The 55,258-nt window shown below is 63.7% G+C and carries 55 protein-coding genes and 1 tRNA gene (2 of these 56 only partly in view); 35 read left to right on the top strand and 21 right to left on the bottom strand.

What is annotated here, in order from left to right:
- On the top strand, positions 1-381 hold the 3' end of the coding sequence (gene coaA / locus X751_RS148970; protein ID WP_023672313.1) for a type I pantothenate kinase. It extends 579 nt beyond the left edge of the window; the window shows 381 of its 960 coding nt (coding positions 580-960); its start codon lies beyond the left edge, outside the window; the stop codon is at positions 379-381.
- Here the strand turns inward: coaA and X751_RS148975 are convergent.
- The 4 genes from X751_RS148975 to X751_RS148990 form a co-directional block, all read right to left on the bottom strand.
- Complete coding sequence (locus tag X751_RS148975; RefSeq protein ID WP_023744921.1) at positions 368-1,504, bottom strand: phosphatase PAP2 family protein; 1,137 nt, start codon at positions 1,502-1,504, stop codon at positions 368-370. The two genes, coaA and X751_RS148975, sit on opposite strands and share 14 nt — an antisense overlap.
- Positions 1,505-1,628: 124 nt before the next feature.
- A complete protein-coding gene (locus X751_RS148980; RefSeq protein WP_023681406.1) occupies positions 1,629-2,258 on the bottom strand; it encodes an alpha-ketoglutarate-dependent dioxygenase AlkB in 630 nt (209 codons plus the stop codon).
- Positions 2,259-2,416: 158 nt separating this feature from the next.
- Positions 2,417-2,851, bottom strand: coding sequence for an alternative ribosome rescue aminoacyl-tRNA hydrolase ArfB (gene arfB / locus X751_RS148985; protein WP_023672309.1), 435 nt, complete (start codon positions 2,849-2,851; stop codon positions 2,417-2,419).
- A gap of 86 nt (positions 2,852-2,937) precedes the next feature.
- The gene (locus tag X751_RS148990; RefSeq protein WP_023744920.1) at positions 2,938-4,548 is read right to left on the bottom strand and encodes a phosphoenolpyruvate carboxykinase; all 1,611 of its coding nucleotides are present in this window, start codon (positions 4,546-4,548) and stop codon (positions 2,938-2,940) included.
- Between the two features lie 346 nt (positions 4,549-4,894).
- Between X751_RS148990 and X751_RS148995 the strand changes: the two genes are divergently transcribed.
- The 13 genes from X751_RS148995 (at position 4,895) to X751_RS149055 (ending at position 23,034) form a co-directional block, all read left to right on the top strand.
- Positions 4,895-5,596: a response regulator transcription factor gene (locus X751_RS148995; RefSeq protein ID WP_010912942.1), complete on the top strand. Its 702-nt coding sequence runs from the start codon at positions 4,895-4,897 to the stop codon at positions 5,594-5,596.
- An 85-nt stretch (positions 5,597-5,681) separates the two neighbouring features.
- Positions 5,682-7,463, top strand: a complete 1,782-nt coding sequence (locus X751_RS149000; protein ID WP_023672307.1) for a sensor histidine kinase — start codon at positions 5,682-5,684, stop codon at positions 7,461-7,463.
- A gap of 12 nt (positions 7,464-7,475) precedes the next feature.
- Entirely contained in the window at positions 7,476-7,937 is a 462-nt protein-coding gene (locus X751_RS149005; RefSeq protein ID WP_023744919.1) for an HPr kinase, read from the top strand.
- A 164-nt stretch (positions 7,938-8,101) separates the two neighbouring features.
- On the top strand, positions 8,102-8,503 hold the full coding sequence (locus X751_RS149010) for a PTS sugar transporter subunit IIA (RefSeq protein WP_023672304.1): 402 nt from the start codon (positions 8,102-8,104) through the stop codon (positions 8,501-8,503).
- Positions 8,500-8,790 carry an HPr family phosphocarrier protein gene (locus X751_RS149015; RefSeq protein WP_023672303.1) on the top strand — a complete coding sequence of 97 codons (291 nt, stop codon included), beginning with the start codon at positions 8,500-8,502 and terminating at the stop codon, positions 8,788-8,790. The genes X751_RS149010 and X751_RS149015 overlap by 4 nt, the downstream gene beginning before the upstream one ends.
- Before the next feature lie 207 nt (positions 8,791-8,997).
- On the top strand, positions 8,998-10,398 hold the full coding sequence (gene ahcY, locus X751_RS149020; protein WP_023744918.1) for an adenosylhomocysteinase: 1,401 nt from the start codon (positions 8,998-9,000) through the stop codon (positions 10,396-10,398).
- Between the two features lie 308 nt (positions 10,399-10,706).
- Entirely contained in the window at positions 10,707-13,271 is a 2,565-nt protein-coding gene (locus X751_RS149025) for a PAS domain-containing sensor histidine kinase (protein WP_023744917.1), read from the top strand.
- Positions 13,272-13,279: 8 nt separating this feature from the next.
- Positions 13,280-14,791: a tRNA (adenosine(37)-N6)-threonylcarbamoyltransferase complex ATPase subunit type 1 TsaE gene (gene tsaE, locus X751_RS149030; RefSeq protein WP_023744916.1), complete on the top strand. Its 1,512-nt coding sequence runs from the start codon at positions 13,280-13,282 to the stop codon at positions 14,789-14,791.
- 14 nt (positions 14,792-14,805) lie between these two features.
- Complete coding sequence (locus X751_RS149035; RefSeq protein ID WP_031247107.1) at positions 14,806-15,510, top strand: nucleotidyltransferase family protein; 705 nt, start codon at positions 14,806-14,808, stop codon at positions 15,508-15,510.
- Complete coding sequence (gene addB / locus X751_RS149040) at positions 15,507-18,650, top strand: double-strand break repair protein AddB (RefSeq protein WP_023744914.1); 3,144 nt, start codon at positions 15,507-15,509, stop codon at positions 18,648-18,650. The genes X751_RS149035 and addB overlap by 4 nt, the downstream gene beginning before the upstream one ends.
- On the top strand, positions 18,647-22,165 hold the full coding sequence (gene addA / locus X751_RS149045; RefSeq protein WP_023744913.1) for a double-strand break repair helicase AddA: 3,519 nt from the start codon (positions 18,647-18,649) through the stop codon (positions 22,163-22,165). The genes addB and addA overlap by 4 nt, the downstream gene beginning before the upstream one ends.
- A gap of 73 nt (positions 22,166-22,238) precedes the next feature.
- On the top strand, positions 22,239-22,562 hold the full coding sequence (gene trxA, locus X751_RS149050; RefSeq protein WP_023672297.1) for a thioredoxin: 324 nt from the start codon (positions 22,239-22,241) through the stop codon (positions 22,560-22,562).
- Between the two features lie 190 nt (positions 22,563-22,752).
- Positions 22,753-23,034 carry a cupin domain-containing protein gene (locus tag X751_RS149055; protein WP_023672296.1) on the top strand — a complete coding sequence of 94 codons (282 nt, stop codon included), beginning with the start codon at positions 22,753-22,755 and terminating at the stop codon, positions 23,032-23,034.
- A 438-nt stretch (positions 23,035-23,472) separates the two neighbouring features.
- On the opposite strand, the gene X751_RS01000000163840 is transcribed toward X751_RS149055, so the two are convergent.
- The 6 genes from X751_RS01000000163840 to X751_RS149080 all read right to left on the bottom strand — a co-directional run bounded on the left by X751_RS01000000163840 (position 23,473) and on the right by X751_RS149080 (position 29,175).
- The gene (locus X751_RS01000000163840) at positions 23,473-23,814 is read right to left on the bottom strand and encodes a VOC family protein (RefSeq protein WP_245265778.1); all 342 of its coding nucleotides are present in this window, start codon (positions 23,812-23,814) and stop codon (positions 23,473-23,475) included.
- Between the two features lie 102 nt (positions 23,815-23,916).
- Complete coding sequence (locus tag X751_RS149060) at positions 23,917-25,242, bottom strand: folylpolyglutamate synthase/dihydrofolate synthase family protein (protein WP_023672293.1); 1,326 nt, start codon at positions 25,240-25,242, stop codon at positions 23,917-23,919.
- A 62-nt stretch (positions 25,243-25,304) separates the two neighbouring features.
- Entirely contained in the window at positions 25,305-26,231 is a 927-nt protein-coding gene (gene accD / locus X751_RS149065; protein WP_023672292.1) for an acetyl-CoA carboxylase, carboxyltransferase subunit beta, read from the bottom strand.
- Between the two features lie 101 nt (positions 26,232-26,332).
- On the bottom strand, positions 26,333-27,172 hold the full coding sequence (gene trpA, locus X751_RS149070; RefSeq protein WP_023693067.1) for a tryptophan synthase subunit alpha: 840 nt from the start codon (positions 27,170-27,172) through the stop codon (positions 26,333-26,335).
- A gap of 2 nt (positions 27,173-27,174) precedes the next feature.
- Entirely contained in the window at positions 27,175-28,425 is a 1,251-nt protein-coding gene (gene trpB, locus X751_RS149075; protein ID WP_023681393.1) for a tryptophan synthase subunit beta, read from the bottom strand.
- 90 nt (positions 28,426-28,515) lie between these two features.
- Entirely contained in the window at positions 28,516-29,175 is a 660-nt protein-coding gene (locus X751_RS149080) for a phosphoribosylanthranilate isomerase (protein WP_023681392.1), read from the bottom strand.
- Positions 29,176-29,284: 109 nt separating this feature from the next.
- On the opposite strand from X751_RS149080, the gene X751_RS149085 reads away from it, so the two are divergent.
- Positions 29,285-29,503, top strand: a complete 219-nt coding sequence (locus tag X751_RS149085) for a hypothetical protein (protein WP_023672288.1) — start codon at positions 29,285-29,287, stop codon at positions 29,501-29,503.
- Positions 29,504-29,521: 18 nt separating this feature from the next.
- Here X751_RS149085 and X751_RS149090 read toward each other — a convergent pair whose 3' ends face one another.
- The 4 genes from X751_RS149090 to X751_RS149105 all read right to left on the bottom strand — a co-directional run bounded on the left by X751_RS149090 (position 29,522) and on the right by X751_RS149105 (position 33,001).
- Positions 29,522-30,280, bottom strand: coding sequence for a M48 family metallopeptidase (locus X751_RS149090; protein WP_023681391.1), 759 nt, complete (start codon positions 30,278-30,280; stop codon positions 29,522-29,524).
- Positions 30,281-30,478: 198 nt separating this feature from the next.
- On the bottom strand, positions 30,479-30,964 hold the full coding sequence (locus tag X751_RS149095; RefSeq protein ID WP_023672286.1) for a DUF2852 domain-containing protein: 486 nt from the start codon (positions 30,962-30,964) through the stop codon (positions 30,479-30,481).
- Positions 30,965-31,081: 117 nt separating this feature from the next.
- Complete coding sequence (locus X751_RS149100; protein WP_023672285.1) at positions 31,082-32,224, bottom strand: benzoate/H(+) symporter BenE family transporter; 1,143 nt, start codon at positions 32,222-32,224, stop codon at positions 31,082-31,084.
- Between the two features lie 6 nt (positions 32,225-32,230).
- A complete protein-coding gene (locus X751_RS149105) occupies positions 32,231-33,001 on the bottom strand; it encodes an alpha/beta hydrolase (RefSeq protein ID WP_023744912.1) in 771 nt (256 codons plus the stop codon).
- 246 nt (positions 33,002-33,247) lie between these two features.
- Between X751_RS149105 and infC the strand changes: the two genes are divergently transcribed.
- The 8 genes from infC to X751_RS149140 all read left to right on the top strand — a co-directional run bounded on the left by infC (position 33,248) and on the right by X751_RS149140 (position 40,464).
- A complete protein-coding gene (infC, locus tag X751_RS01000000163835) occupies positions 33,248-33,784 on the top strand; it encodes a translation initiation factor IF-3 (RefSeq protein WP_023744911.1) in 537 nt (178 codons plus the stop codon).
- A 131-nt stretch (positions 33,785-33,915) separates the two neighbouring features.
- Complete coding sequence (locus tag X751_RS149110; RefSeq protein ID WP_023681388.1) at positions 33,916-34,554, top strand: isoprenylcysteine carboxylmethyltransferase family protein; 639 nt, start codon at positions 33,916-33,918, stop codon at positions 34,552-34,554.
- 184 nt (positions 34,555-34,738) lie between these two features.
- Positions 34,739-34,942: a 50S ribosomal protein L35 gene (gene rpmI / locus X751_RS149115; RefSeq protein ID WP_006201248.1), complete on the top strand. Its 204-nt coding sequence runs from the start codon at positions 34,739-34,741 to the stop codon at positions 34,940-34,942.
- A 39-nt stretch (positions 34,943-34,981) separates the two neighbouring features.
- Complete coding sequence (rplT, locus tag X751_RS149120; RefSeq protein WP_023672281.1) at positions 34,982-35,383, top strand: 50S ribosomal protein L20; 402 nt, start codon at positions 34,982-34,984, stop codon at positions 35,381-35,383.
- A 296-nt stretch (positions 35,384-35,679) separates the two neighbouring features.
- Positions 35,680-36,732 carry a phenylalanine--tRNA ligase subunit alpha gene (gene pheS, locus X751_RS149125; protein ID WP_032891898.1) on the top strand — a complete coding sequence of 351 codons (1,053 nt, stop codon included), beginning with the start codon at positions 35,680-35,682 and terminating at the stop codon, positions 36,730-36,732.
- Entirely contained in the window at positions 36,729-37,178 is a 450-nt protein-coding gene (locus tag X751_RS149130) for a GFA family protein (protein WP_023744910.1), read from the top strand. The genes pheS and X751_RS149130 overlap by 4 nt, the downstream gene beginning before the upstream one ends.
- 99 nt (positions 37,179-37,277) lie before the next feature.
- On the top strand, positions 37,278-39,701 hold the full coding sequence (gene pheT / locus X751_RS149135) for a phenylalanine--tRNA ligase subunit beta (protein WP_023744909.1): 2,424 nt from the start codon (positions 37,278-37,280) through the stop codon (positions 39,699-39,701).
- 160 nt (positions 39,702-39,861) lie between these two features.
- Positions 39,862-40,464, top strand: coding sequence for a nucleotidyltransferase family protein (locus X751_RS149140; protein ID WP_023744908.1), 603 nt, complete (start codon positions 39,862-39,864; stop codon positions 40,462-40,464).
- 152 nt (positions 40,465-40,616) lie between these two features.
- Here X751_RS149140 and X751_RS149145 read toward each other — a convergent pair whose 3' ends face one another.
- Positions 40,617-41,612 carry an aldo/keto reductase gene (locus X751_RS149145; RefSeq protein ID WP_023744907.1) on the bottom strand — a complete coding sequence of 332 codons (996 nt, stop codon included), beginning with the start codon at positions 41,610-41,612 and terminating at the stop codon, positions 40,617-40,619.
- Between the two features lie 96 nt (positions 41,613-41,708).
- Here X751_RS149145 and X751_RS149150 point away from each other — a divergent pair, with 96 nt between their 5' ends.
- The 4 genes from X751_RS149150 (at position 41,709) to X751_RS149165 (ending at position 45,038) form a co-directional block, all read left to right on the top strand.
- The gene (locus tag X751_RS149150) at positions 41,709-42,599 is read left to right on the top strand and encodes a LysR family transcriptional regulator (protein ID WP_023744906.1); all 891 of its coding nucleotides are present in this window, start codon (positions 41,709-41,711) and stop codon (positions 42,597-42,599) included.
- A gap of 150 nt (positions 42,600-42,749) precedes the next feature.
- Positions 42,750-43,328: a cytochrome b gene (locus X751_RS149155; protein ID WP_023744905.1), complete on the top strand. Its 579-nt coding sequence runs from the start codon at positions 42,750-42,752 to the stop codon at positions 43,326-43,328.
- Between the two features lie 69 nt (positions 43,329-43,397).
- Entirely contained in the window at positions 43,398-43,973 is a 576-nt protein-coding gene (locus X751_RS149160) for a YceI family protein (protein ID WP_023681381.1), read from the top strand.
- Between the two features lie 78 nt (positions 43,974-44,051).
- Positions 44,052-45,038 (top strand): Gfo/Idh/MocA family oxidoreductase, encoded by a 987-nt coding sequence (locus tag X751_RS149165; RefSeq protein WP_023744904.1) that lies wholly within the window; start codon positions 44,052-44,054, stop codon positions 45,036-45,038.
- Between the two features lie 85 nt (positions 45,039-45,123).
- Here the strand turns inward: X751_RS149165 and X751_RS149170 are convergent, their stop codons facing one another.
- The gene (locus X751_RS149170) at positions 45,124-45,972 is read right to left on the bottom strand and encodes an alpha/beta hydrolase (RefSeq protein WP_245261692.1); all 849 of its coding nucleotides are present in this window, start codon (positions 45,970-45,972) and stop codon (positions 45,124-45,126) included.
- A 53-nt stretch (positions 45,973-46,025) separates the two neighbouring features.
- The gene (locus X751_RS149175) at positions 46,026-46,391 is read right to left on the bottom strand and encodes a VOC family protein (RefSeq protein WP_023672270.1); all 366 of its coding nucleotides are present in this window, start codon (positions 46,389-46,391) and stop codon (positions 46,026-46,028) included.
- 147 nt (positions 46,392-46,538) lie between these two features.
- On the opposite strand from X751_RS149175, the gene X751_RS14390 reads away from it, so the two are divergent.
- Entirely contained in the window at positions 46,539-46,847 is a 309-nt protein-coding gene (locus tag X751_RS14390) for a hypothetical protein (protein WP_023681378.1), read from the top strand.
- A gap of 32 nt (positions 46,848-46,879) precedes the next feature.
- Positions 46,880-47,770, top strand: coding sequence for a sigma-70 family RNA polymerase sigma factor (locus X751_RS149180; RefSeq protein WP_023672268.1), 891 nt, complete (start codon positions 46,880-46,882; stop codon positions 47,768-47,770).
- Between the two features lie 30 nt (positions 47,771-47,800).
- Here the strand turns inward: X751_RS149180 and X751_RS149185 are convergent, their stop codons facing one another.
- A complete protein-coding gene (locus tag X751_RS149185; protein ID WP_023672267.1) occupies positions 47,801-48,529 on the bottom strand; it encodes a GntR family transcriptional regulator in 729 nt (242 codons plus the stop codon).
- Positions 48,530-48,676: 147 nt separating this feature from the next.
- Here X751_RS149185 and X751_RS149190 point away from each other — a divergent pair, with 147 nt between their 5' ends.
- A complete protein-coding gene (locus tag X751_RS149190; RefSeq protein WP_023744903.1) occupies positions 48,677-49,219 on the top strand; it encodes an autotransporter in 543 nt (180 codons plus the stop codon).
- 41 nt (positions 49,220-49,260) lie between these two features.
- On the opposite strand, the gene X751_RS1000000168605 is transcribed toward X751_RS149190, so the two are convergent.
- From X751_RS1000000168605 to X751_RS149200, 3 genes are all read right to left on the bottom strand, one after another.
- On the bottom strand, positions 49,261-49,458 hold the full coding sequence (locus tag X751_RS1000000168605; protein ID WP_348524268.1) for a LysR substrate-binding domain-containing protein: 198 nt from the start codon (positions 49,456-49,458) through the stop codon (positions 49,261-49,263).
- A gap of 14 nt (positions 49,459-49,472) precedes the next feature.
- Positions 49,473-49,549: transfer RNA gene (locus tag X751_RS149195), tRNA-Arg, on the bottom strand.
- Positions 49,550-49,744: 195 nt separating this feature from the next.
- Entirely contained in the window at positions 49,745-51,277 is a 1,533-nt protein-coding gene (locus X751_RS149200; protein ID WP_023672265.1) for a HAMP domain-containing sensor histidine kinase, read from the bottom strand.
- A gap of 367 nt (positions 51,278-51,644) precedes the next feature.
- Between X751_RS149200 and rpmH the strand changes: the two genes are divergently transcribed.
- The 5 genes from rpmH to X751_RS149220 all read left to right on the top strand — a co-directional run.
- On the top strand, positions 51,645-51,779 hold the full coding sequence (gene rpmH / locus X751_RS0133430) for a 50S ribosomal protein L34 (protein WP_008833937.1): 135 nt from the start codon (positions 51,645-51,647) through the stop codon (positions 51,777-51,779).
- A 16-nt stretch (positions 51,780-51,795) separates the two neighbouring features.
- A complete protein-coding gene (gene rnpA / locus X751_RS149205) occupies positions 51,796-52,149 on the top strand; it encodes a ribonuclease P protein component (RefSeq protein ID WP_023672264.1) in 354 nt (117 codons plus the stop codon).
- A 14-nt stretch (positions 52,150-52,163) separates the two neighbouring features.
- A complete protein-coding gene (gene yidC, locus X751_RS149210; protein ID WP_023681359.1) occupies positions 52,164-53,978 on the top strand; it encodes a membrane protein insertase YidC in 1,815 nt (604 codons plus the stop codon).
- A 340-nt stretch (positions 53,979-54,318) separates the two neighbouring features.
- Positions 54,319-54,885: a fasciclin domain-containing protein gene (locus X751_RS149215; protein ID WP_023696020.1), complete on the top strand. Its 567-nt coding sequence runs from the start codon at positions 54,319-54,321 to the stop codon at positions 54,883-54,885.
- A gap of 320 nt (positions 54,886-55,205) precedes the next feature.
- Positions 55,206-55,258: the 5' end (the start) of a CatB-related O-acetyltransferase gene (locus X751_RS149220; protein ID WP_023744902.1), read on the top strand. Its footprint extends 586 nt past the window's final position; 53 of the gene's 639 nt are visible here — the first part of the coding sequence; the start codon lies at positions 55,206-55,208; the stop codon falls past the right edge of the window.

Below are 55,258 nucleotides of genomic sequence, written 5' to 3'. Positions count from 1 at the left end.
CGGCCAGACATTCTGATCTTCGAAGGCATCAACGTTCTGCAACCCGGCAAATTGCCGAAGGACGGCAAGATAGTGCCGTTCCTGTCGGATTTCTTCGATTTCGCCATTTATATCGACGCCGACGAAAAGCTGATCCACCAATGGTACATCGCCCGCTTCATGCGCCTGCGCGAGACGGCCTTCCGCAATCCGGACTCCTTCTTCCACCGCTATTCGCAGCTTTCGGAAGACGCCGCGCGTGCCATTGCGGAAGGCTTGTGGGCCAACATCAACCTGAAAAACCTGCGCGAGAACATCGTGCCGACACGAGCGCGGGCCGACCTCATCCTGCGCAAGGGCGCCAATCATCTGGTCGAGGAAGTGGCGCTCAGGAAACTGTGACCGCCGCCGCCGGGCGGCTGCCGCCAGTCGCCGATTGCCGGGCCGGGCTTGGCATCAGGATTTCGCCGTCGGGTACCAGCTTGCGGACGGCCGCACATAGGGCGATCGTGAGCGCGACCGCCGCATAACCATCGATCGCATAGTGCCAACCAAGATAGACCGAACTCGCGACTATGAAGGCGACATACAGAAATGCGATGGCGCCCAACCGCTGGTCGTACTCCCAGGTATACACCGCATTCAGGGTGATCAAGGCGACATGAACGCTTGGAAATGCCGATATTCCCGACGCGAGTCCAGTCACACCCTCGGTCTGGAGCGTCCACAGATACTGCTGGTACACGGCGGCGGAACTCGCCGACGGGCTTTGCGCAAGAAACGAAAGCTGTTCACCGAAGCGTGGCACATCGCCGGTGACATAGCCGTAGAACGCCGGTCCGGCCGACATGAACAGCCCGGCCAGGATGTTTCCGACGACTATCCACACCACCATGAAGGACAGCACATAGCGTCTCTTCAGATGCGTGGTGCGTGGTGACGTGACCATGAAAAACAGCATGCTGTAGCAAATGATGAACCACAGCATGTCGTAGTTCCATCCGACGGATTCCCGTACCCAGTCATGCTTGCCGATAACGTAGAGCCATCGCCACGGATCAGTGCCGAAATGCAGATAGGCATCGATATCTGCCAAGGCGCGATCATAGGGGAAACCTTTCCACAGGACGGACATGCCGTTCTTGACCGAGGTGAAGGTGCTTTGGAAAATCATGATGCCCATCAACAGACATATGCCGGAAAAGAGAACCGCCATCCGCTCGGCTGAGAACATCTTGCCCGCAGCAAATTTCCGCCGACGCTCAAATCGATGCAAAAGCCAGCCGGTTTCCAGGAGAAGCGATACCGCCGGCAGCACGAAACCGAAAACCATAAGCCATATCGGCACGTAGGTCTGGTATGCGGTGCGATGGAGCGCGCCGACCCAAGCCAGAAACCCCAGCCCCGTTGCAGTGTAGATGCCAATGAACAGGTAGAGCGATGCATCCGAGCGGGCGATCGAAACCGTGCGCCATGCGGCATTTCGAATGTAGCGCCAAATCACTTCGGATTCGATTTCGAGCATGGTATCCACACCGGGAATGATGACGTTTTGGCGCAGACTAGCGGCCGAAACCTTAAATTCCGTTAGGGACTTTTCATTCGCAAGGTCAGTGGTTCAGTAAGTGCAAGATTGCACTCTCACCTCTTCAAGGCAAGGTCACCCGCCGCAGCGTCAGATTGATCCGGCCGCCATTTTTCAGCAGCGCCGAGGTCGACGGATAGATGCGGTCGACGCCGTGGAAGCAGAGCCGGCCTTCGCCGCCGAGCACGACGACGTCGCCGCTTTTCAGGCGGAACGATTTGGTACCGCCGTCGCGTGTGGCCCCCCTGCCCGTCACTTGGCCGACCCGGAACAGGCAATCGTCGCCAAGTGACACCGAGACCACTGGGGCCGAGAAATCGGCTTCGTCGCGATCCTGGTGCAGACCCATTTTGGCGTCCTGCGTATAGAAATTGACCAGGCAGGCCTCCGGCGGATTCGGATAGGCGGCAACCTCCCGCCACAATTGCAGCAGCGCGTCCGGGATCGGCGGCCATGGCTCTCCGGTGAGTGGGTGCGTTGGCTGGTAGCGATAGCCCAACTCCTTGTCAGTGACCCAGCCGAGCGTGCCGCAATTGGTCATGCGCACGCTCATCTCCTTGCCGGTCCGCGGCATCGCCGGCACGTACAGCGGCGCCCGCTGTACAATGGTCCTCACCTCTTCGACCAGCGCTTCCTGCGCCGCGCGGGACAGATAACCAGGCATGTGGCGGACGCCTTTGGGCAGAACGAGCATGACTTCGCCTCCGGTTGATACTGAAACCATGCCACCGCCAATCAGAAACGGCGACCCGAAAGCCACCGTTGTCGGCCTCCCTTTCTGTGGCAATGGTGAAACCTTGCGGCTGCGGTTCCGAAGGGGAGGCCGCTTTATGCACGCAGTCGGCGCGGTCCTTAGTCGTTCTCTACCCGGCCGCGCAGCTTTTTGATCGTGCCGCGCCCTGCCTTGCTTTGCAGCCGCCGCTCCACCGAGCCTTTCGACGGCCTGGTCTTCTTGCGCGGCGGCGGCGGCGGTTCCGCGGCCTTGGCGACCAGCGCCGTCAGCCTTGCCCGGGCATCGGCCCGGTTCTGCTCCTGGGTGCGGAAGCGGCCGGCCTCGATGACGATGACGCCGTCCTTGGTGGCGCGCTGGCCGGCGAGCTTGATCGTGCGCGCGCGCACGCGTTCGGACAGGCCAGCCGCATTGGCGGCGTCGAAGCGCAACTGGACCGCGGTCGCCACCTTGTTGACGTTCTGGCCGCCGGGACCCGACGAGCGGATGAAATCCTCGTGCAGGTCGCCCGGGTGGATTACGGCCTCGTCTGATATGATGATGTCGTCGATAGGCATGCCGCAGTCATGGCGCGGCGGACCAAAAAAGAAAAGGCCCGATCGAGACCGCGCCTTTCAAGGATGCTTCGGTGAAGATGTCTCGACTATTCCGCAGCTTCCTGCAGGCGGGGTGCTGCGCCGAGCACGACGGCATCGACATGGCTCTCGAATTTCTCGAAGTTGACGGCGAACATGCCGACCAATCGCGCTGCCTGCCGGTCATAGGCTGCCTTGTCGGCCCAGGTCGAACGCGGGTCGAGAATGGCGTTGTCGACGCCAGGCACAGCAACCGGCACCTCGAAGCCGAAATTGGCGTCGGTGCGGAAACCGGACGCCTTCAACGAACCGTCAAGCGCTGCGGCCAGCAAGGCGCGCGTCGCCTTGATCGGCATACGCTTGCCGGTGCCGTAGGCGCCGCCGGTCCAGCCGGTGTTGACCAGCCAGCAATCGGCGCCGTGGCGGGCGATCAGCTCACGCAGCAGATTGCCGTATTCCTTGGGGTGGCGCGGCATGAACGGGGCGCCGAAGCAGGTCGAGAAGGTCGCTTCCGGCTCGGTAACGCCCTTCTCGGTGCCGGCCACCTTGGCGGTGTAGCCGGAGAGGAAGTGATACATCGCCTGCGCCGGGGTCAGCCGTGCGATCGGCGGCATGATGCCGAAGGCATCGGCGGTCAGCATGATGATGTTTTTCGGGTGGCTGGCCCGTCCGCTCTTCGAGGCATTGGGGATGAAATCCAGCGGATAGGCGCAGCGCGTGTTTTCGGTGAGCCGGCCGTCGTTGAAGTCCGGCACGCGGTCGGCGTTGAGCACGACATTTTCCAGCACCGTGCCGAAACGCTGCGTGGTGGCGAAAATCTCCGGCTCGGCCTCGGCCGACAGCCGGATCGTCTTGGCGTAGCAGCCGCCTTCGAAGTTGAAGATGCCGTGCGGTCCCCAGCCGTGCTCGTCGTCGCCGATGAGCGTACGTGACGGATCGGCCGACAGCGTCGTCTTGCCCGTCCCGGAAAGCCCGAAGAAGATCGCTGCGTCGCCGCCCGGGCCCTCATTGGCCGAGCAGTGCATCGGCATGACGCCCTTTTCCGGCAGCAGATAGTTGAGCATGGTGAACACCGATTTCTTCATCTCGCCGGCATAGGAAGTGCCGCCGATGAGCACGATCTTGCGGGTGAGATCGACCGCAATCACCGTATCGGTGCGGCTGCCGTGGCGGGCCGGATCGGCGCGGAAGGACGGCAGGTCGATGATCGTCATCTCCGGCACGAAATCCTCAAGCTCGGCGGCCTGCGGGCGGATCAAAAGATTGCGGATGAACAGCGAGTGCCAGGCGAATTCGGTGATGACCCGCGTCGGCAGCTTCAGCTCGGCATCGGCGCCGCCGACGAGGTCCTGCACATAGAGATCGCTATTCGCGGCGTGGACAAGGAAATCGGCGAGCAGCATTTCGAACTGGCCCGCCGAAATCGCCTTGTTGTTGTCCCACCAGACATGGGGCTCGGTGGCGCCATCGCGGACGACAAACTTGTCCTTGGGCGAGCGGCCAGTGTGCTGGCCGGTCTCGGCAAGCAGCGCGCCGCCGGCGGTCAACCGGGCCTCGCCACGGCGGATCGCTGCCTCATAAAGGGCGGCCGCACCAAAATTATAATGCACCGTGCCGGTGGTTTTCAGGCCGATACGATCGATCGCGCAAGCAGAATTGCGTTTGCCGACTTCCGACATCAAGGGTCCCTTCTTCTGGATTCGCCGCACTTTGCCGGCGCGTTTCCGGCGAGCCCGCGTTAGGGGCTGAGACGGTGAGAACCAGAAAACCCGAATGATATCAAATCATTAATCGATTTAAAAATTTTGAAAGTTGTTTAAATCGTTTATATGTGCAAAAAATCACGGTGGTTGCCCAAAGGATTGGCACACAGTGTTCGTCCAACCCGTGTAGAGGTTCCGATGGGGCCGCCGGCAAGCCGTCCGCGACAGCGGGTGGAGCCTGTGCCACATTTTGTACCTAATTTGTCCTGCAAAAGCCCCTTCTCTAAGACAGAAGGGACAGCTCATGAGGGAGCCGCTTGAAATGGCAACAATCGCGCTTGTCGATGACGACCGCAACATTCTGACATCGGTGTCGATCGCCCTCGAGTCCGAGGGGTATCGCGTCGAGACCTACACGGATGGTGCGTCGGCGCTTGAAGGCCTGGCGGCGCGGCCGCCGAATCTCGCCATCCTCGACATCAAGATGCCGCGCATGGACGGCATGGAGCTGTTGCGCCGGATGCGGCAGAAGTCGGACCTGCCGGTGATCTTCCTGACCTCGAAGGACGATGAGATCGATGAGCTTTTCGGCCTCAAGATGGGCGCCGATGATTTCATCCGCAAACCGTTCTCGCAGCGCCTGCTGGTCGAGCGGGTGCGCGCCGTGCTGCGCCGCGCCAGCGCCCGCGAAGCTGCGGCAAAGGCGCCCAGCCAGCAGGCCCGTTCGCTGGAACGCGGGCAGCTGGTCATGGACCAGGAACGCCATACCTGCACCTGGAAGGGCGAGCCGGTGACGCTGACGGTCACCGAATTTCTCATCCTGCACTCGTTGGCGCAGCGCCCAGGCGTGGTAAAAAGCCGTGATGCGCTGATGGATTCCGCCTATGATGAGCAGGTCTATGTCGACGACCGCACCATCGATAGCCACATCAAGCGGCTGCGCAAGAAGTTCAAGGCCGTCGATGACGACTTCGAAATGATCGAAACCCTTTACGGAGTCGGATACCGGTTCCGCGAAGCTTGAGTTGATGCATGTCGCCCAAAAGTGGTCGCGGTTTTTGGGACGACGACATGCATAAAACCAAAGACTAGGCGGGAGCTGCTATTCGATGGCAGTGGATGTACAGCGGAGCAGACGAACGAGCGCTGTCAGGCGGTCGCGGATTCTGCCCGCATTCCTGTCGAGGTTGACGGTGCCGATGCGCCGCTTCCTCGGCCACCACATCTTTTCCAGCCTGACCCGGCGCATCCTGTTCCTCAACCTGGCCGGCCTCGCCGTGCTGGTCACCGGCATCCTCTATCTCAACACCTTCCGCGACGGGCTGATCGACGCCCGCGTCGAAAGCCTGATGACGCAGGGCGAGATCATCGCCGGCGCCATTGCCGCGTCGGCAACGGTCGAGACCGATTCGATCAGCATCGATCCGGAAAAACTACTCGAACTGCAGGCCGGTGAAAGCCTGGGGCCGGGCTCAGACCAGCTCGACAATCTGGATTTCCCGATCAACCCCGAGCGCGTCGCGCCGGTGCTGCGGCGGCTGATTTCGCCGACGCGCACCCGGGCCCGCATCTATGACCGCGACGCCAATCTGCTGCTCGATTCGCGCCATCTCTACTCGCGCGGCCAGATCCTGCGCTACGACCTGCCGCCGGTCGAGGACGAGCAGCCGGATATGCTGGAGCGCGTGCAGAAATTCGTCTTCGACTTCTTCCGCAACAAGGACCTGCCCGTCTACCATGAGCAGCCCGGCGGCAACGGTGCGGCCTTCCCGGAAGTGGTCAAGGCGCTGACCGGCAGTCCGTCGACGATCGTGCGGGTGAGCGAACAGGGCGAGCAGATCGTTTCGGTGGCGGTGCCGATCCAGCGCTTCCGCGCCGTCCTCGGCGTGCTGATGCTGTCGACGGAAGGCGGCGACATCGACAAGATCGTCGCCGCCGAGCGCAAGGCTATTTTGCGCGTGTTCGGCATCGCCGCCCTGGTCACCGCCATCCTGTCGATGCTGCTCGCATCCACCATCGCCAATCCGCTGCGCCGGCTATCGGCGGCGGCAGTGCGGGTGCGGCGCGGCGTCAAGAGCCGCGAGGAGATCCCCGACTTTTCCGACCGCCAGGACGAGATCGGCAATTTGTCGGTCGCGGTGCGCGACATGACCAATGCGCTCTATGCCCGCATCGAGGCGATCGAAAGCTTCGCCGCCGATGTCTCGCACGAGCTGAAGAACCCGCTGACCTCGCTGCGCAGCGCGGTGGAGACCTTGCCGCTGGCCAAGAACGACAATTCACGCGGCAGGCTGATGGAGATCATCCAGCACGATGTCCGGCGTCTCGACCGGCTGATCACCGACATTTCCGATGCCTCGCGCCTAGACGCCGAACTGGCGCGTGAGGATGCCGCCACGGTCGATTTGAAGAAATTCATCACCGATCTCGTCGCCGTGTCGCGCGAAGCGACGCGCAACAAAAAGGCTGTCGAGATCGAATTCAAGGCCGCCAAGCTGCCGCAAGGCGTCAAAGGCTATTTCGTCACCGGCCATGATCTGAGGATCGGCCAGGTCATCACCAATCTGATCGAGAATGCCCGCTCCTTCGTGCCGGAGGACCACGGCCATATCGCCATTTCCCTGGCACGCTCGGGCAAGGTCAACATCGTCACCGTCGACGACAACGGCCCCGGAATCCGCGCCGACGCCATCGACCGCATCTTCGAGCGCTTCTACACCGACCGCCCGGCCGGCGAGGCGTTCGGCCAGAATTCGGGGCTTGGCCTGTCGATATCCAGGCAGATCGTCGAAGCCCATGGCGGCACGCTGACCGCCGAGAACATCCCCGGCACCAAGCCCGGCGACATCAAGGGCGCGCGCTTCGTCGTTACGCTGCCGGCCGAAGGCTGATCGCGGCTGCGCATGCCCGATCCCACCGCGGAACCCGAGAACATCCATGCCACCGCAGTCCTGATTGGCGAGCGGGGCGTCCTGATCACCGGGCCGTCCGGCTCGGGCAAGACAACGCTGGCGCTGGCGCTCATCGACCATTTCAGCCGGCTCGGGCTGTTTGCGCGGCTGATCGGCGACGACCAGCTGTTTGTCGCGGCGCGTTTCGGGCGGCTGGTCTGCCATGCGCCCGCCAGCATTGCCGGCCTCGCAGAGGTGCCCGGACTTGGTCCGAAGCCGCTTTTGTTCCAATCTGTGGGAGTCATCGACCTTACGATCCAGCTGGTTGCCGCTAACGCTGTGGAGCGTTTCCAGGAAGAGTCGAGCGCGACCATTGCCGGCTGTGTGGTGCCGCGCATCGACCTCGTTCAGCGCAACGTCACTGCGGCTTTGCCGGCGGTAATGGCGCGGCTGGCGATTGCCCTTTTCGTATGATCCGCCGCCGGTTTTTTGCTGCAATGCGTCAAATTGGCCATGGCCGACGCAATTTTGGGCTTGTCAACGCGCCGCGCGTCGACAAGATAGCGCTCCCGCCGCCTGGGATGGCCGGCGAGCATAAAAAGCGCCTGTGAAGCGGCGATGACGGGAGCCACCATAGAATGATCGGACTCGTGCTTGTAACGCACGGTCAACTGGCCGCCGAGTTCCGCCATGCCGTGGAACATGTCGTGGGGCCACAAGACAATTTCGAAACCGTGGCAATCGGCGCCGACGACGATATGGAGCAGCGTAGGCGCGATATCGTCGACGCCGTCGGCCGCGTCGACACCGGGACCGGCGTCATCGTTCTGACCGATATGTTCGGCGGCACGCCTTCCAACCTCGCCATTTCGGTGATGGAATCCGGTCGCACCGAGGTCATCGCCGGCATGAACCTGCCGATGCTGATCAAGCTGTCGTCGATCCGCAAGGGCGACAACATGGCGACCGCGCTCGACGAGGCGCAGGCCGCGGGGCGCAAATACATCAACGTCGCAAGTCAGCTGCTGAGCAGCAAATGAACGCGCTGTCGCCCGGTGAGATCGTGCGCGAGTTCCCGATCGTCAACCAGCGCGGCCTGCATGCGCGCGCCTCGGCGAAGTTCGTCCAGGTCGCCAGCGGCTTCGACGCCACCGTCCATGTCGAGAAGGATGGTCTCAAGGTCGGCGGCACCTCGATCATGGGGCTGATGATGCTGGCGGCGAGCCCCGGTTATTCGATCCGCGTCACCGCCAGCGGCGCTGAAGCCGCAGCGGCGATGGACGCGCTGGAGCAGCTGGTCGCCTCGCGCTTCGGCGAAGAGTGCTGAAGTTTTTGCTTTGGACGCCGTTGTCCCAAAACCGCGGGATACTTTTGGGCGGCATGCATCCCCGTAAAACACATACGCGCATAAAGATTTCTTTATATCCCATTGTCGTCTTGGCGGCGATCTGCTAGTCAGGCCGGCATCCCGCGCCCTTGGACGCGCCGTGTGGCGCAGGCGCATTCTGAAGACAAATCACACCGGAGCACTGCCATGACAGGTAGCAAGGACTATGTGGTCGCCGACATCTCGCTTGCCGGCTGGGGCCGCAAGGAACTCGATATCGCCGAAACCGAAATGCCGGGCCTGATGGCCTGCCGCGAGGAATTCGGCGACAAGAAGCCGTTGAAAGGTGCGCGCATCACCGGCTCGCTGCACATGACCATCCAGACTGCGGTGCTGATCGAGACGCTGAAGGCGCTTGGCGCCGATATCCGCTGGGCCTCGTGCAACATCTTCTCGACCCAGGACCATGCGGCCGCAGCCATCGCCGAGGCCGGCATCCCGGTGTTCGCCGTCAAGGGCGAGTCGCTCGAGGAGTATTGGGACTACACCGACAGGATCTTCCAGTGGGCCGATGGCGGCCTCTCCAACATGATCCTCGACGATGGCGGCGACGCCACCATGTACATACTGATCGGCGCCCGCGCCGAGGCCGGCGAGGACGTGCTGTCCAACCCGCAGAGCGAGGAAGAGGAGTACTTCTACGCCCAGGTCAAGAAGCGCCTGAAGGCTTCGCCCGGCTTCTTCACCAAGCAGAAGGATGCCATTCGCGGCGTCACCGAAGAGACGACGACGGGCGTCAACCGGCTCTACCAGCTGCAGAAGAAGGGCCTGCTGCCGTTCCCCGCGATCAACGTCAACGACTCGGTCACCAAGTCGAAGTTCGACAACAAATATGGCTGCAAGGAATCGCTGGTCGACGGCATCCGCCGCGGCACCGACACCATGATGGCCGGCAAGGTTGCGGTCGTCTGCGGCTATGGCGACGTCGGCAAGGGCTCGTCGGCTTCGCTCAAGGGCGCCGGCGCCCGCGTCAAGGTCACGGAAGTCGATCCGATCTGCGCGCTGCAGGCGGCGATGGACGGCTTTGAAGTCGTCACGCTGGAAGATGCCGCACCAACCGCCGACATCGTCATCACCACCACCGGCAACAAGGATGTCGTCACCCTCGACCACATGCGCTCGATGAAGGACATGGTGATCGTCGGCAATATCGGCCACTTCGACAATGAGATCCAGGTCGCGTCGCTGCGCAACCTGCAATGGACCAACGTCAAGCCGCAGGTCGACATGATAACCTTCCCGGACGGCAAGCGGATGATCCTGCTGTCCGAGGGGCGCCTGCTCAACCTCGGCAACGCGACCGGTCATCCGAGCTTCGTGATGTCGGCTTCGTTCACCAATCAGGTGCTGGCGCAGATCGAGCTCTACACCAAGCCCGGCCAGTACCAGAACCAGGTCTATGTGCTGCCCAAGCACCTCGACGAGAAGGTGGCGCGTCTGCATCTCGACAAGCTTGGAGCCCGCTTGACCGAACTTTCCGGCGAACAGGCCGCCTATATCGGCGTGACCCCGCAGGGTCCGTTCAAGCCGGAACACTACCGCTATTAGCCAAAGCGGCGTTTACCACTAGATATTGAAGCCGGGCGATTGACTTTTCGCCCGGCTTCTTTTTTGCGCGGATGATTCTTCACGCCGATTCCAGCACGCGCTATTGTGCTGATTCGTGGGCCGGGGACGAGGCCGGCGTACGCATCGAGAGCATGATTCGAACCGAAGGACCGCGTCAGCGAAAAGTGGGAAGCGGTTTTCGGAAAAGATCATGCCCTTTAGAAAAGAGTTAGGTCAGAAGGGCGTTTCCATCAAACGTGATCCTGATCTAGGCGGTCTTGCATTCAGGCGGCGAAGAGGACCAAGGCATGCCGGGGGAAAACCCGCCTCGCGCGGGATCGGCCGTTTCCGGCGGCCATGACGATTCCGATAGCAATGGCTCCGTCACGACAGGCGGTGGCCTGAAGAGGCGCGTTGGCGCCCGCACCGCCGGCTTTCTTGCCACCTCAGCTCTTGCCGGCCCGCTCACCTCGTTTGCCGCCCATGCCGAGCCGGCCATTGCGCAGAAGGCCGGACTGTCGGTCAGCGCGGTCGAAGTCATCCAGCTCGCCATGTTCGTCGGCGTCATGGGCGCGGCACTGGTCTCGGCCATCTTCCTGATCCGCGAAAGAGCCCGCACCTCGGCGCAGAATGTCGAACTCAGAGCCCGCATTGCCGACATCAATGCGGCGCTGCAGCGCTCCGAGGCGCTGCTCAATCTGCGTGACCAGCGCGTCATCGTCTGGGCGTCGGAGAACAAGAAGCCGGAGCTGATCGGCACGCTGCCGCTGGAAAGCGGTGCGCCGGACGACCGTGCAGCCTTCCTCGCCTTCGGCCGCTGGCTGATGCCGCGCTCGGCGGCGGCGCTCGAAAATGCCGTCGCTGGTCTGCGCGAGAAAGCGAAACCCTTTGATCTCGTGATCGAATCGCAGGCCGGGGCGCCGCTTGAAGTGCATGGCCGCAAGAGCGCCGCGCATGTGCTGGTGCGCTTCGTCTCGCTGTCGGAGACGCAGCGAAGCCAGGCCAGGCTGAAGATCGAGAACCAGCGGCTGGCCGCCGACTACGAGACGATGATCGGCCTGCTCGACGCCTTGCCGATGCCGGCCTGGCTGCGCGCCACCGACGGGCGGCTGAAATGGGTCAACCGTGCCTATGCCGGAGCGGTCGAGGCACCGAACGCCGAGACCGCGGTGCGCGAAGCCAAGGAATTCCTCGGCGCCCAAGCGCGCGAACAGATCGCCGCGCAGCACAAATCGCGCCCGATCTTCGAACAGACGCTGTCGACGGTGATCGAGGGCGACCGCCGGGTGTTCGCCGTCACCGACTTCGCCGGTGCCGACGGCTCGGCCGGTCTTGCCTGCGACACCAGCGCCACCGAAACCATTCGCGGCGAATATGAGCGCACGGTGCGCAGCCATGCCGACACGCTCGACCAGCTCAACACGGCGGTGGCGATCTTCGATGCCAACGAGAAGTTGCGCTTCTTCAACCAGGCGTTCCAGAAACTGTGGGGGCTGGACCCGGGCTTCCTGCACAGCGCGCCCGACAATGCGCTGCTGCTCGACCGGCTGCGCAGCGAAGGCAAGATCGCCGAGCAGCCGGAATGGCGGCGCTGGAAAGAAGGCCTGCTTGGCGCCTACCGCGCGGTGGAATCGCAAGAGCATTGGTGGCATCTGCCCGACGGCAAGACCATCCGCGTGGTGGCCAACCCGCAGCCGAAGGGCGGCGTGACCTGGGTGTTCGAGAACCTGACCGAGAAGATGGACCTCGAAAGCCGCTACCAGACGGCGGTGCGGGTCCAGGGCGAAACGCTCGACAATCTGGCCGAAGGCGTCGCCGTGTTCGGTCCCGATGGGCGGCTGCGCCTGTCGAACCCGGCCTTTGTCGCGCTGTGGGGACTGAGCCAGGATGTGATCAAGCCCAACGTCCATGTCTCGGCGATCCGCGATCTCAGCGACCAGCGCGCCGTCGACAGCCCGTGGGGCGGGTTCGTCGCCGCCATCACCGGTTTCGACGACGAGCGCCGCGACCGCCATGGCCAGACCGAACTGAAGAACGGCACAGTGCTCAGCTACGCCGTCCTCCCGCTGCCCAACGGCCAGGTGATGATGACCTTTGTGGACGTCACCGACAGCGTCAATGTCGAGCGCGCGCTGAAGGACAAGAACGAAGCGCTGCAGAAATCCGACCAGCTGAAGAACGAGTTCGTGCAGCATGTCTCCTACGAGCTGCGCTCGCCGCTGACCAACATCATCGGCTTCACCGAGCTTCTGTCGCTGCCGGCGACCGGGCCGCTCAGCCCAAAGCAGCGCGAATATGTCGAGCATGTCGGCTCGTCATCCTCGGTGCTGCTCACCATCGTCAACGACATACTCGACCTCGCCACCGTCGACGCCGGCATCATGCAGCTCGACATTTCGGAAGTAAGCGTCGAGCGCACCATCGAGGCCGCGGCCGAACTGGTCGCCGACCGGCTGCAAGAGCATTCGATCAAGCTTCGGATCGATGCCGCTGCGGCGCCGAAGAGTTTTCACGGCGACGAGACCCGGGTTCGCCAGATCCTCTATAATCTGCTCAGCAACGCGGCCAATTACGCGCCGGAGGCGAGCACGATCACGCTCGCCTGCCGGCATTTGGAGCAAGGCGTGGAATTCTCCGTCCATGACAACGGCCCCGGCATGCCGCCGGACCTGCTCGATTCGGTGTTCCGCCGCTTCGAGCCGCGCACCAATGGCGGACGCCGGCGCGGCGCGGGCTTAGGCCTGTCGATCGTCAAGAGCTTTGTCGAACTGCATGGCGGCAGCGTGCGCATCGAGACCGGCAAGGACAAGGGCACCACCGTCATCTGCACCTTCCCCGATGCACCGTCGGGCATCCGCGCCGCGGCCGAGTAGCGGGCTCGATGACCGTTGTTGTGCTGGAGCGTTTTCTCGCCGACGAGGCTGCGACCGCAAGGTTCGGCGAGGACCTGGCCATGGCGCTGCGGCCGGGCGACGTGCTGGCGCTCAAGGGCGATCTCGGCGCCGGCAAGTCGACGCTGGCGCGGGCCCTGATCAGGGCGCTGGCCGATGATGCCGGCCTCGATGTGCCGAGCCCTACCTTCACCTTGGTGCAAAGCTACGACACGCGCATCCCCGTGCACCATTTCGATCTCTATCGCCTGTCCTCGGCCGGCGAGATGGACGAGCTGGGTTTCGACGAGGCGCTGCTGCAGGGCGCTGCCCTTGTCGAGTGGCCGGAACGGGCGGAGGCCGCTCTTCCGAGAACGTCGATCTGGATCGAACTCGTCCATCAGGACGAAGGACGATTGGCGAAACTATCGGGCCAAGGCGTTGCCTTCGAACGCGTGGCGCGATCGCTGGCGATGCGCGATTTCCTCAAAACGGCCGGTTGGGGCGACGCCGCGCGGCGCCATTTCGTCGGCGACGCCTCGGCGCGCTCTTACGAGATTGTTTCGCTCGCCGGCCTTGCGCCGCGCGTGCTGATGAATTCGCCAAGGCTGGTGCTGGGGCCGCCGGTGCGCGACGGCAAGCCCTATGCCGTGATCGCCCACACGGCGCAGTCGGTCACCGCTTTCGTCGCCATCGACAAGGCGCTGCTGGCGCAAGGTGTCAGTGTCCCAAAAATCCATGCCGAGGATCTCGAGCAAGGGTTTCTGCTGCTGGAGCATCTGGGCTCGGAAGGTTTTCTCGACGGCAATGGTGAGCCGGTGGCCGAGCGCTACGCGGCAGCAGCCGAATTGCTGGCCATGATGCATGGCAAGACCTGGCTGCAGCGCATGGAAGCCGTCCCAGGCGTCTTCCACGAGGTGCCGCCCTTCGATCGCGACGCCATGCTGATCGAAGCCGATCTCTTGGTCGATTGGTATGTGCCGATGGTGACCGGCAGCCCGGCAAGCGAGGCTTTACGCGCCGGCTATCACAGGGAATGGAACGCGGTTCTCGATCGGCTGGACACACAGGAATACACGCTGATGCTGCGCGACTTCCATTCGCCCAACATCATCTGGCGCGGTGACCGCAAAGGCCACGACCGCCTCGGCATCGTCGACGTCCAGGACGCGCTGATGGGTCCGGCGGCCTATGATGTTGCGTCGCTGGCCATGGATGCCCGCGTCACCATTTCGCCCGATATCGAGCAGCGGACCGTGGACGCCTATGTCGCTGCGCGCCACGCCCCCGTCGGCTTCGATGAGGACGCCTTCCGCGCGGCCTATGCGATCATGGCGGCGCAGCGCAATTCAAAGATCCTCGGCATTTTCGTGCGGCTCGAAAAGCGCGACGGCAAGCCCTATTATCTCCGACACCTGCCGCGCATCCGCGATTATCTCAGGCGGGCGCTGGCGCACCCGGCGCTGGCTCAGCTGAAGGAGTTTTACATGGCACATGGCCTGCTGGAGGAACGGCTCCCGTGACCTTGACCACAGCGATGGTGCTGGCGGCGGGTCTTGGCAAGCGCATGCGGCCGATCACCGACACCATGCCGAAGCCGCTGGTGCGGATCGCCGGCAGGACCTTGCTCGACTGGGGGCTGGACAGTCTCGAAGCGGCCGGCGTCGAGAAAGCCATCGTCAACGTGCACTATCTGCCGGACCAGATCGTCGCCCATATAGCCCACAGGCGGACGCCAAAGATCGTCATTTCCGACGAGCGCGACGCACTGCTGAATTCGGCGGGTGGCATCGTCAAGGCATTGCCGCTGCTGGGCAGCGACCCCTTCTACATCATCAACGCCGATACGTTCTGGATCGACAGCGGCCAGCCCAGCCTCGAGCGCCTTGCCCTTGCATGGGACGGCGCGAAAATGGATATTCTGCTGATGCTTACCGATCTCGACTCGGCCACCGGACACGGTGTCGGCACGGATTTCCTGATGGCGCCGGATGGCGGCCTGCGGCGCTCGAAAGGCGATCCGGCCGGGTTGATCTATGCCGGAGCGGCAATCGTCAATCCCGCCATCTTCAGGGATGCGCCGGCCGGGGCGCATTCGCTCAACACCCATTTCGACAAGGCAATCGCCTCTGGCCGTCTGTTCGGCATGCAGATGCGCGGAAGCTGGATCACCGTCGGCACTCCCGACGCCATTCCGCAGGCGGAAGCGGCCGCCGCCGAAGCTCTCGCGAAGGTGGTATGAGCGGCGCGCGCCGCGTTCTTTCGATCCCGCCCGGAGCGCCATTCCTGCCGACTCTGGCCGAGGCCTTGCTGGCCGGACGGCTGGTGCCCGGCTTCCGGTTCGACGGCGATCCGCTGGCGCTGGCTGATGTCACCATCTATGTGCCGACACGGCGCGCGGCCCGTGCGCTGCGCGGCGCTTTTGTCGACGCGCTTTCGGGACCGGGGGGGAGCCGCCGTTCAGCGATCCTGCCGGTCATCCGCCCGCTCGGAGAGTTCGACGAGGACGAAGCCGCCTTCGACGCCGGCACGCCGACCGAGCTTGAAATGGCGCCGCCGATCGCAGCCATCGAACGCCTGCTGCTACTGGCGCCGCTGGTGCGGGCCTGGAAGCGCACCTTGCCGGCGCATGTCCTTGATATGTTCAACGAAGAGATCGTCGTGCCGGCCTCCGCCGCCGATGCGATCTGGCTAGCGCGTGACCTCGCCCGGCTGATGGACGAGATCGAAACCGAAGGCACGGACTGGACCAGGCTTGCCGATCTGGTCACCGGCAATCTTGCCGGATGGTGGCTTGTGACGCTCGATTTCCTCCGTATCGTCACCGAGGCCTGGCCGAAATTGCTGGAGGAGCGCGACCGCTCCAACCCGGCCGCGCACCGCAATGCGCTGATTCGGCGCGAGGCGAAGCGGCTGGAACGCAACCCGCCCAAAGGCCCGGTGATCGCCGCCGGCTCGACGGGCTCTATTCCCGCCACGGCCGAACTGCTTGCCACGGTCGCCAGCCTGCCCAACGGCGCCGTGGTGCTGCCCGGGCTCGATGGGATGCTGGACGAACCGTCTTTTGCCGCGATTGGGGCGCCCGGTGCGCGGCCGGCACTGCTTGGCCACCCGCAATACGGCATGGCCAAGCTGATCGGCAAGATTGGCGTGCTGCGTGGCGATGTCGAGGAAGTGGTCTCCGCCGAGCCCGCACTGGCGCTCCGCGCGGCCCTTGTCGGCGAGGCGCTGCGGCCGGCCGAGACCACGGAATTATGGGCCGAGACCCGCATACGCTTCAACGCCCTGGATATCGCCGAGACCTTCGCCGACGTGACGCTGGTCGAAGCCGCCAGCGAACGCGACGAGGCGGTGGCGATCGCCATCGCGCTGAAAACCGCCGTGGAACAGCCGGGACACAGGGCAGCTCTCGTTACCGGCGACCGCGGGCTGGCGCGGCGCGTCTCGGCGGAGCTGTTGCGCTTCGGCGTGATCGCCGACGATTCCGGCGGCACGCCGCTCGCCAACACGCCTGCAGCCAGCCTGCTGCGGCTCGCACTTCAAGCAGTATTCCGGCCCGGCGATCCCGTCGGCCTTTTGTCGCTGCTCAAGCATCCGCTGCTCGGGCTCGGACTTGAGCGCACCGGCGTGCGCCATGCCGCCGAGCTCATCGAACTCGTGGCGCTGCGCGGCGGCACCGGACGCCCCGACATCGCCTCTTTGCCAGCACTGTTCGAGGAGCGTCTCGCCGGGCTGCGCGGGGACAAGCGCCAGCCCTTCTGGTTTTCGCGCCTGAGCGTGCGCGGCATCGACGATGCCCGCGATATGCTGAGCCGGCTTGTGGCGGCGCTGGCACCGCTGACCGCCTTTCGCGGAGAAGAGAATGCCGATCTTGTCGCGTTGACCAGAGCGAGCGTCGCCGCGCTGGAAAATCTCGGCCGCACGGCGGAGGGCAGCCTGGCTGAATTTTATGCCGGCGACGCCGGCGAGAAACTCGCCGAGCTGCTGCGCGGTGTGGTCGCGGCCTCGGCGTCGTTCGACTTCCCGGCCGACGAATGGCCTGATGTGATGGACGCGCTGGTAGCACCGGAAACGGTCAAGCCCGGGCAAGGCACCGACCGCAACATCGCCATTTGGGGGGCGCTGGAAGCGCGGCTGCAGAATGTCGACACGCTGGTCATTGGCGGGCTGAACGAGGGCGTGTGGCCACGCAAGCCGGAAAGCGATCGCTTCATGTCGCGGTTGATGAAGACCGGCATCGATCTCGAGCCGCCGGAGCGCCGTATCGGCCTTGCNCTTGCCGCCCACGACTTCCAGATGGCGATGGGGGCGAAAAAGGTGGTGCTGACGCGCTCCGCCCGAGCCGGCGACGCACCGGCGGTGCCGTCGCGCTGGCTGCAGCGCATCCTCACCTTCATCGGCAAGGATCCGGCGGCCGCATTGCGCGGGCGCGGCGACGAAATGCTTGCCTGGGCGCGCGCGCTCGATGCCGGCGAGCGGCAGCATTTCGCGCCGCGACCGCAGCCGAAACCGCCGCTGAGCATGCGGCCCACCCACTTCTCGGTGACCGAGATCGAGACGTTGCGACGCGACCCCTATGCGGTCTATGCAAGGCGTATTCTGAGCCTTCTGCCGCTCGAGCCGGTGATCCGCGATCCCGGCGCGGCCGAGCGCGGCACGCTGTTTCATGACATCCTGCATCTGTTCTCGACAGAGGTTGCGGACCCGCGCGCGCCGGAAGCCCTGGAGCGCCTTATCGCCGCCGGCCGGACCTGCTTTGCCGAGATCGCCCTGCCCGCCGATGTCGAGGCTGTGTGGTGGCCGCGCTTCGAAAAGCTTGCCGCCAACATCATCGAATGGGAGCGCGGCCGCGCTCCCGCCGTCGCCCGGCGGCATGCCGAGGAGCGCGCCGAAAAGACCGCTGTCGGCCGCACCGGCGTGACGCTGTCCGGCTATGCCGACCGCGTCGACCTTTTGGCCGGTGGCATGGCCGACATTCTCGACTACAAGACCGGCTCGTCCCCGTCCAAGGCGCAGGCCCACACGCTGCTGGCGCCACAGCTGGCGCTCGAAGGGGCGCTGCTCCGGCGCGGCGCCTTCAAGGGGCTTGGCGCGCGCGAGCCCTCCCAGCTCGCATTCGTGCGGCTGAAGCCGAATGGCGAAGTGTTCGAGGAATCCATCCTCGACTACAACCGCCAGCCTCGGACCGCCGAAGACCTCGCCGAGGAGGCTTGGGCGCGGTTGGAAAAGCTGCTGGTCCACTATGCCGATCCGACGACCGGCTATCTGTCGCGGGCGCTGCCTTTTCGCGAGGGCGAGAGCGATGGCGATTACGACCATCTGGCGCGCGTGCTCGAATGGTCGGCCGGCGGCGACAGCGATGACGAGGCGGGGGAGGCATGAAAAAAGCCTATCCCATCCCCAGCGAAACCGCCGCCAGCCAGGCGCGCGCCTCCGACCCGAAGAACTCGGCCTGGGTGTCCGCCAATGCCGGCTCGGGCAAGACGCATGTGCTGGCCCAGCGCGTCATCCGGCTGCTGCTCAACGGCACCGATCCGTCGAAGATCCTGTGCCTGACCTATACGCGGGCGGCCGCCGCCAACATGTCGAACCGCGTGTTCTCGACCCTGTCGGAATGGACGGCGCTCGGCGATGCCGAGCTTGCCACAAAGATTGAGGCGGTGGACGGCCGCCGACCCGACCGCGACACGATGCGGCGGGCGCGCCGGCTGTTTGCCGAAGCGCTGGAAACGCCGGGCGGGCTGAAGATCCAGACCATCCACGCCTTCTGCGAATCGGTGCTGCACCAGTTTCCGCTGGAGGCCAACATCCCGGCGCATTTCGAAATGCTCGATCCGCAGATGGAGGCCTCGCTGTTTGCTGGCGCCCGCCGGGACATGATTTCGGGCACGTCAGCCGGAGACACCGGACTGGCCGAGGCCTTTGCCACCGTGCTGGAGCGCGGCGGCGAACACGGACTCGATGCGCTGCTCGCCGAAATCGTGCGCAAGCGCGACGGCTTACGCGGCTTCATCGGTGCGGTCCGGCGCGACGGCGGCGGCTTTCAGGCCCTGTTCGACGAATTCCATTTTCGCCCCGGGCGGAGCGCCGAAGACATAGCGGCATCGGTATGGCCGCTGCCGGGTTTCCTGCCGGACTTCTTTGCAGTGTTCGCCAGTGCCGCCGAGGCCGCCGACGCCCGCACCGTGCTCAACAATCTCTTGCCCTATGCCCGGTTGGCCTTTGCCGAGACGGACCCGACCCGCCGGCTGCAGATGCTCGGCAAAGCCTTTCTCAAGGCCGATGGCGACCCCTATGATCCCTCAAAGTTGTTCAAGAAGGCGCTGCTCGGCCGGCTGCCCGACCTTCCCGAGCGCTATCTGGCGGCCGTCAAGTCGATAACAGACGTCTCCGACCGGCTGGCGCTGTTCCGGATGCTGGAAGGCACGGTCGCGGCGTTGACCATAGCCGACTGGCTGATCGTGCGGTACGAGCGCCTGAAGCGCAGCCGCGGCTTTCTCGATTTCAACGACCTCATCACCCGCACCGTCAACCTTCTGGCGCGGCCCGATGCCGGCCCCTGGGTGCAGTACAAGCTCGACCAGGGCATCGACCACATCCTGCTCGACGAGGCGCAGGACACCAGCCCCGACCAATGGGAGGTGGTGAAGCGGCTGGCGGAGGAGTTCTTTGCCGGCCACGGCCAGCGCGGCACGGCCAATCGCACGGTGTTTGCCGTCGGCGACGAAAAGCAGTCGATCTATTCCTTCCAGGGTGCCGCACCGGATTCCTTTGCCGACAGCCGGCTCTTGTTTTCCGGACGCGTGAACGCAGCCAATGCTTCGTTTGCCGACCTGAAACTGACCTGGTCGTTCCGTTCGACCGACGACGTGCTTGCCGCAGTCGACCGCGTCTTTGCCGATCCGGGCGTGCGGCGCGGCATCAGCCACGACCCCGATCCGCTCGACCACAAGGCGATCCGCAACGACGCGCCTGGCTATGTCGAGGTCTGGCCGTCGCTCGGCGCTGACGCCGTCGAGGAGCCCGACGACTGGACGTTGCCGGTCAATCATGCCAGCGCGCCGGCTGTGCGGGTGGCCGAGCACGTGGCTGCGACCATCCAGACCTGGCTCAAGGACCGCGAGATCATCGAGGGCAAGGGACGCAGGCTGAGGGCCGGCGACATTCTTGTGCTGGTGCGCAAGCGCGACCGCTTCGTCCATGCGCTGTCGCGCGCGCTGAAGGACCGCGATATTCCCGTCGCCGGCGCCGACCGGCTGAGCCTGCCCGGCCACATCGCGGTCAAGGACCTGATCGCACTCGGCCATTTCCTCATCCAGCCGCAGGATGACCTGTCGCTCGCCGCCGTGCTGCGCAGCCCGGTTTTCGACGTGTCGGAGGAGACGCTTTTTACGCTTGGCGCCGGACGGCCAGCCGGAACATCGCTGATCGCCTCATTACGCCAGCATGCTGGCGACAATACCGCGCTGACCGATGTCGTTGCCCGGCTCGACGGCTGGGCCAACGAGGCGGCGTTCCGGCCGGTGTTCGAATTCTACGCCGGGGTGCTGGCGCGCGACGGCCTGCGCAAGAAGATGATCGCCCGGCTTGGACCGGAAGCCGGCGATATTCTCGACGAGTTCCTGAGTTTCTGTCTGGCCGAAGAACGCACCGGCTTGCCGGGGCTGGAGGCTTTCCTGGCGACGCTGGAAAACACCGGCCCGGAGATCAAGCGCGAGATGGACCAGACGCGCGACGAGGTCCGCGTCATGACCGTGCATGCCGCCAAGGGCCTGGAAGCGCCTGTTGTCTTCCTGGTCGATGGCGGTTCGGCGCCGTTCAGCGACCAGCATCTGCCGCGGCTCATGCCGTTCGACGCTTCGGGCCGCAATTTCGACGGCAAGGGCTATCTCTGGCGCTCGGCCGCCGATGTCGCCAACGGCTTCTCCAAGGCGGCCTCGGCCAGGGCGCGGGAGCTTGCCGACGACGAATACCGGCGGCTGCTCTATGTCGGCATGACGCGCGCCGAGGACCGGCTGATCGTCTGCGGCTATCACGGCAAGCGTCAGCCCAGCACCGGCACCTGGCATTCGATTGTCAGCCGCGCGCTGCTTGCCGCGCCGGAAAGCACGGAGCGCCGCCACCCCGCCAGCAGCGAGCCGGTGCACCGTTTCGTCATGACCAAGCTTCCGCCGGTGGCGCAAGCGGCAGCCGACGAGTCGCGGCTGCCGCAACAGGTGCCGCCGCTGCCGGTGGGCTTGTTCCGGCCCTTGCCGCCTTATGAGGAGCTGCCGCGCCCGCTGTCGCCTTCCGGCGCGTCGGCGCTGATCGACGAGGCCAAGGAAGCTGTTGTCGATACCCGCTCGCCGGTGCTGGACAGCGAGGCGGAGCCGGGCTTTGCGGTGATGCGCGGGCTGGCGCTGCACAAGCTGCTGCAGATGCTGCCCGGTTTTGCCGAAGACGAACGGCAAGGCGCGGCGGCGCAGTATCTCATTCGAGCCGGCGCCGACTGGCCGGAGGCCGAGCGCAACAAGGCGCTGGCTTCGGTGATGGCGATCCTCAGAGATTCGCGTTTTGCCGGGCTGTTTTCGCCGTCGTCCCGCGCCGAAGTTGCTGTGATGGGCAGCCTTGAGGTCAAGGGCAGGCTGCGCTCGATCTCCGGCAAGATCGACCGGCTGGCGGTGACGCCCGGGCGCGTATCGATCGTCGACTACAAGACCAACCGGCCGGCGCCCGCAGGCCTGGCCCAGGTGCCGCCGGCCTATATCCTGCAGCTGGCGCTCTACCGCGCGCTGCTCCAGCCGCTTTACCCCGGCCGCGCGGTGACGGCAGCACTGCTGTTCACCGAGGCACCGAGGCTTATCGAACTGCCGGTGCAAGCGATGGATGACGCCCTTGCCCGACTCACGGGAGCGTGAAACAAGTTCTGCTTGAAGAAGGGCTGCTGAACCACCACATTTGGTGCGAGATAAATTTCGAAAGGATTTTCGTATGGCCACCGTCAAGGTCGACAAGAGCAATTTCCAGGCCGATGTGCTCAACGCCTCGCAGCCCGTCGTCGTGGATTTCTGGGCCGAATGGTGCGGCCCCTGCAAGATGATCGGTCCGTCGCTGGAAGAGATCGCCAACGAACTCGGCGACAAGATCAAGATCGCCAAGCTGAACATCGACGAGAACCCCGAGCTTGCCGCCCAATTCGGCGTGCGCTCGATCCCGACGCTGATGATCTTCAAGGGCGGCGAAGTCGCCGACATGAAGGTCGGCGCCGCGCCGAAGACCGCGCTGTCGCACTGGATCAATGGCAGCCTCGCCTGATCTGGCTTTGTTTTGATGCATGTCGTCCTCCCAAAACCGGGACCACTTTTGGGCGACCTGCATTAGTTCCCGAGATCGAAGCCCGGCCCTCGCGCCGGGCTTTTTCTTTGGCGTCATCGCCCGGCCGCCTCTGGCCCTCGCATCGGCGCACTCCATGTCATCTGCTTGAGGCAGGACAGGGAGAAACAGAATGACCGGATCCGCCAAGGCCACCGTCTTCATCGACAATGAGCGCGTCATCGTCACCGAATACCGCTTCCAGCCCGGCGACAACACCGGCTGGCACCGGCATCGCCATGACTACGTCGTGGTGCCGCTGATGGACGGCAAGGTGAAGCTGGTGACCAAGGACGGCGAGAGTTTTGCTGAAATGAAGAAGGGCGCGCCCTACTTCCGCAAGGAAGGCGTCGAGCACGACGTCATCAGCGCCAATGACGGCGAATACGCCTTCATCGAGATCGAGCTGAAATAGGCCTCAGACTGGTGCCGCGGCCGCCGATGTCTATTTAGTTTGAGCCACGGTTTTTTTGGCCTGCCTAGGCTTGCCGGGCTTCCGTCCGGTCGCGGGCTTCAGGACCTGCCCATATCCCTCTATAGCGCCCGTATACACACGATAGAGAAACGTCTCTCGGCTTACGAAATACGCGACACTGGGCTGGCCGGATGCATCATTGGGGCGCGTCGGTCTGTGGGCCACTCGAACAATTGGGTGCGGTGGCTCGATGGCTCCCGGTAACATCACATGATCGCCGACCCGCGGAGCATATTCAAATATCAGCTCCTCCGGCGGGTCGTTGTCGACGGTAACAAGACACTTCACAACCATTCGAGCTTGCCTCCATGCTTGGCCAAGCATATCGGGGCTTCTGCCCGAGGGGCAACCGCCCGATAGATTCCCCGGGCCAAAATACTACCAGTCGGCGATGCGGTCGCCTCCGGTAAATTGCGCGCTTTTTGCGGTGTATTCGAACAGCTCGATCTTCACGCCGTTGGGGTCGCGGATCCAGGCCTGAAAAGTGTCGTCGCAGGCGTGCTTCTTGGCGGTGACGTCGATGCCCTTCGATTTGATATGGGCGATCGCCGCGTCGAGATCTTCGACTTCCAGGCAGAAATGGTTGATCTGGTTCTGCTCGCTGTATGCAGTGCCGTCCTTCTGGAACACCTCGACATGGCTGCGGCCGCCGCAATTGAGGTAGAAGCCGAAGACCTTGTCGTCGCGCAGGAAATTGAACTGCGTGTCGAGGCCAAGCACGTCGCGGTAGAAGCTTCGCGTCGCCTCCAGATCATGCGCGAAGATGCAGATGGGCGAGTTGCTTGACCTTGATCATGATGGGCTCCTCGCAGTGAAATGGCTTCAGGTTGGCGGCGTGCCGTTTTCGGCCAGCACCGCGCCGGCGAGATATAACGACCCCCCGATCAGGATGCGTGGCGCCGGCCCGTCCCAGGTGTCGCGCAGCAGCATCAGCGCACTGGCGACGGAACTGACCGGTTCGGCCGTGAGGCCGGCTTCGGTCGCCCGCACCGCCAGCTCGTCATTCGGCACGCCGGCATCGCTCATGCTCACCGGCACGGTGTAGACGTGCCGAGCCAGGCCCTTGAAGGCGTGGAAGTAGCCGCTCTGGTCCTTGGTGTTGATCATGCCGGAGATCAGAAACAGCGGCCGCGGGTTCTTTTCCTCCTGCTCGGCCAGCGCCTCGGCAATGACCATGCCGGCGCCCGGATTGTGGCCGCCGTCGAGCCAGATGTCGGCGCCCTTGGGCGCCAGCTCCATCAGCCGGCCCTGTACCAGTTTCTGCATGCGGCCCGGCCATGCGACGCTCGCCATCGCCTTCTCAGTGGCGCGATGACTGATTTCGAAACCGGTGGCCTTGACGGCGGCAATCGCTGCCGCCGCATTGGCGAACTGGTGGCGCCCGGGCAGGCGCGGTGGCGGCAGGTCCATCAGCCCGTCCTCATCCTGATAGACCATGCGGCCGTTTTCCTCGAAGGCGAGAAAATCCTGGCCGTAGACGAAGGTCGGGCAATCCAGCCGCTCGGCGGTTTCGATCAGCACTTGCAGCGCCGTCTCGCTCTCCTGCGCGCCGATGACCACCGGGCAGCCGCGCTTCATGATGCCGGCCTTTTCGGCGGCGATCAGTTCGACCCGGTCGCCGAGATAGGCTTCGTGATCCATCGACACCGGCATGATCACCGACACCGCCGGCCGGGCAACGACATTGGTGGCGTCGAAGCGGCCGCCAAGGCCGACCTCGATGATGGCGGCGGCAGCCGGATGCTCGGAAAACAGGATGAAGGTGACGGCGGTTAGGATTTCGAAGACGGTGATCTTCTGGCCGGCATTGGCCCGGGCGACGCGGGCGATGGCCTCGGCGAAGGTCTCGTCGTCGACCAGCCGGCCGCCGCCCTCGGCCGCCAGCCGGTAGCGCTCGGCCCAGTTCACCAGATGCGGCGAAGTGTGGACATGGACAAGGTGGCCGCCGGCTTCGAGCAGCGCGCGCGAAAAGGCCGCGCACGAGCCCTTACCGTTGGTGCCGGCGATATGGATGACCGGCGGCAGCCGCTCCTGCGGATTGCCGAGGCGTTCGAGCAGCCTTGTGATGCGGTCGAGCGAAAGGTCGAAGCCTTTCGGATGCAGCGCCATCAGGGCTTCGATTTCACGATCTGCGGCAAGCGTTGTCATGAGCGAATCCTACGCATGCGCGCAGGTGCACGCAATCGCGGTTTGCGGCCAGAAATGTCGCGTCAGGCTTGCGGGCGGGCTTCCGTCGGGATGACCGACGGCGGCAGGATTTCCGGCTCCAGCGGCTTTTGCTCCTGCGGCAGTTTGAGCAGGATTTTCAACAGCCGTGAAATCGTCTCGCGCAGTTCCAGCCGCGACACCACCATATCGACCATGCCGTGCTCCATCAGATATTCGGAGCGCTGGAAACCGTCCGGCAGTTTCTCCCGGATGGTCTGCTCGATGACGCGCGGGCCGGCAAAGCCGATCAGCGCGCCGGGCTCGGCAATGTGGACGTCTCCCAGCATGGCGTAGGAGGCGGTAACGCCGCCGGTGGTCGGGTTGGTCAAGACGACGATGTATGGCAGGCCGGCTTCCTTCAGCCGGTCGACGCCGATCGTGGTGCGCGGTAACTGCATCAGGGACAGAATGCCTTCCTGCATGCGCGCGCCACCGGAGGCGGCAAACAGGATCAGCGGCCGCTTGCGCTGCAAGGCGACCTCGAAACCGTGCACAATGGCGTCACCCGCGGCCATGCCGAGCGAGCCGCCCATGAAGGCGAAATCCTGCACCGTCACCACAACCGGCAGGCCTTTGACCGTGCCCAGCGCGTTGATGATGGCGTCTTCCAGGCCGGTCTTGGCCTTGGCGTCCTTCAGCCGGTCCGTGTAGCGCTTCTCGTCGCGGAACTTGAGCGGGTCCTGCATGACCTTGGGGTTCTCAAGCTGCTCGTATTTGCCGTCGTCGAGGAAGAATTTCAGCCGTTCCTTGGCCGAAATCTTCATGTGATGGCCCGATGACGGGATGACGAACTGGTTGGATTCCAGGTCCTTGTGAAACACCATCTCGCCGGTCTCGGGATCCTTGATCCAGAGATTCTCGGGCATGTCGGTGCGCCGACCGAGCATCGAATTGATCCTCGGGCGAACGTAATTGGTGATCCAGTTCATCGCTTCGGCTCCTGTCCTGACGAAGAGTTGGCTCGTGCATGTCGCCCAAAAGTGGGAACCGGTTTTGGGATAACGACTTGCACAAGGCCTAAGTAGGGAAACTATTCGGCAGCAGCAAGGCGGGCCGAACGCACGCCCTGAGACAGTCCGCTGACCAGGGTGGCGACGGCCTCGGCCGGGTCGGCGGTCTTCTCGCCCTTCGGTCCCAACACATTGGCGACCGCGTTGACGATCGCGGTGCCGACGACGACGCCATCGGCATTGGCGCCGATAATGCGCGCCTGCTCGGCGGTCTTGACGCCGAAGCCGACGCAGACCGGCAGATTGGTGTGGCCCTTGATGCGCTTGACCGCGGCGGCAACCTTGCCGGTGTCGGCCAAAGCCGAGCCGGTGATGCCGGTCATCGACACGTAATAGACGAAGCCCGACGTATTCTGCAGCACCTTGGGCAGGCGCTTGTCGTCGGTGGTCGGCGTTGCCAAGCGGATGAAGTTGATGCCGGCCTTCAGCGCCGGAATGCAGAGTTCTTCGTCCATCTCCGGTGGCAGGTCGACGACGATCAGCCCGTCAATGCCGCTGGCGATGGCGTCCTTGAGGAAGCGATCGACACCGTAGATGTAGATCGGGTTGTAGTAGCCCATCAGCACGATCGGCGTTTCATTGTCGGTGGCGCGGAAATCAGCCGCCGTCTTCAGCGTCTTGACCAGGGTCTGGCCACCTTTCAGCGCCCGCAGGCCAGCGGCCTGGATCGCCGGTCCATCGGCCATCGGATCGGAAAACGGCATGCCCATTTCGATGATGTCGGCGCCGGCCTTGGGCAGCGCCTTCATGATCGACAAAGCGGTGTCATAGTCGGGGTCGCCGCTCATGAAATAGGTGACGAGCGCCGGGCGGCCCTCGGCTTTCAGTTTTGCCATGCGGCGGTCGATGCGGGTCACCATGATCAGATCTCCATGCCCAGCATCGAGGCCACTGTGTGCACATCCTTGTCGCCGCGTCCCGACAGGTTGACGATGACGATCTGGTCCTTGTCCATATCAGGCACGATCTTCACCGCATGCGCGATGGCGTGGGCGGATTCCAGCGCCGGGATGATGCCTTCGACGCGCGTCGTCAGCTTGAAGGCTTCCAGCGCCTCGTCGTCGAGGATCGGCACATATTCGACGCGGCCGGAATCGCGCAGCCAGGAATGTTCGGGGCCGACGCCGGGATAGTCGAGGCCGGCTGAGATCGAATGGCCGTCGAGGATCTGGCCGTCGGCGTTCTGCAAGAGATAGGTGCGGTTGCCGTGCAGCACGCCGGGCGCGCCGGCATTCATCGAGGCGCAATGCTCGATGCCGTCAAGGCCGCGGCCGCCGGCTTCGATGCCGATGATGCGGACTTCTTTGTCATCCAGGAACGGATGGAACAGGCCGATGGCGTTCGAGCCGCCGCCGACAGCCGCGATGATGGTGTCGGGTAGCCGGCCTTCCTGTTCGAGGATCTGGGCGCGCGCCTCGATGCCGATCACCGACTGGAAGTCGCGCACCAGCTCCGGATAGGGATGCGGGCCGGCGGCAGTGCCGATCAGGTAATAAGTGTCCTCGACATTGGTGACCCAGTCGCGCAACGCTTCGTTCATGGCGTCCTTCAGCGTGCCGTGACCGGCGGTCACCGGCCGCACTTCGGCGCCGAGCAGCTTCATGCGGAAGACGTTGGGGCTTTGGCGGGCGACATCGGTGGCGCCCATATAAACGACGCAGGGAAAGCCGAAGCGCGCCGCGACCGTGGCCGCGGCAACGCCGTGCTGACCAGCGCCCGTCTCGGCGATGATGCGCTTCTTGCCCATGCGCTTGGCCAGCAGGATCTGGCCGAGGCAGTTGTTGATCTTGTGCGAACCGGTGTGGTTCAAATCCTCGCGCTTGAAGTAGACTTTGGCGCCGCCCCCGAGGCCCTTCGCCGAGGAAACCTCACGAAGGTGTTTTGTGAGCCCTTCGGCGAAATACAGCTTTGATGGCCGACCGGCATAATGGGTCGACAGGTCGGTCAGTTCGGCCTTGAAGTCCGGATCGTTCTTGACCTCGTTCCAGTGCCGTTCGAGGTCGAGGATCAGCGGCATCAGCGTCTCGGCCACGAAGCGGCCCCCGAAGATGCCGAACATGCCCTGTTCGTCGGGTCCCGTGCGGAAGGAATTGGGTGTCGCCGGCTTGTTCATCGCCGATCTCCTGGTCTTGGTTCTGAGCATGTCTTATCGGAAAACCGGTTCCCACTTCTCCGGAACATGCTCGGGTTCGAAAGAAGTGCCTCAGGCAGCGCGGTCGTCGCGCGCGGCCCTGACGGCCCGGAAGAACTGCTCGATCAGCGCCGGATCCTTGACGCCCGGGCCGCTTTCCACCCCCGACGAAATGTCTATCGCGGGCGGATTGGCTGATATCAGGGCGTCGCCGATATTGGCGGCGTTGAGCCCACCGGAAAGCATGTAATCGAGCCCGGCGTCAAGGCCGGCCAGGATGCGCCAGTCAAAGGCGACGCCATTGCCGCCCGGAAGTTGCGAGCCCTTTGGTGGCTTGGCATCGAACATGAAGCGATCGGCAACGCCGATGAACGGCTTTAGCCGCTCGAGATCGGCTACCTCACTGACGGAGAACACCTTCATGACAGGCAGGCCGTAGCGAGCTTTCACCTCGGCCACCCGCTCGGGCGTCTCCGTGCCGTGCAACTGCAGCATGTCGGGGCGCATCTTTGCGACGATCTCATCCAGGAACGCGTCATCGGCATCGACCGTCACGGCGACCGCCCTGGCCTTGCCGATTGCCGCCTCGCGCAGGCGGCCGGCTGCCGCAGGCTCGACATAGCGCGGGCTTTTAGCAAAGAAGATGAAGCCGACATGGCTGGCGCCGCCGGCCAGGGCCGCGGCCATTGCCTCATCGGTCTTCAATCCACAGATCTTGATATCGAGCGCCATGGCGCGGGGATTGGCACGAAACCGGCCAAGAGTCGAGAAAAAGCATGCTGTTTGCCGGCAACGCCAAAGGCGCTACCTATTGATGGGAGAAGCAAGGCGGAGCAGACGAATGGCCGACCAGAGCATAGCCGAACTCAGGCAGAAGATCGCGCAAGCGCGCGACGTCATCGCCCATCTGATGCAAAAGGCCGCCTTCGACGGGGCGGAAGCGCACCGGGTCCTGGATTATTTCGGCAGCGATGCGTTCGAGCAGAATTTCCTGCCATGGCCGCGCCATGGCGACGAAGGGCTGCGGCCTGAAGAGCTTAATGCGGCCAATGATGATTGAGCGCGGCGCTGGCGCAGGCTAATCGAACACAATCGCCTGCAACGCCCCACCATTCCTCTTCAGCCAGTCCTTGCAGCGGTCGGTGTCGGGGCAGAGCTGCTCGCACAGTTTCCAGAATTTCGGGCCGTGGTTCATCTCCTTGAGATGCGCCACCTCATGCGCGACCAAGTAGTTTATCACCGGCGTCGGCGCCATCATAATGCGCCATGAGAAGGACAAATTGCCGTCGGAAGTGCAGGAGCCCCAGCGGCTCGACGTGTCCTTGAAGCGGATAGCCTTGGCGCGCTTGCCGATGGCCTCGGTATGCTTGACCACCAGCTTCTCGATGTCCTTCTTGGCCTCGCGCCTGAGGAAATCGGCGATGCGGCGCGGCAAATGTATGCGCTCGCCATGGACGATCAGCAGCGGACCGCGCTCGTCGCGCGACACGGTGACGGTGCCGCGTTTCGACGGTTCGTGGACGATGCGATGCGCGACGCCGCGTATCGGGATCTTGATGCCGGGGCGCACTTGCGGCCGTGTCGGGACCTTGGCCAGACGCTGCTCCAGCCAGCCCTGATGGCGGTGAAGGAATTTCTCCACCTCGCCGCGGCGCAGGCCCGGCGGCACGGTGATGCGCAGCCCCTGGCCGCCCGAATCGATGCGCAGCGTCAGCCGCCGTGCGCGGGCGCTCTCGACGATCCTGAGCGGCAGTGTGCGGCCGGCAACGACGTGCTCTCGCTCTTCGACAGGCGAGGGTTTTGGTTTGGTCAGGTTGCGGAAAAAGCCGAAGGACATGGCTGAACGATACGCGATTCGAGGAAAACGACCAGAACAAAAAAGAAACGGCGCCGCTCGCGCGACGCCGTCCATCATGCCAAGGCCTGTCTTAGAGCGCCGCGCGTCTCTGACGCGCAAAGGACGCTGTAGCACTCTAATTGGGCGCATGAACCTTTCCGAAAATCGGTTTCGATTTTCGGGGTCATGCGCGCAGCCTCAGTCGTCAAGCAGGTTCGGGCCCTTGCGCTTGGGCGTCGCGGGCTTGGCCGTTTCGGCCGAGCCTGTCTTCGCAGGCGCTGTCGACTTGTTGCGGTTGGCCATGAAGCGGTCGAACTCGTCCTGGTCCTTGGCGCGGCGCAATTCGCGGGCGTACTCGTCGAACTCGCTCAGCATCTCATCGAGCTTGCGACGCTCTTCGGCGAGGCGTTCGAGTTCCTTCTCGCGCCAGTCGTCGAAAGCGACATTGCCGGTGCGGGCCGAACCGTGGCCCCAGCGCGCGGCCTTGTCGGAACCGCGACGGCAGCCGGCGAAGATGCCGTCGGTGGCCCGGTTGACGTCGCGCTTGAAGCCGTCAAGCCGGTCGCCCCAGATGATGTAGGCGAGCATGGCGAAGCCAAGCGGCCAGAACACCATGAAGCCGATCACCATCAGCGCGATGGTCGCCGGCGTCCAGGCCGGGCGGATCAATGCGGATGTGTTCATTTTCTCCCATTCCTTCGGTTGGAGACAGCCAAGAGCGGCTGCGTGGATTCGAAATGGGATGAGAAAAACGGCGATTCAAGACAACGTCCGCCAAAACCGGACAAGGTCCTGAATTGATTATCGCTTTTTGACCGCTTCGAGGAAAAGCACGACCAGGCCGGCGACCAAGCCCCAGAAGGCGGCGCCAACGCCGAACAAAGTCAGCCCCGACGCGGTGACAACGAAGGTGACAGTAGCCGCCATGCGCTGGTCCTCGTCCTTGAGCGCGATCGCCAGCGCGTTGGCCAGCGACCCCATCAACGCCAGGCCGGCCACCAGCACGATCAGGCTTTGCGGCAGCACTGCGAAGATCGCCACCAGCGAGGCGCCGAAAACCGCGAAGATCAGATAGGCAAGTGCATAGAAGGGTCCGGTCTTCCAGCGCTCGGCCGGGTCGGGATGGACGTCCGGCCCGGTGCAGATCGCCGCAGAGATCGCGGCCAGATTGGTGGTCGAGCCGCCAAACGGCGCCGACAGCAGCGAGAACAGGCCGGTGACGCCGATCAGCGGGCCGGGTTCGGGGTGATAGCCGGCGGCGCGCAAGACGGCGAGACCCGACAGGTTCTGCGACGCCATGGTGACGAGGTAGAGCGGCAGCGCCAGGCCGATGACAGCTGCGGCGCTGAAATGCGGGGCAATCAGCGTCAGCGTCGACAGTTCCGGCGCCGGCAGTCCGCCGACGCGGCCTGTCAGGAAGGCGGCGATGCCGCCGCCGATCAGCACCGCCAGCACCGACAGCGCCGGGTTGAACAGGCGAATGACGAAGAAGGCCGCGATCAGCGGCAGGATCAACCAGGGGTCGACCGGAATGGTCTTGACGGCATTGAGCGCGAAGGTGACGACGATGCCGGCCAGCATGCCGGACGCGACCGACGTCGGTATCCTTGATATAAGCTGGGTCAGCGGCTTGAACAGGCCGGTGGCGATCAACATTAGGCCGGTGACGATGAAGGCGCCGACCGCATCGGCCATGGTAAAGCCGCTCGATGCCGCCATCAGCGCCAGGCCTGGTGTCGACCAGGCGGTGATGATGGGCATTTTCGTGCGCCAGGACAGCCACAGGCATTCGATCGCCATCGCCACGCACACTGCTGTCACCCAGCTCGCGGTCTCGGCCTGGGTGGCGCCAACCGCCTTGGCGGCGGCAATGACGACGGCGAGCGTGCCGCCGAAGCCGACGATTGCCGCGACAAAGGCGGATATCGGGATGGAAATGCGCATTCTTGCCTACCCCGCCCGCTGAACCATGTCGCCCACCGCCCTCAGCAGCATGTCGAGATCCTGCGGCCGCGACAGGCGGTGGTCGCCGTCGGGAATGAGCGACAAGGTGACGTCGTCGGCTGGCAGCAGCGAGACCAGCTTCAGCGCATGGCTTGCCGGCACGTCGGCGTCGGCCAGACCCTGCAGGATGTGGACGGGGCAATGGGTATCGATCGGCCCGGTCATGACCCGGTTCGCCCTGCCGTCCTCGATCAGCGCGCTTGTGTAGATGTAAGGCTCGGCGGAATAGTCCGAAGGTTCTTCGAAAAAGCCTTTCTCCCGGAGGTCGCGCCTCTGTTCCTCCGTCAGAGCCGGCTCGACCAGCTCGGCGGTGAAATCCGGCGCCGGCGCGAGCAGCACCAGGCCAACCACATTGCTGTCGCCCGCCTTGCGCATTTCCTGCACCATGCGCAGCGCGATCCAGGCGCCCATCGACGAGCCGACCAGGATTTGCTTGCCCTCGGTGAAACGCCGGAAGGCGGCGAGGCTCTCGCCAAGCCATTTCGAGATAGTACCGTCGGCAAAGGCGCCGCCGGATTCGCCATGGCCGGAATAGTCGTGGCGCAGATATGCGCGGCCTTCCCTGGCCGCCCAATCCGACAGCGTTTGCGCCTTCGTGCCCAGCATGTCGGATTTGTAGCCGCCGAGCCAGACGACGCCGGGCGTTGCGCCCGAGGAATGGCGAACCGCGATATCGATGCCGTCGACATCCAGCAGGGTTGGGGTGGTCGCGGTCATGGCTGTGGATCAATCCTGGTTCTGGGGGCCTGATTGTGGGAGCCTGATTTTACTCGCCGGTCTTTTGACACAGGCACAGGCGAGGCGGAAAGTGCTCGCGACATCCTTTGTTTGGTGCAGGCCTGCGATCAGGGTGATTTTCTGTCAGCGCTGTGCTATTGACTCCGCCCGCGCGCTCACCACATTGGCGCGTCCTGAACATTCTAGATTGAAACCCTGAACGAAACGGCCAAGGAGACCACGACCATTCGCAGACCTTTCAAAGCAGCGGCGCCCACCAAAGATGGCCCGCGCTCCAACCGTGATATCCGGGTGCCCCGGGTCCAGCTGATCGACGCCGATGGCCAGAACCGCGGCGATATTTCCATCAACGACGCATTGCTGCTCGCCGAAGAGGCAGGGCTCGATCTGGTCGAGATCTCGCCCAATGCGGTGCCGCCTGTCGTCAAAATTCTCGATCTCGGCAAATTGAAATACGCCAACCAGAAGAAGGCGGCCGAGGCGCGCAAGAACCAGAAGGTCATCGAGATCAAGGAGATCAAGATGCGCCCGAACATCGACAGCCATGACTACGAAACCAAGATGAAGGCCGTGCGGCGCTTTTTCGAGGAAGGCGACAAGGTCAAGCTGACGCTGCGCTTCCGCGGCCGCGAGATGGCGCATATGGAACTCGGCATGCAGCTCCTGAACAAGGTGCGCGAGGAGACGGCTACCATCGCCAAGGTCGAAGCCGAGCCGAAGCTGGAAGGCCGCCAGATGATGATGGTGCTGGCCCCGCGCTAGATCAGTTCGGGCGTTGCGCTCTAAATCCGCCTGAATCCTGTCTCATGGCGTCCCGGCGATCGGCGGGACGCCTATTCTCCTGTCCAGACGCCGCGATCGCCGGCAAGTTTTTCGACGATCGGATTCCCGACATGGCCAATGAAATCAACCCTGCGCCCATCAAGGAGCTGGGCGGCTACCAGCACATGCGCCGCATGGTGCTTGCGGTGCTGGTGGTGGTGCTCTTTGCGGCACTGCTGTTCGGCCAGTCGACCTTCCCGCCCGATACCCCGGTGCATGAAACGATCGAGATGGTCGGCGTGCTGCTGATCTTCCTTGGCGTCGTCGGCCGCTTGTGGTCGACACTCTATATCGGCGGGCGCAAATCCTCCGAAGTGGTCACCGGCGGGCCCTATTCGATCACCCGCAATCCTCTCTACGTGTTCTCGACCGTTGCCGCCGCCGGCGTCGGGGCGCAGATCGGCTCGTTCTCCGGCATCGTCCTGTTTGCGCTTTTGTGCGCCGGCGCCTTCCACATCGTCATCCTGCGCGAGGAACGGTATCTGAAGGAGGTTCTCGGCGCGCCCTACACAGCCTATCTGGCGCGGGTGCCGCGTTTCTTCCCCCAGCTGTCGCTCTACCAGGAAGGCGACACCGGCAGCTTCAAGCCGCGCCTCTTGCTGACCACCTTGCTCGACGGGCTGGTGTTTCTGGTGGCGTTGCCGGTGTTCGAGACCATCGATGGCGCCCAGCAATCGGGCATTCTGCCGGTGCTGTTCAGGCTGCCCTGATCGCGGACAGAGCGTCGCAGCCGCTCGGGTGTTGCGCGCCAGCCCGCTTTGACGTATAGGACCGCCGTTCCAAGAAAACCGCCCGGCAGGGCATGCCGTGGCGGTTTCATTTGCTTTTCGGGCTTTTGGTCCGCCCGAAGCGAACAAGAAGCGCGATTGTGCGCCACCAATACGGAGTAGCAAAATGCCCAAGATGAAGACCAAATCGGCCGCCAAGAAGCGGTTCAAGATCACAGGTACGGGTAAAGTCCTGTCGGCTGCGGCCGGCAAGCGTCACGGCATGATCAAGCGTTCCAACAAGTTCATTCGAAATGCCCGCGGCACGATGGTTCTGGCTGAACCGGATGGCAAGAAGGTCATCAAGAATTTTCTGCCGAACGGCCTCTGAGCATTCGGTTTCAGGAACAGCGTTTAAGGAGATCATGACATGGCACGCGTAAAAAGAGGCGTCACCTCGCACGCCAAGCACAAGAAGGTCCTGAAAGCCGCGAAAGGCTTCTACGGCCGCCGCAAGAACACCATTCGCATCGCCAAGCAGGCGGTCGAAAAGTCGATGCAGTATGCGTATCGCGACCGCAAGAACCGCAAGCGCTCGTTCCGCGCGCTATGGATCCAGCGCATCAACGCCGCGACGCACGAGCATGGCCTGACCTATGGCCGCTTCATCGACGGCCTCAACAAGTCCGGTATCGAGATCGATCGCAAGATCCTGTCCGACATGGCCATCCATGAACCGCAGGCGTTCGCCGCACTCGTGGCCAAGGCCAAGGTCGCGCTCGAATATCTGAAGAACACCACCCCGAATGCTTTTGAAAGCGCTGTCGCCTAGAGCATGATGCCAAAAAGTTGCTGACTTTTTGGACAACATCATGCTCAGGGAAATTTAGCGAGGAGCGCGATCTTTCCGAAAAGTCTGCAACTTTTCGGGATCGGGCTCCGAGCCCAGCGCTTCCCAGCATTCGCAATTCTGATTGGGGAACCCGCGCTGGCACGGCTGGCGCGGGTTTTTCTTATGGCTGAACTTTCAACTTGAAAGTGACTTTCACCTCAAAGTTGACTCCCAACACAGCGAGTTTGACCGTGAACGACATAGCTACCGGCTTGGATACTCTCGAAAACTCCCTGATGGCCGACGTCGCGTCGGCCGCCGATGAGGCTGCTATCGAAGCCGTGCGCGTCGCGGCTCTCGGCAAAAAGGGGTCGATCTCGGAATTGCTGAAGACACTGGGCGCGATGAGCGCCGAGGAGCGCCAGGTCAAGGGCCCCGCGATCAACGGCCTGAAGAACCGCGTCACCGAAGCGCTGACGACACGCAAGGCCGAGCTGAAGGATGTGGCGGTCACGGCGCGCCTTGCCGCCGAGACGGTCGACGTGACGCTGCCGGTGCGGCAATCGCCGGCCGAGCGCGGCCGCATCCATCCGATCAGCCAGGTCATCGACGAGATCGCGGCGATCTTCGGCGATCTCGGCTTTGCCATCGCAGAAGGTCCCGATGTCGAGAGCGACTATTACAATTTCACCGCGCTGAATTTCCCCGAAGGGCATCCGGCGCGCGAGATGCACGATACCTTCTTTTTCCAGCCGGACGAAAAGGGCGAGCGCAAGCTGTTGCGCACGCACACCTCGCCGGTACAGATCCGCACCATGGAGAAGCAGAAGCCGCCGATCCGCATCGTCATTCCCGGCAAGACCTACCGGCAGGATTCCGACGCTACCCACTCGCCGATGTTCCATCAGGTCGAGGGGCTGGTGATCGACAAATCGGCCAATGTCGCCAACATGAAGTGGGTGCTGGAAGAATTCTGCAAGGCTTTCTTCGAGGTGCCGCAGGTCAAGATGCGCTTCCGGCCGTCCTTTTTCCCGTTCACCGAGCCCAGCCTCGAGGTCGACATCCAGTGCGACCGCTCGCGGCCCGGCGAAGTGCGATTCGGCGAAGGCTCCGACTGGATGGAGATCCTCGGCTGCGGCATGGTCCACCCCAATGTGCTGCGCGCCGGCGGGCTCGATCCCGACGAATATCAGGGCTTTGCCTGGGGCATGGGCATCGACCGCATCGCCATGCTGAAATACGGCATGCCGGACCTGCGCGCCTTCTTCGACGCCGATGTGCGCTGGCTGTCGCATTACGGTTTCAGGCCGCTCGACATGCCGACGCTGTTCGGAGGTCTTTCCGCATGACGGCGCCGCACACGGGTGGCTGCCGCTGCGGCGCGGTACGGTTCGAGGCATCAGTCGAACCGCACCATATCAGCTATTGCCATTGCGGCGATTGCCGGCGCGCCAGCGGCGCGCCGGTGTCGGCCTTTGTCGGCTTCCTGACCGAGCAGGTGGCTTTCACCGGCAAGGCGCTGAAGATGTACGAGAACGGGCCGGTGACGCGCTCGTTCTGCGGCATTTGCGGCTCGCCTATCGCCTATGTCGACGAGCGGCTGGAAGACCACATCTATTTCAGGCTGGGCGCCATGGACATGCCGGCCTATTTCCGGCCGACGCACCATGCCTATGTGCGCGAGCAGCTGCCCTTCGTGCATATGCCCGACGACTTGCCGCGCCATTTGAAGACAAGCGTGCCCAGACCCGATGGACAAGGTCCGGGCGGGTACAGACAAAACGGAATACAGTGATGAAACTCACCCTTTCCTGGCTCAAGGATCATCTCGACACCGACGCCTCGCTCGACGAGATCGTCGAGAGGCTGACCTCGATCGGCCTCGAAGTCGAGCATGTCGACGACAAGGCNGGTTCGACAGGCGCAGCCGCCCATCGGGACCGAACACGGCGACGCCTCGCTCGACGAGATCGTCGAGAGGCTGACCTCGATCGGCCTCGAAGTCGAGCATGTCGACGACAAGGCCGGCCTGAAGCCGTTCGTCATCGCCAAGGTGCTGACGGCGGTGCAGCATCCCGACGCCGACCGGCTGCGGGTGCTGACCGTCGACACCGGCAATGGCGCAGCCCCTGTCCAGGTGGTGTGCGGTGCACCGAATGCCCGCGCCGGCCTGATCGGCGCCTTCGCCGCGCCTGGCACGTATGTGCCCGGCATCGACGTGACGCTGACCGTCGGCAAAATCCGCGGCGTCGAAAGCCATGGCATGATGTGCTCCGAGCGCGAGCTGGAACTGTCGGATGAGCATAGCGGCATTATCGACCTGCCGGCCGACGCGCCTGTCGGCACCAGCTTCGCCGCCTATGCGCATCTCGACGATCCGATGATCGAGATCAATCTAACGCCGAACCGGCCGGATGCGACCAGCATTTACGGCGTCGCCCGAGACCTGGCGGCAAGCGGGCTTGGCCGGCTCAAGACCGCGCCGGTCGAAGCGGTCCTTGGCAAAGGTGAAACGCCGGTCAAGGTGACCATCGAGGCGCCGGAGCTCTGCCCCGGCTTCGCGCTGCGCCTGGTGAAAGGCGTGAAGAACGGGCCGTCGCCGAAATGGCTGCAGCAGCGGCTGATCGCCATCGGCTTGCGCCCGATCAGCGCGCTTGTCGACATCACCAACTACGTCACCTTCGACCGTGGCCGGCCGCTGCATGTGTTCGATGCCAAGAAGGTCGCCGGCAATCTCGTCGTGCGCCGCGCACGCGACGGCGAGAAGGTGCTGGCGCTCGACGGGCGCGAATACACGCTGACGCCGCAGATGTGCGTGATCGCCGACGACAATGGCGTCGAATCGATCGCCGGTGTCATGGGCGGCGAGCATTCCGGCTGTGACGAGAACACCACGGACGTGCTGATCGAATCCGCTCTTTGGGATCCGATCACCACGGCCCGCACCGGCCGTACGCTCGGCATCATCACCGATGCCCGTTACCGTTTCGAGCGTGGCGTCGACCCGGAATTCATGGTGCCCGGCGTCGAACTGGCGACAAAGCTGGTGCTGGAGTTCTGCGGCGGAGAGCCGACCGAGACGGAGGTGGTCGGCTATGCCGGCTACAAGCCGAAGATCGTTTCCTTCCCGATCTCGGAAGTGAAGCGGCTGACCGGCATCGAGGTGCCGAAGGCGGAAAGCCTCGACATCCTGACCCGCCTCGGCTTCAAGCCGTCAGGCTCGGGCGACGTCGTCGATGTCGCTGTGCCGTCCTGGCGTCCTGACGTCGACGGCAAGGCCGACCTGGTCGAGGAAGTGATGCGCATCCACGGCGTCGACAACATCGCGCCGCAGCCGCTCGGCGCGCATGACGCGGTCAACTCCAAGATACTGACGACGCTGCAGGTTCGCACCCGCACTGCCAAGCGCTCGCTCGCCGTGCGGGGCATGCTGGAGGTTCTCACCTGGTCGTTCATCCCGGCCAAACACGCCGAACTGTTCGGCGGCGGCCAGACGGCGCTGAAGCTCGCCAATCCGATTGCAGCCGACATGTCCGATATGCGGCCCTCGCTGTTGCCCGGCCTGATCGTCGCCGCGCAGCGCAATGCCGACAAGGGCATCGGCGATGTCGCGCTGTTCGAGGTCTCCGGTACCTATGAGGGCGACGGCCCCGACCAGCAGCGGCGCGTTGCCGCCGGTGTGCGCCGCGGCACCGCCAAGCTCGACGGTTCCGGCCGCAGTTGGGCCGGCAATTCCGGCCCGGTCGGCGTGTTCGACGCGAAAGCCGACGCGATTGCAGCGCTGGAAGCCTGCGGCGCGCCGGTCGACAGGCTGCAGATCGAGCCAGGCGGTCCGGCCTGGTATCATCCCGGCCGCTCCGGCACGATCAAGCTCGGCCCGAAGACAGTGCTCGGCACCTTCGGCGAGTTCCACCCGAAGACGCTGGAGGGGTTGGACGTTTCCGGACCGATCTGCGGCTTCGAGGTCTATATCGACGCCGTGCCGGAGCCGAAGGCCAAGCCGACGAAAACCAAGCCGAAGCTGGAGCTGTCCGCATTCCAGGCAGTGAAGCGTGATTTCGCCTTCGTGGTCGACAAGACGATAGAAGCCGGCACGCTGGTGCGCGCGGCACTCGCCGCCGACAAGAAGCTCATCACCGGCGTTTCGGTGTTCGACGTCTTCGAAGGAGCTTCGCTTGGCGCCGCCAAGAAGTCGATCGCCATCGAAGTATCTATCCAGCCGGTTGAAAAGACGCTCACCGACGAAGATTTCGAGGCGCTGGCCAAGCGCGTCGTCGACAATGTCGGCACGCAAACGGGCGGCGTGTTGAGGACGTAGAGCGGCTAACGCCGCCCTACGTATTTCGAGTTCACGCAATTCTTAGGGAAAGCGCGTCTTAGGGAAAGCGCGGCGCGCTTTCCCGGGAAAACCGCTACACACTTTCCTGGAATTGCTTCTGAGGATTGCCGGCAGGTGGCGAATCGCTCTCCAAAGGGTGATGGACCATCTGCGCTATTCCGGTCTGCCGTTCGAAGCCCAGCGCGAAGCGTTTCTCGCCATCGTGTTGGCGGATGCGCTCGTCAGCGACGCGCTGGAGCGGGCCCGCACGCTGGCGTTGCCGGATTGGCTGGTGGTGTCCGGCGCGCTCTACAACAGCATCTGGAACCATCTGACCGGCAAGGCGCCGGGCTACGGCATCAAGGATGTCGATCTCTTCTACTTCGATGACAGCGACCTGTCCTACGAGGCCGAGGACGCGGTCATCCGTCGAGCCGCGCAGCATTTCGAGGGGCTGGCTCTGCCGGCCGAGGTGCGCAACCAGGCACGGGTGCATCTGTGGTATCCGCAGAAATTCGGCCAGCCCTGCCCGCGCTATACGAGTTCCAGCGAGTCGGTGAGCTATTTTGCTTCGAAGACGCATGCGGTCGGGGTGCGATACGATGCCGATGGGCAGCTTGAGGTCGTGGCGCCGTTCGGGCTGGATGACCTCTTCGCGTTTCGCATCACGCCCAACCGGCTGATGGATAACAGGCGCACGCATGAGGCCAAGGGGGCGAGGGCGAAGGCGTGCTGGCCGGAGATTACGGTGGTGCCGTGGTGAGACTTACCCTCCCCGTTGTGGGGAGGGTCGGCTCGCTGTCGCAGCGAGGCGGAGACAGAGAGACGGGGTGGGGGTGCGCCTCACGAGGACCCCCCCCCCCCCCCCNCCGCTTCGCGGATCGACCCTCCCCACAAGGGGGAGGGTAAAGGCACTCACCCATTCACCAGCGCCAACAGCTCCTCCGTATAGCGCTTGCCAACCACCTTGTCCGGCGACAGCGCATCGCCGATCGCCGCGACCTCAGCCGCGCTCAGCTCGATCCCGACCGCCGCCGTGTTCTGCTCGAGATGGCGTATCTTTCTTGCGCCGGGGATCGGCACGATGAAGTCGCCCTGGTGCAGCACCCAGGCCAGCGCCAGCTGGGCCGAGGTGACGCCTTTTTCCACCGCCAGCTTTTCCAGCGTCGCAATGACCTTGGCGTTTGCCGCCATGGCGTCGGCCTGGAAACGCGGCAAGGTGCGGCGCCAGTCGTCGTCGCTGAGGGCTTCGGGCTTGGCGATGGTGCCGGTGAGCAGGCCGCGACCGAGCGGGCTGTAGGGGACGAAGCCGATGCCGAGTTCGCGGCAGACATCGAACACTTCGTCTTCGGGGTCGCGGCTCCAAAGCGAGTACTCACTCTGCACGGCAGCGATCGGATGCACGGCGTGCGCCCGGCGGATGGTGGCGGCACTGACCTCCGACAGGCCCAGCGCCCGCACCTTGCCATCGCGCACCAGCTCGGCCATGGCACCGACCGTGTCCTCTATCGGCACGTCGGGATCGACGCGGTGCTGGTAGTAGAGGTCGATAACATCGGTATCGAGCCGCTTCAGCGAGGCTTCGGCCACCGCCTTGACGTGCTCCGGGCGGCTATCGACGCCGACCATGCGTTCGAGGCCTGAGCCTTCCTCGGAAATCTTGAAGCCGAATTTGGTGGCGATCGTCACCCTGTCGCGCACCGGCTTCAACGCCTTGCCGAGAAGGATCTCGTTCTCAAAGGGACCATAGACTTCGGCGGTGTCGAAAAACGTCACGCCGATCTCGACAGCGCGGCGCAGCGTGGCGATTGCGTCAACCTCGGCCTGACCGCCATATGCGAAGCTCATGCCCATGCAGCCGAGGCCGACGGGGAAGACTTCGAGTTCAGTACCAAGTTTGCGGGTTTTCATGGCGCATCTCCTTGTTGCGATGAAACAGAGATAGCGCATAGCTTTACGTTCGATAATTGGCTGTCATTCGCACGGGCTGTTCTATAAAATAGAGCAATGAACCGAGCGCATCTTTCTCAACTCGCTGTACTGGCAACAGTCGCCCAATGCGGTAGTTTTCGCGGCGCGGCGCGCGAACTGGCCATCGCGCCCTCGGCAGTGAGCCATGCCGTGTCCAGCCTGGAGGCGCGGCTCGGCGTGCGGCTTTTGGCGCGCAGCACCCGCAGCGTGGCACCAACGGAGGAGGGCGCGCAGCTGCTCGAACGGCTGCGGCCGGCGCTGTCCGAGATCGATCTGGCGCTGGAAACGGCGATCGAGGCGCGCGACCGGCCGGCCGGGAACCTGCGGCTGACCGTGCCGCGCACCGCGGCCCACCTGGCATTGACGCCCAGGCTCGGCGGCTTTGCCGCGGCCTATCCTGACATCGTGCTGGAAATCGTCATCGAGGATCGCTTCACCGACGTCGTCGAAGGCGGCTTCGATGCCGGCGTGCGGCTCGGTGAGAGCCTGCAGCGCGACATGATCGCGGTGCGCGTCGGACCGGACCTTCGCGGCGCCGTGGTCGGCGCGCCATCCTATTTCGCGACCATGCCAAGACCCCGCCATCCGCGCGATCTTGCCGACCACCGCTGCATCCGCTTCCGTTTTTCCAGCGGCATTCTTTACCGCTGGGAATTCGAGAAGGATGGCGAAGAGATCGAGATCGCGGCGCAAGGGCCGCTGATCCTCGACGAAGACCATCTGATCGCCCAGGCGGCGGTCGACGGCGCAGGGCTCGCCTTCGTCTTCGACGATTATGTGCGCGCACCGCTCGCCGACGGCCGCTTGATCCGCGTGCTGGAAGACTGGTGTCCGCCCTTCGACGGTTTCTTCGCCTACTACCCCAGCCGCCGCCAGATGCGCCCGGCGCTGCGGGCGTTTGTGGATTTCTTCAAGGTCGGTGCTTAGCCACCTCCCCCTTGTGGGGAGGGTCGATCCGCGTAGCGGATCGGGGTGGGGGTCTTCGTAGGGCGCTACCCCCCACCCCGTCGCTTCGCGCCGACCCTCCCCACAAGGGGGAGGGTGGAAGAAAGCCCAGCTGCCATTCGTTCACCAACCATGCCGCCATTCATCACCAACAACTCAACCCGCTACGGCTGGGCGGCGATCGTCCTCCACTGGCTGATCGGCATCCTGTTCATCGGCCAGTTCATGCTCGGCTTCATCATGGGGCGGTTGACCAGCCAGCGCACCGCCTTCGAGCTGATCCAGCTGCACAAATCCTTCGGCTTCCTGCTGCTCGGCCTCCTCATCCTGCGCATTGCCTGGCGGCTCGGCAATGCGGCCCCGGCCTTGCCGGCCTCGGTCGGAGGCCTGGAGCGTCGGACGGCGCCGCTGGCGCATCTGGCACTTTATGGCTTCCAGCTCGCGGTGCCGCTGTCCGGCTGGGCACTGGTTTCGGTGTCGATGCTGGAGATCCCCAGCATGCCGTTCAACCTTTTCGTGATGCCGAACCTGCCGCTCGGCGTGTCCGATGCGGCGGAAAACTTCTGGGCGGCAGCACACTGGTATCTCGCCTATGCCGGCATTGCCTTGGTTGCGCTGCATGCGCTGGCGGCGCTGCGGCATCATTTCTGGCTGCGCGACAGCGTGCTCACGCGCATGATCACGCCTTCGTCAGATCAGGACATGGAATAGCGCGCGCCGCGCATTCGTTCATTGGAGTGAGGGCGCAACACTTCGCCTGCCCCAGTAAGGACAAAACCCATGTATGCGCGCATCTTCGGATTGGCGGCTGTTGCCGCTTGCCTTGCCATGCCTGTCTCCGCCGCTGTGGACCTCGGCGACGCCGCCGGCAGCTACACGGTCAACCCGGCCAGCTCCAGCATTCGCTTCTCCATCGGCAAGGTCGGTGGCGGCGGCCTCGACGGCGCCTTTGGCCGCTTCAAGGGCTCCATCCGCATCGACAACAGCGATGTCGGCCGTTCCGCGGTCAACTTCACCATCTATCCCGAAAGCGTCGGCACCGGCCAGGGCCGCATCGACGCCTTCCTGCGCTCCGATGCGGTGTTCGACGTGGCCAACAGCCCCGAAATCCAGTTCCGCTCGACCAGCGTAACCCGAACCAGCGACACCACGGCGCTGGTCAGCGGCCGGCTGACGGCGCGCGGCAAGACGTTTGCGGAAAAGTTCACTGCCGAGCTCGGCGGGCTGAAGGGCGGCGTCATTAAATTCCACGTCACCGGCAAGGTGCTGCGCTCCCGGTACGGCATGGATGTCGGCACGCCGATCTATTCGAATATCGTCAATTTCGACATGACGCTAACGGGCAAGCGAGGCTAGCAGGACCAGCGATCCGCATTGGCTTTTCCTGCAATTTCGGGCAAACCTCCTCGCCTGTAAATCGATAGGAGAAGCCTGATGTTCCGATGGGGTGTTTTGTCGACGGCCAAGATCGGCCGCGAGCAATTGTTGCCGGCAATCGTCGAGGCCGAGAATGGCGTTTTGTCCGCGATCGCCAGCCGCGACCTGTCGAAGGCCGAGGCCCTGGGCGAGCGGTTCGGCGCCAGGCATGCCTTTGGTTCGTATGAGGAGCTGCTCGCTTCGAAAGACGTCGACGGCGTCTACATCCCGCTGCCGACCTCGCAGCATGTCGAGTGGACGGCCAAGGCCATCGAAGCGGGCAAGCATGTGCTGGTGGAAAAGCCGCTGGCGCTCGACGCCAAGAATATCGCACCGCTGATCAAGCTGCGCGACCAGAAGAAGGTGCTGGTCTGCGAGGCCTTCATGGTCATCTACCACCCGCAATGGATCAAGGTGCGCGATCTCATCGCCGATGGCGCCATCGGCCGGCTGCGCCATGTGCAGGGCGCCTTCTCCTATTACAATGTCGATCCCACCAACATGCGCAACCAGCTCGATCTCGGCGGCGGCGCGCTGCCTGATATCGGCGTCTATCCGACGGTGTCGACGCGGTTTTCGAGCGGCAAGGAGCCACTGCGCGTGCAGGCGACGATCGAGCGCGACAAGAAATTCGGCACCGACATCTATTCCTCGATCCGCGCCGATTTCGGCGATTTCGAACTGTCCTTCTATCTGTCGACGCAGATGGCGGCGCGGCAGGTGATGGTGTTCCACGGCGAGAAGGGTTTCATCGAGGTGTTCTCGCCGTTCAATGCCGGGCTCTACGACCATCACCGCATCGACTTGCACAACCAGAACCATACGGAGGCGCAGGTGTTCCGCTTTCCCGGCACGCAGCAATACCGGCGCGAGGTCGAGACGTTTGCCAGGGCGGCACAGGGTGGCAAGGAGCGTGTCTTCACGCTGGAGGAGTCCGTGCTCAACCAGAAGGTCATCGACGCCATCTTCCGCGCCGGCGGCAAGGAAGGCTGGGAGGCCGTCTGATACAGCAATCTTAGCGGGTAATTTCATGGGAGAAGGGCGTCCGCATTGTGCATGCGGACGCTCCTTTCCTGTTGAACTGACGATCTCACGCGCCTCTGAGCGTCAGGTGCAAGGTCTCGGCGAAGCGGTCGGGATAGGGCGCAAAGCCCATGTGGTCGCCGGGGAAGGCGGCGCGCTTGCTGCCGAGCCCGTCGGCCAGCGCCTTGCCCATGCCGTCGATCGGCTGGCCGATGGACTCTTCGCCGATGCCGACCACGACCGGGCGGCCGCGCAGCGCCTCGATATCAGGACGGTAGAGCGACAGCGGCATGACGCCATGCGCCAGCCAGTATTCGAAATTGCCGCTGACCCTGGCAAAGGTCTCGGCCTCCTCGGGCGACGGTTCGAACGAAGGCGGTCCGTCCTGCGGCCCGGCTTCATCCTGACCCGGCCCTTCCGACAGGCTGTTCTCGCTGAAGAATTTCTGCATCGCCGCCTCGACACCCTGGCTGCGATAGGTGTCGTGCAGGTCGCGCATGCCGGCCAGTGACGGCGACGGGTCGTCGAGCAGCATCATGCTGGGCGGCTCATGCGCCACCAGTGCACGAACCCGGCCGGGATGGCGGGCGGCGAGGTTGAGCCCGATCTGGGCGCCGCCGCTGGTGCCGAACACATAGGCCGGTCCGGCGCCAAGCGCCTCGATCAATCGCGCGGCATCGTCGCCATGGACATCGAGGTCCTGCTCTTGCGGCTCTCCGTCGAAGGTGCTGCGCGAATTGCCGCGCGGATCATAGGCGACCACCGTGTAGCGGTCGGCGAGGTGGCCCGCGACATCGGCGAAGACGCCGGCGTCCTGCGGTCCGCCGGGGATTATCAACAGTACGGGGCCGGAACCGCGCATCTCATAATAGAGGCTGGCGCCCGGTACTTTCAGCGTCGACGTTTGGGGGGTCATGTCCATCTCTCCTGTTGTTCTCATGTCAAAGTTCGGCTTTGCGCCGGGTCCGATCATTTGCTGGCGACAACCATGCGGTTGCCCTCGCTGTCGCGGAATTCGGCGACTGTGCGGCCCGGCTGCCAAGGCGCTTCCTGCGGCTCGGTGATGATTTCGACGCCGCGCGCCTTCAGGCCCGCGACCGTTGCCTCGACATCGCCATCAACGAGCACCAGCACGGGCTCAGTGCCCGGCGTGTCATCGGGGCGTTTGACGAAATGCAAATTGGTGACGGCGCCGGGAAATGTCAGCTCGATCCAGCGCCAGCCGCTGTCGCCCATCAGCTGGTCCTCCGCCACTTGGCAAGCAAGATGTCCGGTGTAGAAGGCCTTGGCGCGGTCCTGGTCGAACACCGGCAATTCGGCAAACTGGATGTGCATGATGGGTCTCTCCTGCTCCTGGACGGCTGCCGCGCAGCCGTCGACGGGAAAGACGATCCGGACGATCGAAAAGATTCGCCGGGCGACGAATCTTTTCGAGGCCGCGAAACGTCTTCTCTGTGCAGAGTTGAAAAACAGGAGACGACAATGGGCTACAATCTCATCCGCTACGGCGTGAAGGACGAAAGCATCGCCGAGAACCGTATGCTGGTTGCACAGGTGTTCGAGGCACTCGACGACACGAAGCCGCAATCCGTGCGCTACCTCGTCCTGGAACTGGAGAATGGCGAGTTCATCCATCTTGTCAGCCAGGATGGCGACGGCCTGACGGGGCTCGCAGCCTTCAAGGCCTTCAGCGCCGATCATGCCGGGCGCCGCTCGACGCCGCTTGCCAGATCGCCGGCAAAGATCGTCGGCAATTATCGTATGCTGGCCGGCGAGGTCGTGCCGGCTTGAATGCAAAGACCGGCATTTTGGGAACGGACAGGATGAACACAGCAAAACTCGACCGCGTTGCCCTGGAGGCGATGCTCGGCGCCTTGCGACCGAAGCTGCACCGCTACTGCGCCCGCATGGCCGGCTCGGTGATCGATGGCGAGGACATCGTCCAGGAGACACTGATCAAGGCACTGCAGGCCATCGACGGCGACGCCACCGTTGGGCGTCCGGAGCAATGGCTGTTCCGCATAGCCCACAATGCCGCGCAGGATCATCTGCGCCGGCGCCAGCGGGAGCAGGCGCGCATGAGCGAGACCGACATGACGACGATCGAAGACCCCTCCGCAAGCGCCGATGCGAGGCTCGCCACCGCCGCCAGCCTGCGAAGCTTCATGCAGCTGGCAACAGTGCAGCGCAGCGCCGTGATCCTTGTCGACGTGCTTGGCCTCAGCCTGCACGAAACCTGCGAAGTGTCCGGCGCGACGCTGGCCGCGACCAAGGCAGCGCTGCATCGCGGGCGGTCGCAGCTGCGCCTGCTGGCGTCACAGGACGAGCAGGCGCCTGCCCCAAAGCTCGACGCCGACGACGAGCGGCGCCTGCGCCGCTATGTCGACCTGTTCAACGCGCGCGACTTCGACGCCGTGCGCGCGTTGATCGCCGAGGATATCCAGCTTGAAGTCGTCAACCGCACCCGCATGCGCGGCAAGGCGCAGGTTTCCAACTATTTCGGCAATTACGACCGTGTCCAGGACTGGGCGCTGTCGCTCGGCTTCGTCGACCGCAGGCCGGCCATCCTGATCCGCAACCCGCAAACGGGAGATGACGCCGTGCGCGGCTTCATGCTGGTCGACTGGCAGGATGGAAAGGTCAGCCATATCCGCGATTTCCGCTACGCGCCCTATTGCCTTGCCGATGCGGACATCCGCTTCATCGACGAGTAAGCATCGGCCAGAGAGCGCGGACTTCGCGCCTCAGGCGAAGCTTTGCAAATTGGCGTCCTGCAGCTTGGAGCCGGCGAGCAAGGCCTCGAGCACCTGCTTCTTGAGCGACAGGCACTGCGAGCGGGCAAGCTTTGCGATGGCCGAGACTTCGGCCAGCTCGCAGGCAAGCACCAACTCCTTCTGCTGGCCGATGATCGCTTGCGTGAAGTCGCGCGATTTGAAGCCGAGATGGAGGACACGCTCCGACTGGTCGAGCGTTTGGTCGAGCAGGCGAACCAGCCGCAGATTGCCGGAGAGTTCAGCCAGGGCCAGGCGAAAGGCGCGGTCGGCCGCCAGAAAGGCGACATGGCTGCGCAGCGTCTCCGGCTTCAGCACCTTCTGCGCCGCCAGCCTGATGTCGTCGAGCCCGCGTTCGGTGAGGTTTGCCGCGGCCACCCGGAACACTTCCGGTTCGATCAGGCTGCGGAGGTCGAAGATCTCGTTGACGTCGCGCAGGCTAAGCGGTGCGATGACATAACCGCGGCGCGGCTCGCTCTTGATCAGCCCTTCCTGCGTCAGGCGGGCCAAAGCCGAGCGGATCGTCGCCTTCCTGATCTGGTAGCGGTCGCCGATCTGCTTTTCGGTCAGGCTTTCGCCGGGTTGCAGGACGCAGGCGACGATGTCGCTCTTCAGCTGCTCATAAGCTTCCTCGCTGCGCAATATGTCGGCGGTCGACGGCGCCTTGACGGCGGACGGTGACACTGATTTCGGAAGAGCCATATCTGCCTGCCCGTGTGGTCTGCCCGCGTAGTCTGCCCGCGTAGTCTGCTTGCCCGTTTCGACCATCCGGTTGACGGGTCTGTCGGCATTCGCTAGCCTGAGCATCTCAGCTGTATTGGTTGAGCTTCCCAATGGAGATGACGACAAATGTCTCTTGCCGCCAACTCGCCTCTCTACGCCGTAACCGCCGGTATCGTCAACGCAGCCAAAGGTGCTCATGCCATCGAACGGGTCAAGGCGGTGCTGCGCGAACACACCGACCGCTTCCATGCATCAGGCGTGCTCGCGCATGAGGAAGACGACGATGAGGTGCTGCTGCATGCCAGCCCTGACTTGACCATCTACCACATCACGCTGTCGCCCGGCCTGCGGTACCCGCCGCACAACCATCTGATGGATGCGCTGATCGGCATCTACAAGGGCAGCGAGACCAACTTCATCTATCCCGTCGACGGCAGCGAGATCGATGCGCCGGAACGCCACGACGTCGCGGCGCCCGCGGTGGTGCACATGACCCCTGATACTGTGCACGCGGTCGCCAACACCGGCAACGCCCGCTCAGGCGCCCTGCATGTCTATCTCGGCAATCTTACCGAGACCCACCGCCACATGTGGAGCCCGGACAGCACCCACGCCGAGCCGTTTGACAATGAGCGGTATCTGGCTGGGGCGAGGCCTATTGGGCCCTGATCCGGGAAAGCGGAATAACGGTCGCCGCATACCGGCCCATTTCAAGAACACCGCAGCGCGTTGATTAGCGCAGTTAGTGCGGCAGGCTGATGCTGGCGACTGGGGTAATACATGAAGAAGCCTAGAATAGGCGGGGTCCAGTTCTCCAGCACTCGAATGAGGCGGTGCTCGGCAACGTGTTCCGCGACCTGCTCTTCATATGTGAGCCCAAGACCGGCTAGCGGATCGCAGGAAATCACAGTTTCGGCGGAAATGGCGCGCCCGAAGAGATTCGAACTCCTGACCCCCAGATTCGTAGTCTGGTGCTCTATCCAGCTGAGCTACGGGCGCGCAACAGGCCATGCTTTACATAGCCCCGCTAACCGATCCTGACGACCGGCCGCGACAAGACGTGTTCCCTAGCGACTGAATTTCCGAAAAGCAAGCCAATCCGGCAAAAGTTTTGTCGCAGCTGCTTTCGACGGTGTCGATCAAGGTGTGCTGAGATTCAGCTAAAGTCCGGCTTCGGCTGAATATCAATACTGCTCAGGCCGGGCGGCGCAGGCCGTTGCGGGCCTGGTCGAGGCGGACCGGCTGGTCGGGGATGGTGACGGCGAAGGTGGTGCGTCCGCCGATCGATTCGACCAGCTCCACCGTGCCGCCATGGGCGCGGATCAGTTCATGCGCGATGGCCAGGCCAAGGCCGGTGCCGCCGCTGCGGGCCGAGCCGCGAAACGCCGCGAACAGGTTTTCTCGCGCCTTCGCCGGCAGGCCGGGACCGGTGTCGGTGACAATGATGCGGCTTACGCTGCCTATGCGCTCGGCCGATACGGCGAGCCGGCGCACCAGCGCGCTCTCGGCGTCGGCCGCCATCGCCTGGACCGCGTTGCGACACAGATTGGTGAGCACGCGAAACAGCTGGTCGGAATCGGCATCGACCTCGAAGGCGAGCTCGACGGCATTGACGAATTCGATGCCGTCCTCGATGTCGAGCAGGCCGTGGACGTCGTCGACCAGCTGGCGCAGCCGCAAGCGGCGGCGTGAGGGCGCCGGCTCCTGCGTGCGGCCATAGTGGAGCACGCCTTCGGAATAGGAGACGGCGCGGTCGAGCGCGCGCAACAGCTTTGGCGCGAAGGCCTGCACGGTCGGGTCCTTGACCAGGCGCAGGCGGTCCGACATCAGCTGCGCCGAGGCCAGGATGTTGCGCATGTCGTGGTTGATCTTGGAGACGGCGAGGCCAAGGTCGGCAAGGTGCTTCTGCTCCGACAGCATCTTTTGCAGCCGTTCCTGCATCTGCGACAGTTCGCGCTCGGCAACGCCGATCTCGTCGGCACGGGCGGCCGGGTGGATGATGCGCCCTGGATCGTCGGGCGCCTCGGAAAAGGACAGCATCGAGCGCGTCATGGTGCGGATCGGGCCGATCATGATCAGGTCGATCGCGGCATAGACCAGCATTGCGGTGAACAGCGAGATCAGCAGCGAGACGAAGGCGACGTTGCGCGAATAGCGCAGCATGGCGTTGCGCAGGGAATAGTCGGGCATGATCAGCTCGAATTCCTTGTCGCTGTCGCCGACGGGGCCGAACACCCGCAGCATGCGCTTGCCGCCGAAGAACAGCGTATCCAGCGCCCCGGTCATGCCCTTGATCATGCCGACATTGGCGATGTCGATATGCTCGTCGACCTGCGGCGGCATCTCGGCCACCACCAGCAGGCGCGATACGCCGCCGTCGCGCACCGCGATCGCCTTGGCGCCGATTGCCATCAGCACGTCGTTCTGGGCGGCGCGGGAGAGCGAATTGGGCTCGCCCTGCACCAGCACGATCGACACCGCGGCAGCGGTGCTTAGCCGCTCCTTCAGCCAGGCCAGGCGGTAGCTGGCGATCCAGGGCAGGAAAATGAGGACTTCGGCCAGGAGCACGAAGACAATGGTGAGCAAGAGCAGCTTGGTCGACAGGCCGCGCGCCAAGGGCACTGAACGATTGGGCACCGAACGGCTCGCAACCGGGCGAACGGTCGCCGGGCTGGCATCGGCTGTCGCCGGGCCGCTCCCTTCATCCGCTGATGCAACTTCGCTCATTAAGGCCTGTTTTCACAAACGCTTGATCGGTTGAGATTAGGCGATTGCGGCTTTTTTGCCAATTTCATCCTTCGTTGGACGATGGTACCAGCAATAAAGATAGCCTCGAACTGGGTGTTCGCGCCGCGACGAACGGGGTGTCGCGTCGTGACGAACTGGCAGTTCGCACTGCGACGAACTGGCGTTCGCGCCGCGACGAACTCATAGTTCGCGCTGGATTGACTCCCAAAACCCTTCTTTCTATAAGCCGCTCACGCTCGGGCCATTCGTCCCGGCGCGGTTTCGATCGCGCCAATGCCGGCCCGGCAAAGCTCCTGTTACACAGTGACAGAATCAAGAAGGGCCGCACCCCGCGGTATTAAAACAAATGAAGCGTACCTACCAACCGTCCAAACTCGTCCGCAAACGCCGGCACGGTTTCCGTGCTCGCATGGCCACCAAGGGTGGTCGCGGCGTCGTCGCAGCTCGCCGCAACCGCGGCCGCAAGCGGCTCAGCGCCTGAACGGAAGACGAGATCGTTGCCCGCAACCGGCAAGCCAGTGGGACCAAACCCCAAGCGGCTTCTGAAACGTGCGGAATTCCTGGCCGTCCGCCGCGGTGAAAAGCGGCGCGGGCGGCTTTTTCTCGTCGAAGTTCTCGACCGCAATGACGGCCTGCCGCCGCGCGTCGGCTTCACCGTCACCAAGAAGGTCGGCAATGCGGTTGTCCGCAACCGCGTCAGGCGGCGGCTGAAAGAAGCCGTGCGCACCCATGCCGCAAGTGACATGGCGCCCGGCAATGACTATGTCATCGTCGGGCGTGAAGACGTGCTCACCATTCCGTTCGGCCAGTTGAAGGCCGAACTCTCCCGCCGTCTCAGCGGAACACGATAGGCCAAGGGCTTTCGATGGAAAACAACCGGAACTTCTACATCACCATCGTCTTGTCGGTGCTGATCCTCGGGCTGTGGCAATATTTCTATGTGCTGCCGCGCAGCGAACAGCAGCGCGAGGCGGCCCGCATCGAAGAGCAGCGGGCGGCGGAGCAGAAGAAGGCGGCCGAGGCCGCCAACCCCGGCGGCACGCCGGCGCCCGCAGCGCCCGGCGCCATTCCAAACGCGCCCGGCACCTATGTCACGACGCCGGAAGGCCGCGCGCAGGAAGTGGCCAAGACGGCCCGCGTCAACATCGACACGCCGAGCCTGTCGGGCTCGATCAACCTCACCGGCGCCCGCCTCGACGACCTAAAGCTCAAGCACTACACCGAGACGGTCGACAAGACATCGCCGCAGATCCAGCTGCTCAATCCGCAGGCGCTGCCCACCGGCTATTATGCCGAGATCGGCTTTGTCGGCAGCGACACGACCGGCACGGTGCCGGGCCCGGAAACGGTCTGGAGCGTCGACGGCAATGCGACGCTGACGCCGGCGACGCCAGTGACGCTGACCTTCACCAACGACAAGGGCCTGACCTTCAAGCGCACGATCTCCGTCGACGGCGACTACATGTTCACCGTTTCCGATGCGGTGCAGAATTCAGGCTCGACCCCCGTCACGCTGTCCAATTACGGCCGCGTCATCCGTTTCGACAAGCCGGCCGTCGCCAGCTCCTATGTGCTGCATGAAGGCCTGATCGGCGTCACGGGAACCGAAGGCCTGCAGGAGCACAAATACGCCGACATCGAGAAGAACAAGCTCTATACGCCGAGCAAATCGACCGATGGCTGGCTTGGCATCACCGACAAATACTGGGCGGTCACCCTGGTGCCGACCGAGAAGCAGCCCTTCCAGCCGCACTATGCCTATTACGACAATGGCCGCCCGCGCTACCAGTCGGACTTCCTCACCGACCCGATCACCATTGCCGCCGGCCAGTCGGCGACGGTGGAGACCGAGATCTTCGCCGGCGCCAAGGAAGTCAACAAGATCAACGCCTACGCCCAGGACCGCCAGATCAGGCTGTTCGACCGGCTGATCGATTGGGGGTGGTTCATCTGGATCACCAAGCCGATGTTCTACCTGATCGACACGCTTTACAAATTCTTCGGCAATTTCGGTCTGGCCATCCTTGCCACCACGGTCGTCGTCAAAACCCTCTTCTTCCCGCTCGCCAACAAATCCTATGCGTCGATGGCGAACATGAAGAAGGTGCAGCCCAAGATGCTCGAGATCCGCGAGAAATACGCGGACGACAAGATGAAGCAGCAACAGGCGATGATGGAGCTGTACAAGACCGAGAAGATCAATCCGCTCGCCGGCTGCTGGCCGGTGGCACTGCAGATCCCGGTGTTCTTCTCGCTCTACAAGGTGCTCTACATCACCATCGAGATGCGGCACGCGCCGTTCTTCGGCTGGGTCCAGGATCTGGCCGCGCCCGATCCGACCTCGGTCTTCAACCTGTTCGGCCTGCTGCCCTTCGCGCCGCCGGCATTCCTGCCGCATATGGGCGCCTGGGCGGTGGTCATGGGCATCACCATGTTCCTGCAGATGCGCATGAACCCGACGCCGCCGGATCCGACGCAGGCGCAGATCTTCACCTGGATGCCGGTGATCTTCACCTTCATGATGGGCAGCTTCCCGGCCGGCCTCGTCATCTACTGGGCCTGGAACAACACGCTGTCGATCCTGCAGCAGGGCGTGATCATGAAGCGCCAGGGCGCCAAGATCGAATTGTGGGACAATCTGACGGCATTGTTCCGAAAGAAACCCTCGCCGGCTGAATAAACGGCGTGGCAATCAAAGCCCCGGCTCGTCCGGTGTTTTTTGTGGACGAGGCGCGCATCACGTTCCCGTGAGGCGCGAAACTTGCGGCGTGCAACCGGCGTGGCTGCTGCTTGTACCGCCAAGGCCGATCAACACCGATCAGCCCTAATCCGAAGACCGTTGTTTTTGATCCGTGACCCCGTCATGTCCATCGCGGGGATGCGGCGCGTGGAATGGGCATTCGCCTTTAAGTATTTGTTATCATTATCATTTTTTACTCTGCACCGAAACTTTCCCGCAATCGCCGCGTAACTCTTCCCGACAATCGAATCAACAATTGTCGCACCAGAAGGGTTCTCCAATGGCAAAGTCCATCCTCAAGGCATTATGCTTTTCCGCCGGCCTGGCTCTATCGGGCCTCGCAGCGACGACGGCCTATACGCTCGCCAATCCCGCCGTTGGCGGCGCTGCGATGCTGACCTCCAAGAACATCGTCGAGAACGCCCTCAACTCGCCGATCCACAAGACGCTGGTTGCCGCCGTCAAGGCCGCCGGCCTGGTCGACACGCTGGAAAGCGCGGGACCCTTCACGGTGTTTGCGCCGACCGATTCCGCCTTCAAGAAACTTCCGGCCGGCACCGTCGCCACGCTGGTGAAGCCCGAAAACAAGGACAAGCTGACCAAGATCCTGACCGCCCATGTCGTGGCCGGAAAGATCTCGGCCAAGGAGATGATGACCAAGGCCAAGGCGATGGGCGGCAAGTATGAGATGAAGACCGTTAGCGGCGACACGCTGATCGCCGAGGTCAAGGGCGGCTCGCTCTACATCGTCGACGAGTCCGGCGGCGCCGCCAAGGTGACGGTCGCCGACGTCAACCAGTCGAACGGCGTCATCCACGTCGTCAACAAGGTGCTGTTGCCGAAGTAACGGCTTTACGCAACGGGGAATGACGGCGGGCTGCGACGGGCTTTCTCGGTCTGCCTTCCCCACCTCACGAGGAGGTGCCATTCTTTTGAAGCCGTCTTCGACACCACCGGGGTCCTGCTTGTCCTTCGCAGGGCCCCGTTTTTTTTGGGTTTCAGGGCGCCTTAGCCGACGGCGGCGGTCGACCTGATCGTGATCTGCCGCGGCACGAACTGAACATCGAAGCCCAGCAGGGCTCGCTCATCGGGCGATTGGTGCTATAGGGCGGATCACGCCATCTAGAATGGCGGCTTTAATTTGCGCCACTCTCGACGGATCTCGCCATGGACGGACCCAACCCAGACATCAAACACCCGATCCCGATGCACACCCGCGT

Source organism: Mesorhizobium sp. LNJC394B00, from assembly GCF_000502555.1.
Lineage (GTDB): Bacteria > Pseudomonadota > Alphaproteobacteria > Rhizobiales > Rhizobiaceae > Mesorhizobium.
The sequence above is the reverse complement of the archived record's forward strand: the minus strand, read 5'-3'. Positions and strand labels throughout refer to the sequence as shown.

What these genes read in the sequence shown, in the direction of transcription:
- X751_RS148975 (WP_023744921.1), bottom strand. Translation starts at nt 1,504, where the DNA reads ATGCTCGAAATCGAATCCGAAGTGATTTGGCGCTACATTCGAAATGCC.
- X751_RS148980 (WP_023681406.1), bottom strand. Translation starts at nt 2,258, where the DNA reads ATGCTCGTTCTGCCCAAAGGCGTCCGCCACATGCCTGGTTATCTGTCC.
- arfB (WP_023672309.1), bottom strand. Translation starts at nt 2,851, where the DNA reads ATGCCTATCGACGACATCATCATATCAGACGAGGCCGTAATCCACCCG.
- X751_RS148990 (WP_023744920.1), bottom strand. Translation starts at nt 4,548, where the DNA reads ATGTCGGAAGTCGGCAAACGCAATTCTGCTTGCGCGATCGATCGTATC.
- X751_RS148995 (WP_010912942.1), top strand. Translation starts at nt 4,895, where the DNA reads ATGGCAACAATCGCGCTTGTCGATGACGACCGCAACATTCTGACATCG.
- X751_RS149000 (WP_023672307.1), top strand. Translation starts at nt 5,682, where the DNA reads ATGGCAGTGGATGTACAGCGGAGCAGACGAACGAGCGCTGTCAGGCGG.
- X751_RS149005 (WP_023744919.1), top strand. Translation starts at nt 7,476, where the DNA reads ATGCCCGATCCCACCGCGGAACCCGAGAACATCCATGCCACCGCAGTC.
- X751_RS149010 (WP_023672304.1), top strand. Translation starts at nt 8,102, where the DNA reads ATGATCGGACTCGTGCTTGTAACGCACGGTCAACTGGCCGCCGAGTTC.
- X751_RS149015 (WP_023672303.1), top strand. Translation starts at nt 8,500, where the DNA reads ATGAACGCGCTGTCGCCCGGTGAGATCGTGCGCGAGTTCCCGATCGTC.
- ahcY (WP_023744918.1), top strand. Translation starts at nt 8,998, where the DNA reads ATGACAGGTAGCAAGGACTATGTGGTCGCCGACATCTCGCTTGCCGGC.
- X751_RS149025 (WP_023744917.1), top strand. Translation starts at nt 10,707, where the DNA reads ATGCCGGGGGAAAACCCGCCTCGCGCGGGATCGGCCGTTTCCGGCGGC.
- tsaE (WP_023744916.1), top strand. Translation starts at nt 13,280, where the DNA reads ATGACCGTTGTTGTGCTGGAGCGTTTTCTCGCCGACGAGGCTGCGACC.
- X751_RS149035 (WP_031247107.1), top strand. Translation starts at nt 14,806, where the DNA reads ATGGTGCTGGCGGCGGGTCTTGGCAAGCGCATGCGGCCGATCACCGAC.
- addA (WP_023744913.1), top strand. Translation starts at nt 18,647, where the DNA reads ATGAAAAAAGCCTATCCCATCCCCAGCGAAACCGCCGCCAGCCAGGCG.
- trxA (WP_023672297.1), top strand. Translation starts at nt 22,239, where the DNA reads ATGGCCACCGTCAAGGTCGACAAGAGCAATTTCCAGGCCGATGTGCTC.
- X751_RS149055 (WP_023672296.1), top strand. Translation starts at nt 22,753, where the DNA reads ATGACCGGATCCGCCAAGGCCACCGTCTTCATCGACAATGAGCGCGTC.
- X751_RS149060 (WP_023672293.1), bottom strand. Translation starts at nt 25,242, where the DNA reads ATGACAACGCTTGCCGCAGATCGTGAAATCGAAGCCCTGATGGCGCTG.
- accD (WP_023672292.1), bottom strand. Translation starts at nt 26,231, where the DNA reads ATGAACTGGATCACCAATTACGTTCGCCCGAGGATCAATTCGATGCTC.
- trpA (WP_023693067.1), bottom strand. Translation starts at nt 27,172, where the DNA reads ATGGTGACCCGCATCGACCGCCGCATGGCAAAACTGAAAGCCGAGGGC.
- trpB (WP_023681393.1), bottom strand. Translation starts at nt 28,425, where the DNA reads ATGAACAAGCCGGCGACACCCAATTCCTTCCGCACGGGACCCGACGAA.
- X751_RS149080 (WP_023681392.1), bottom strand. Translation starts at nt 29,175, where the DNA reads ATGGCGCTCGATATCAAGATCTGTGGATTGAAGACCGATGAGGCAATG.
- X751_RS149085 (WP_023672288.1), top strand. Translation starts at nt 29,285, where the DNA reads ATGGCCGACCAGAGCATAGCCGAACTCAGGCAGAAGATCGCGCAAGCG.
- X751_RS149090 (WP_023681391.1), bottom strand. Translation starts at nt 30,280, where the DNA reads ATGTCCTTCGGCTTTTTCCGCAACCTGACCAAACCAAAACCCTCGCCT.
- X751_RS149095 (WP_023672286.1), bottom strand. Translation starts at nt 30,964, where the DNA reads ATGAACACATCCGCATTGATCCGCCCGGCCTGGACGCCGGCGACCATC.
- X751_RS149100 (WP_023672285.1), bottom strand. Translation starts at nt 32,224, where the DNA reads ATGCGCATTTCCATCCCGATATCCGCCTTTGTCGCGGCAATCGTCGGC.
- X751_RS149105 (WP_023744912.1), bottom strand. Translation starts at nt 33,001, where the DNA reads ATGACCGCGACCACCCCAACCCTGCTGGATGTCGACGGCATCGATATC.
- X751_RS149110 (WP_023681388.1), top strand. Translation starts at nt 33,916, where the DNA reads ATGGCCAATGAAATCAACCCTGCGCCCATCAAGGAGCTGGGCGGCTAC.
- rpmI (WP_006201248.1), top strand. Translation starts at nt 34,739, where the DNA reads ATGCCCAAGATGAAGACCAAATCGGCCGCCAAGAAGCGGTTCAAGATC.
- rplT (WP_023672281.1), top strand. Translation starts at nt 34,982, where the DNA reads ATGGCACGCGTAAAAAGAGGCGTCACCTCGCACGCCAAGCACAAGAAG.
- pheS (WP_032891898.1), top strand. Translation starts at nt 35,680, where the DNA reads ATGGCCGACGTCGCGTCGGCCGCCGATGAGGCTGCTATCGAAGCCGTG.
- X751_RS149130 (WP_023744910.1), top strand. Translation starts at nt 36,729, where the DNA reads ATGACGGCGCCGCACACGGGTGGCTGCCGCTGCGGCGCGGTACGGTTC.
- X751_RS149140 (WP_023744908.1), top strand. Translation starts at nt 39,862, where the DNA reads ATGGACCATCTGCGCTATTCCGGTCTGCCGTTCGAAGCCCAGCGCGAA.
- X751_RS149145 (WP_023744907.1), bottom strand. Translation starts at nt 41,612, where the DNA reads ATGAAAACCCGCAAACTTGGTACTGAACTCGAAGTCTTCCCCGTCGGC.
- X751_RS149150 (WP_023744906.1), top strand. Translation starts at nt 41,709, where the DNA reads ATGAACCGAGCGCATCTTTCTCAACTCGCTGTACTGGCAACAGTCGCC.
- X751_RS149155 (WP_023744905.1), top strand. Translation starts at nt 42,750, where the DNA reads ATGCCGCCATTCATCACCAACAACTCAACCCGCTACGGCTGGGCGGCG.
- X751_RS149160 (WP_023681381.1), top strand. Translation starts at nt 43,398, where the DNA reads ATGTATGCGCGCATCTTCGGATTGGCGGCTGTTGCCGCTTGCCTTGCC.
- X751_RS149165 (WP_023744904.1), top strand. Translation starts at nt 44,052, where the DNA reads ATGTTCCGATGGGGTGTTTTGTCGACGGCCAAGATCGGCCGCGAGCAA.
- X751_RS149170 (WP_245261692.1), bottom strand. Translation starts at nt 45,972, where the DNA reads ATGACCCCCCAAACGTCGACGCTGAAAGTACCGGGCGCCAGCCTCTAT.
- X751_RS149175 (WP_023672270.1), bottom strand. Translation starts at nt 46,391, where the DNA reads ATGCACATCCAGTTTGCCGAATTGCCGGTGTTCGACCAGGACCGCGCC.
- X751_RS14390 (WP_023681378.1), top strand. Translation starts at nt 46,539, where the DNA reads ATGGGCTACAATCTCATCCGCTACGGCGTGAAGGACGAAAGCATCGCC.
- X751_RS149180 (WP_023672268.1), top strand. Translation starts at nt 46,880, where the DNA reads ATGAACACAGCAAAACTCGACCGCGTTGCCCTGGAGGCGATGCTCGGC.
- X751_RS149185 (WP_023672267.1), bottom strand. Translation starts at nt 48,529, where the DNA reads ATGGCTCTTCCGAAATCAGTGTCACCGTCCGCCGTCAAGGCGCCGTCG.
- X751_RS149190 (WP_023744903.1), top strand. Translation starts at nt 48,677, where the DNA reads ATGTCTCTTGCCGCCAACTCGCCTCTCTACGCCGTAACCGCCGGTATC.
- X751_RS149200 (WP_023672265.1), bottom strand. Translation starts at nt 51,277, where the DNA reads ATGAGCGAAGTTGCATCAGCGGATGAAGGGAGCGGCCCGGCGACAGCC.
- rpmH (WP_008833937.1), top strand. Translation starts at nt 51,645, where the DNA reads ATGAAGCGTACCTACCAACCGTCCAAACTCGTCCGCAAACGCCGGCAC.
- yidC (WP_023681359.1), top strand. Translation starts at nt 52,164, where the DNA reads ATGGAAAACAACCGGAACTTCTACATCACCATCGTCTTGTCGGTGCTG.
- X751_RS149215 (WP_023696020.1), top strand. Translation starts at nt 54,319, where the DNA reads ATGGCAAAGTCCATCCTCAAGGCATTATGCTTTTCCGCCGGCCTGGCT.